The organism is Parabacteroides sp. ZJ-118, from assembly GCF_011038785.1.
GTDB lineage: Bacteria > Bacteroidota > Bacteroidia > Bacteroidales > Tannerellaceae > Parabacteroides.
This window is the reverse complement of the sequence record NZ_JAAKDT010000032.1, coordinates 1-40,786: the sequence shown is the minus strand read 5'-3', so window position 1 is coordinate 40,786 and position 40,786 is coordinate 1. Positions and strand designations below refer to the sequence as shown.

The 40,786-nt window shown below is 47.1% G+C and carries 40 protein-coding genes, 1 rRNA gene and 1 other RNA gene; 15 read left to right on the top strand and 27 right to left on the bottom strand.

Annotated features, from left to right (window positions below):
- From G7Y39_RS09730 to G7Y39_RS09690, 9 genes are all read right to left on the bottom strand, one after another.
- Positions 1–226 (bottom strand): PD-(D/E)XK nuclease family transposase (locus G7Y39_RS09730; protein ID WP_206225158.1); only part of this gene is annotated, 226 nt, incomplete at its 3' end.
- Between the two features lie 214 nt (positions 227–440).
- A complete protein-coding gene (locus G7Y39_RS09725) occupies positions 441–1,565 on the bottom strand; it encodes an MraY family glycosyltransferase (RefSeq protein ID WP_165157289.1) in 1,125 nt (374 codons plus the stop codon).
- Positions 1,566–1,569: 4 nt separating this feature from the next.
- The gene (locus tag G7Y39_RS09720; protein ID WP_165157288.1) at positions 1,570–1,989 is read right to left on the bottom strand and encodes a hypothetical protein; all 420 of its coding nucleotides are present in this window, start codon (positions 1,987–1,989) and stop codon (positions 1,570–1,572) included.
- A 6-nt stretch (positions 1,990–1,995) separates the two neighbouring features.
- Positions 1,996–2,664 (bottom strand): transcription termination/antitermination NusG family protein, encoded by a 669-nt coding sequence (locus G7Y39_RS09715; RefSeq protein WP_165157287.1) that lies wholly within the window; start codon positions 2,662–2,664, stop codon positions 1,996–1,998.
- Positions 2,665–3,050: 386 nt separating this feature from the next.
- On the bottom strand, positions 3,051–3,983 hold the full coding sequence (locus tag G7Y39_RS09710) for a site-specific integrase (protein ID WP_165157286.1): 933 nt from the start codon (positions 3,981–3,983) through the stop codon (positions 3,051–3,053).
- Positions 3,984–4,162: 179 nt separating this feature from the next.
- Entirely contained in the window at positions 4,163–4,930 is a 768-nt protein-coding gene (gene lpxA / locus G7Y39_RS09705; protein WP_165157285.1) for an acyl-ACP--UDP-N-acetylglucosamine O-acyltransferase, read from the bottom strand.
- A gap of 23 nt (positions 4,931–4,953) precedes the next feature.
- Positions 4,954–6,345, bottom strand: coding sequence for a TolC family protein (locus G7Y39_RS09700; protein ID WP_206225157.1), 1,392 nt, complete (start codon positions 6,343–6,345; stop codon positions 4,954–4,956).
- A 3-nt stretch (positions 6,346–6,348) separates the two neighbouring features.
- On the bottom strand, positions 6,349–9,570 hold the full coding sequence (locus tag G7Y39_RS09695; protein WP_165157283.1) for an efflux RND transporter permease subunit: 3,222 nt from the start codon (positions 9,568–9,570) through the stop codon (positions 6,349–6,351).
- A gap of 54 nt (positions 9,571–9,624) precedes the next feature.
- A complete protein-coding gene (locus G7Y39_RS09690) occupies positions 9,625–10,836 on the bottom strand; it encodes an efflux RND transporter periplasmic adaptor subunit (RefSeq protein ID WP_165157282.1) in 1,212 nt (403 codons plus the stop codon).
- A gap of 303 nt (positions 10,837–11,139) precedes the next feature.
- On the opposite strand from G7Y39_RS09690, the gene G7Y39_RS09685 reads away from it, so the two are divergent.
- The 4 genes from G7Y39_RS09685 (at position 11,140) to uxuA (ending at position 14,879) form a co-directional block, all read left to right on the top strand.
- Positions 11,140–11,751 (top strand): hypothetical protein, encoded by a 612-nt coding sequence (locus tag G7Y39_RS09685; protein ID WP_165157281.1) that lies wholly within the window; start codon positions 11,140–11,142, stop codon positions 11,749–11,751.
- On the top strand, positions 11,748–12,809 hold the full coding sequence (locus tag G7Y39_RS09680; protein WP_165157280.1) for a substrate-binding domain-containing protein: 1,062 nt from the start codon (positions 11,748–11,750) through the stop codon (positions 12,807–12,809). Before G7Y39_RS09685 ends, G7Y39_RS09680 begins: the two co-directional genes overlap by 4 nt.
- On the top strand, positions 12,809–13,621 hold the full coding sequence (locus G7Y39_RS09675; RefSeq protein ID WP_165157279.1) for an SDR family oxidoreductase: 813 nt from the start codon (positions 12,809–12,811) through the stop codon (positions 13,619–13,621). Before G7Y39_RS09680 ends, G7Y39_RS09675 begins: the two co-directional genes overlap by 1 nt.
- A gap of 91 nt (positions 13,622–13,712) precedes the next feature.
- The gene (uxuA, locus tag G7Y39_RS09670) at positions 13,713–14,879 is read left to right on the top strand and encodes a mannonate dehydratase (protein WP_165157278.1); all 1,167 of its coding nucleotides are present in this window, start codon (positions 13,713–13,715) and stop codon (positions 14,877–14,879) included.
- Between the two features lie 16 nt (positions 14,880–14,895).
- Here uxuA and G7Y39_RS09665 read toward each other — a convergent pair whose 3' ends face one another.
- From G7Y39_RS09665 to G7Y39_RS09655, 3 genes are read right to left on the bottom strand one after another with little or no spacing between them, the layout of a single operon-like run.
- Positions 14,896–16,194 carry a TRAP transporter large permease gene (locus G7Y39_RS09665; RefSeq protein WP_165157277.1) on the bottom strand — a complete coding sequence of 433 codons (1,299 nt, stop codon included), beginning with the start codon at positions 16,192–16,194 and terminating at the stop codon, positions 14,896–14,898.
- Between the two features lie 12 nt (positions 16,195–16,206).
- The gene (locus G7Y39_RS09660; RefSeq protein ID WP_165157276.1) at positions 16,207–16,683 is read right to left on the bottom strand and encodes a TRAP transporter small permease; all 477 of its coding nucleotides are present in this window, start codon (positions 16,681–16,683) and stop codon (positions 16,207–16,209) included.
- Positions 16,667–17,662, bottom strand: a complete 996-nt coding sequence (locus G7Y39_RS09655) for a TRAP transporter substrate-binding protein (protein WP_165157275.1) — start codon at positions 17,660–17,662, stop codon at positions 16,667–16,669. Before G7Y39_RS09655 ends, G7Y39_RS09660 begins: the two co-directional genes overlap by 17 nt.
- Before the next feature lie 215 nt (positions 17,663–17,877).
- Between G7Y39_RS09655 and G7Y39_RS09650 the strand changes: the two genes are divergently transcribed.
- The gene (locus G7Y39_RS09650) at positions 17,878–18,699 is read left to right on the top strand and encodes a M23 family metallopeptidase (protein ID WP_165157274.1); all 822 of its coding nucleotides are present in this window, start codon (positions 17,878–17,880) and stop codon (positions 18,697–18,699) included.
- A gap of 40 nt (positions 18,700–18,739) precedes the next feature.
- On the opposite strand, the gene ssrA is transcribed toward G7Y39_RS09650, so the two are convergent.
- From ssrA to G7Y39_RS09630, 4 genes are all read right to left on the bottom strand, one after another.
- Positions 18,740–19,139, bottom strand: a transfer-messenger RNA (tmRNA) gene (gene ssrA, locus G7Y39_RS09645).
- Positions 19,140–19,274: 135 nt separating this feature from the next.
- Positions 19,275–20,156, bottom strand: coding sequence for an alpha/beta hydrolase (locus G7Y39_RS09640; RefSeq protein WP_165157273.1), 882 nt, complete (start codon positions 20,154–20,156; stop codon positions 19,275–19,277).
- A gap of 529 nt (positions 20,157–20,685) precedes the next feature.
- The gene (locus G7Y39_RS13695) at positions 20,686–20,877 is read right to left on the bottom strand and encodes a hypothetical protein (RefSeq protein ID WP_165157272.1); all 192 of its coding nucleotides are present in this window, start codon (positions 20,875–20,877) and stop codon (positions 20,686–20,688) included.
- A gap of 1 nt (position 20,878) precedes the next feature.
- A complete protein-coding gene (locus G7Y39_RS09630; RefSeq protein WP_165157271.1) occupies positions 20,879–21,172 on the bottom strand; it encodes a hypothetical protein in 294 nt (97 codons plus the stop codon).
- A gap of 264 nt (positions 21,173–21,436) precedes the next feature.
- Here G7Y39_RS09630 and G7Y39_RS09625 point away from each other — a divergent pair, with 264 nt between their 5' ends.
- The 3 genes from G7Y39_RS09625 to G7Y39_RS09615 all read left to right on the top strand — a co-directional run bounded on the left by G7Y39_RS09625 (position 21,437) and on the right by G7Y39_RS09615 (position 23,215).
- Positions 21,437–21,694 carry a GlsB/YeaQ/YmgE family stress response membrane protein gene (locus tag G7Y39_RS09625; RefSeq protein WP_165157270.1) on the top strand — a complete coding sequence of 86 codons (258 nt, stop codon included), beginning with the start codon at positions 21,437–21,439 and terminating at the stop codon, positions 21,692–21,694.
- A gap of 32 nt (positions 21,695–21,726) precedes the next feature.
- Complete coding sequence (locus tag G7Y39_RS09620) at positions 21,727–22,023, top strand: YtxH domain-containing protein (RefSeq protein WP_165157269.1); 297 nt, start codon at positions 21,727–21,729, stop codon at positions 22,021–22,023.
- 247 nt (positions 22,024–22,270) lie between these two features.
- Positions 22,271–23,215 carry a manganese catalase family protein gene (locus G7Y39_RS09615; protein WP_165157268.1) on the top strand — a complete coding sequence of 315 codons (945 nt, stop codon included), beginning with the start codon at positions 22,271–22,273 and terminating at the stop codon, positions 23,213–23,215.
- Between the two features lie 368 nt (positions 23,216–23,583).
- Here the strand turns inward: G7Y39_RS09615 and G7Y39_RS09610 are convergent, their stop codons facing one another.
- Both G7Y39_RS09610 and folB read right to left on the bottom strand, forming a co-directional pair.
- Positions 23,584–24,228 (bottom strand): MarC family protein, encoded by a 645-nt coding sequence (locus G7Y39_RS09610; protein WP_165157267.1) that lies wholly within the window; start codon positions 24,226–24,228, stop codon positions 23,584–23,586.
- A 160-nt stretch (positions 24,229–24,388) separates the two neighbouring features.
- A complete protein-coding gene (gene folB, locus G7Y39_RS09605; protein WP_165157266.1) occupies positions 24,389–24,757 on the bottom strand; it encodes a dihydroneopterin aldolase in 369 nt (122 codons plus the stop codon).
- 91 nt (positions 24,758–24,848) lie between these two features.
- Between folB and G7Y39_RS09600 the strand changes: the two genes are divergently transcribed.
- Positions 24,849–25,220 (top strand): polymer-forming cytoskeletal protein, encoded by a 372-nt coding sequence (locus tag G7Y39_RS09600; protein ID WP_165157290.1) that lies wholly within the window; start codon positions 24,849–24,851, stop codon positions 25,218–25,220.
- Between the two features lie 76 nt (positions 25,221–25,296).
- On the opposite strand, the gene G7Y39_RS09595 is transcribed toward G7Y39_RS09600, so the two are convergent.
- The 8 genes from G7Y39_RS09595 to rpsF all read right to left on the bottom strand — a co-directional run bounded on the left by G7Y39_RS09595 (position 25,297) and on the right by rpsF (position 35,899).
- Complete coding sequence (locus G7Y39_RS09595) at positions 25,297–27,984, bottom strand: 4-alpha-glucanotransferase (RefSeq protein WP_165157265.1); 2,688 nt, start codon at positions 27,982–27,984, stop codon at positions 25,297–25,299.
- Positions 27,985–28,007: 23 nt separating this feature from the next.
- Complete coding sequence (locus G7Y39_RS09590) at positions 28,008–30,548, bottom strand: adenosylcobalamin-dependent ribonucleoside-diphosphate reductase (protein WP_165157264.1); 2,541 nt, start codon at positions 30,546–30,548, stop codon at positions 28,008–28,010.
- 266 nt (positions 30,549–30,814) lie between these two features.
- Positions 30,815–32,212 carry a chromosomal replication initiator protein DnaA gene (dnaA, locus tag G7Y39_RS09585; RefSeq protein WP_165157263.1) on the bottom strand — a complete coding sequence of 466 codons (1,398 nt, stop codon included), beginning with the start codon at positions 32,210–32,212 and terminating at the stop codon, positions 30,815–30,817.
- Positions 32,213–32,580: 368 nt separating this feature from the next.
- On the bottom strand, positions 32,581–33,465 hold the full coding sequence (locus G7Y39_RS09580) for an MlaD family protein (RefSeq protein ID WP_165157262.1): 885 nt from the start codon (positions 33,463–33,465) through the stop codon (positions 32,581–32,583).
- 38 nt (positions 33,466–33,503) lie between these two features.
- On the bottom strand, positions 33,504–34,667 hold the full coding sequence (locus tag G7Y39_RS09575; protein WP_165157261.1) for an N-acetylmuramoyl-L-alanine amidase: 1,164 nt from the start codon (positions 34,665–34,667) through the stop codon (positions 33,504–33,506).
- A gap of 135 nt (positions 34,668–34,802) precedes the next feature.
- Positions 34,803–35,249, bottom strand: coding sequence for a 50S ribosomal protein L9 (gene rplI, locus G7Y39_RS09570; protein WP_165157260.1), 447 nt, complete (start codon positions 35,247–35,249; stop codon positions 34,803–34,805).
- A gap of 21 nt (positions 35,250–35,270) precedes the next feature.
- Positions 35,271–35,540: a 30S ribosomal protein S18 gene (gene rpsR / locus G7Y39_RS09565; protein ID WP_165157259.1), complete on the bottom strand. Its 270-nt coding sequence runs from the start codon at positions 35,538–35,540 to the stop codon at positions 35,271–35,273.
- A 2-nt stretch (positions 35,541–35,542) separates the two neighbouring features.
- Positions 35,543–35,899, bottom strand: coding sequence for a 30S ribosomal protein S6 (gene rpsF, locus G7Y39_RS09560; protein ID WP_005865478.1), 357 nt, complete (start codon positions 35,897–35,899; stop codon positions 35,543–35,545).
- Positions 35,900–36,174: 275 nt separating this feature from the next.
- Here rpsF and cbiB point away from each other — a divergent pair, with 275 nt between their 5' ends.
- From cbiB to cobC, 6 genes are read left to right on the top strand one after another with little or no spacing between them, the layout of a single operon-like run.
- On the top strand, positions 36,175–37,134 hold the full coding sequence (cbiB, locus tag G7Y39_RS09555; RefSeq protein ID WP_165157258.1) for an adenosylcobinamide-phosphate synthase CbiB: 960 nt from the start codon (positions 36,175–36,177) through the stop codon (positions 37,132–37,134).
- Positions 37,135–37,144: 10 nt separating this feature from the next.
- Entirely contained in the window at positions 37,145–37,714 is a 570-nt protein-coding gene (locus G7Y39_RS09550) for a S4 domain-containing protein (RefSeq protein WP_165157257.1), read from the top strand.
- Entirely contained in the window at positions 37,707–38,222 is a 516-nt protein-coding gene (locus G7Y39_RS09545; protein WP_165157256.1) for a bifunctional adenosylcobinamide kinase/adenosylcobinamide-phosphate guanylyltransferase, read from the top strand. The genes G7Y39_RS09550 and G7Y39_RS09545 overlap by 8 nt, the downstream gene beginning before the upstream one ends.
- A 30-nt stretch (positions 38,223–38,252) precedes the next feature.
- Positions 38,253–39,293 (top strand): nicotinate-nucleotide--dimethylbenzimidazole phosphoribosyltransferase, encoded by a 1,041-nt coding sequence (cobT, locus tag G7Y39_RS09540; protein WP_165157255.1) that lies wholly within the window; start codon positions 38,253–38,255, stop codon positions 39,291–39,293.
- Position 39,294: 1 nt separating this feature from the next.
- A complete protein-coding gene (locus G7Y39_RS09535; protein ID WP_165157254.1) occupies positions 39,295–40,044 on the top strand; it encodes an adenosylcobinamide-GDP ribazoletransferase in 750 nt (249 codons plus the stop codon).
- 2 nt (positions 40,045–40,046) lie between these two features.
- Positions 40,047–40,580 carry an alpha-ribazole phosphatase gene (gene cobC / locus G7Y39_RS09530; protein WP_165157253.1) on the top strand — a complete coding sequence of 178 codons (534 nt, stop codon included), beginning with the start codon at positions 40,047–40,049 and terminating at the stop codon, positions 40,578–40,580.
- A 105-nt stretch (positions 40,581–40,685) separates the two neighbouring features.
- Here the strand turns inward: cobC and rrf are convergent.
- Positions 40,686–40,786 (bottom strand): 5S ribosomal RNA (rrf, locus tag G7Y39_RS09525); the annotation flags it as partial.

Here is a 40,786-nt window from a genome sequence, read left to right as displayed (position 1 = left end):
TCTGGATCTCGAAGATGACCAACTCTCCCTTCTCGCTCTCGGCCAAGATGTCCACTCGGTTGAACTTATCCTCAGGGCTCTCCTGGTTCGACTCGCTCTCCAAGAATCGAACGATCTTGAAACGAGTTCCCAGCAAAGAGGTCATCAAACCCTCCAGTATGGCGTGGTTCGCCTTATTCCGGAGAAGGCGCTTCATCGCCCAGTCAAAACGTATGTAATGTTCCATAAGATCTTTTATTTTGCCGGATAAAGATACTGGTTTCTATCCATAAAAACAAAGGAATGGTCAAATTAAACCGCACCCTATTCCGGCATTCCTTTGAATGCCTATTCTAAGCTTCTTTGAATGCCTATCGTAAGCCTCTTACAATGCCTATTCAAGGGAGCTTACGATGGGCAGCGTAAGAAAACGCGGGTTATCAGCGTGTCTCATGTTAATGTTACTTCGCTTCCTCCCTCTCCCTCCGCTCACGGTTCCGGGTGATAAGCCTGTTGATCGACAGATGGAGTAGAGACCACAGGAAGAGGTTGAGGAACAAGAGGTAGGTGATATTTATACGCTTGGTTAGCAGCAGGTTCAACGTTATAAAGAAGACCGATACGCTCAGGATCGTCACCATCACCATCCGCACTCGCATACCCGTGCGTAACAACTTATGATGGAAATGATTCTTATCCGGTAAAAAAGGGTTCTTGTGCTCGCGCAGGCGGTGCAAGACCACCCGGATCACGTCCAGCAACGGTACCAACACCGTGGAGAAAGCGATCACCATATAGGGATTGGGCAGCTCCGGCGAGACTTGGTTCGTCACGCTCAGGTGGATGATCAGGAAACTGATCACGTAGCCCAGCGTGAGGCTGCCGGCGTCTCCCATGAATAGCTTATGGCCCCGGTTGGCGTTGCCGAATACGTTGTAACACCAGAATGGCATCAAGACACCCAGCGTGCAGATCGCCAGCAACGCGTAGACATACTGCCCGCAAAGATAGAATATCACGCTCAAGACCGACAAGGCGATGCAACAAAGCCCCGAGGCCAGCCCGTCGATGCCATCGATCAGGTTGATGGCGTTGGTGATATACACCACGGCAAACACCGTGAGCGGCATCCCGATCCATGCCGGCACCGAGTAGACGCCGAACAAGCCTCCCAACGAGTCGAACCAATTGCCGGACAATATCAATAGCAGCGCCGCAATAACCTGAACGACGAACTTATGGCGATAGCCCACACCCACCAGGTCGTCGCAAACGCCCACCAGATAAAGCAGCGTCATGCCCACGAACAGGAACAGGTACTCATAAAGCATGTGGAAGGACAGGCTCGACGACCCCATATCCCAAAAGTACAGGCGAAAACCGACCATCAGGAACATCGACATCAGGATCACCGGGAAAAAGGACAGCCCGCCCAGACGGGGAACAGGGGTCGTATGTACCTTCCGGGAATCCGGGATGTCATACAGGCGTTTCTTATGCGAGATCACCAGGATCCTCGGGATGATCACCATACCGAACAGTATGGACAGAAAGAAGCTGAACGATAAAAGCAATATTATTCGCATTTTCTTAATTCTCCAACAGAAAACGTGTTTGTGGCACGGAAAAATCTCCCACTTCTTCCGTATGCCATTCCCGATAACCCTCAAGCGAATGGGACGGGGCGGACAGTCGGCCATAATCATCACCTTCACGAAGGAAAAGATGTGTCCGGCTGTAAGCCCACAATTCCTTGTCGGCCCACGCGACCATCACGATAGGGAACGGATAGGTGGTGGGACGCATCGGGATTACTTGCGCACGGGAAGATATGCGATGTAAAAAGTAAGCGGATTTCTCAAACGCCACCCAATACGGACCCGTGCGATAAAGATAGATGAACGTGTGGTTGTCCGCCTCACGACTCAAAATATCTTGTAGATGATTTTCCAGCAGGGCGATCAGGCGTACACCGGATCGCTCCTCCTCTTTCTTATAAGATGTTCTCATACCTATTTAGGGTAGTACGTCCAGCAAATCCCGGGAAATACTGACCTTGGCACAGCCGAGCAAGTCTATGCGAATCACGAAACAGGTTCCACCATCCGGCGATTCCAACACGTTCCCCTCCAAACCACGCAGGGTTCCACCATTGATCCGCACCTTAGAGCCAAGCGGCACAGGACTGGGATCGATCGTGACAGGCTCGTCCGAATCGTTCACCATCCGGCGAAGCTTGGCCATCTGATCGTCCGGGATGAAAGCCACGGGACGTATGCCGCCTTGCCTCTCTCCGGCGATGTTCACCATGAAACGTTTGATGTATGGAAGACGTACGATCTCCTTTTTACGTAAGGTATCGGTACAGCGGATGAAGACTATGGAGCGGAACAAGATTCGTTCCACCCACTTCCGCTTGCCTGCCGCCGTGAGGGTCATCTCCTTTTGGGAAGCGACATAGACCTCATAATCCTTCTCCCCTTCCGGCTGGCTCGCCACACGTTTCTCTAATTTGTCGGCGCAAAGTTTCTCCGACTTATTGTTGACGATGGCGATATACCAACGCTTACGCATCGGTTTACTGTCTTGGAAAGGTATTGTCGGAACCATTTTCTCAACGCCTACGGCGTCGATACCCTCTGGAGGTACCGAATCCAAGACCGGTTTTGAGACATTCGTACACACTTGTTGACTATTGTCAAAAGGAAGGTCCAATACTTGAATCCATGCTCCTTTTCAAGATAAGAAAGCAGGCTACTTGGGAAGTAGCTTGTTCTTTCACGCCGCAAATTTAGTAAAAAGCACCGGAACAACAAACATTTTTCAAGCTTTGTGTAAGCTTGTGTAGGCTTTGTCTGTTTTCTGAATTTATTTTTCCCCGATTTTTCGTTTCTATTCGTGGTGTATGGACACGACAACAGAGACGAAACGACCTCCTATTTCCTGCATCGTCACGTCACCCCATGAAAATCGCACGAACATCGTGTAGAAACAGAACACGCCCCGTCTCATCCCCTCAAATGGGTATTTAAATTCCCTATCTTTACGCTACTTCCCAAGTAGCCAAGCGCTTACCCAGCCCCGGATACCGGCTTGTACACGCTCCCGAAACAGGCCCGGTTCACCGCCGACAGACGCTCCAAGGAAAAGCTCTTCAAATAGATCTGGGTGGTCTTGATGGACGTATGCCCCAGCAACTCGCTGATCACGTCGATCGGCACCTCCTGTTCCCGCAAGGTCGTGGCGAACGAGTGGCGGATCGTGTAAGAGGTGACCGGCTCGTCCACGCCGCAAGTCTCCGCCAACAACCTCAAGTCGCGGTTGAAACGGTACAGGGCCTTGTTGTATTCCACGTAGGCCTCCTCGCCCGTTTTCTTCCCGCTCAGGAATGGGAACAGGTAAGGTGACCCCTTGTCCGTGCAAGCCGCCAGCTCGTCCAACAAGTGACGTACCTCGGCGGGGATCTCCACCCGGATGAGGGACCCGCTCTTCTGTCGGTGGTACGACAAGACCCCGCCCTTGATGTTCTCTTTCCTCAAATGAGCGAAATCCACGAACGCCATACCGCTGAACGCGAACATCAGGCTAAAGGCCAGCCGGGTTCTCCGCATCTCCGGCTCGACTTCCGCGGTCCCCATCAACGAGCGCAAACTTCCCGAGGGCAACGCCCTCTTACGCTTGCTCTCCACGCCCGTGAATATCCCCTTGAACAAAAGAGGGATATAGGGAGCCTCGCCCGCCTCCACCGCCAAGTTGTAGATGTGACGGATCCGGCGCATATAGGTGGACACCGTATTCATGGAACATCCCCTGTCCAACAACCAGGACTGGTAACGCGAGAGCGTGTCCCTGTTAATATGAGAGTAAGGTATCCTCTCCTTGCCGCAAAACCTCCGGAACGAGTTCAACGCATCTTGATAACTCTTCGCCGTGGAATAATAACCACCCGCACGTAGCTTAGATATATACGCCAACATGCCTTCCATAAAACTTTTCTTATTCATAATCTTTTGTCGTAAGTACATCAAAAAAAGCACTATCTTTGGCTTTTCACAACTTCCCACCCTGTTATATGGTTTTTTGATAAACAATTGGGTACAGGTTATACCCCTGCCGGACGAACCTAAAAAAAGCCGGAGGAAATGGTTCCCTTCGGCTTTTAGCTATCGTTTGTTATGGGTATTTATTTGATAATACCTAATTTAGACTCACCAACGAAATCGATAATATGCTGGATCTCCTCACTCATCGGAACCTGATCCTTGATCATCAACAAGGCATCTGTAAGGCTGCTGTTTCCTTGGAAAATGATCCGGTACGCATGACTGATATGCTTGATAACCTTCTCATTGAATCCTTCATGAGACATGATGAAAGAATTCACTCCATAGTACGTGGTAGGCTCTTGAGCCGCTACGATAAAAGGAGGTATATCCTTACGGAAACGACAGCCGGTTTGAATCATTGCCCAAGATCCCACCCGGGATCCTTGGCTCATCAATACATTCCCCCCGAAGATCACGTAATCTTCCAAGATACAATTTCCGGAAATCTTACTACCATAGCCAAATACACTATGGCTTCCTATCCGCGTATCATGAGAGACATGTACCCCCTCATGCAAGAAATTACCATTTCCGATACAAGTACGTCCTTCCGCTGTCGTGGAACGGTTAATCACCACATTCTCACGGATCACGTTGTCATCCCCGACTACGGTGATCGTATCACCTCCCTTATAAAAGAAGTCCTGAGGCTCAGCGGCGATAACAGCCCCGTTAAATACACGGTTGCGATTTCCCATGCGTGTACCGCTCATTAAGCTGGCATGAGGCATGATCTCGCAATCATCCCCGATCTCCACGTTCTTATCAATGTACGCGAAAGGGTGAATCATAACGTTCTTCCCGATCCTCGCGCTTGAATCTACATAGGCTAATGGACTAATCATAACTTTACTACATTTAAAGGTTATTATTCTCTACCACCACCGATGGCACTGTATAAACTGACAACCGCTTGCATACGTTGCACATTGTCGGCCACTTCCGTCAACTGAGCGCTCAAAAGGCTCTGCTGGGCGGAAAGAATTTCCAAATAAGTAGATTGAGCTGATTGGAACAAGGCACTGGTGTAAGCCACCGCTTTCTCTAGCTGCTCGATCTGCGCTCTATCTTGAACAAGTTTCTTGCTCGTGGCATCATACTGACGTAAAGCATCACTCACCTCCTTACCAGCTTCCAGAATTGTCTGCTGATAATGCATTTGAGCGATCTTCTCTTCAGCCTTCGATACCTTCAAATTAGCGACCAACTTGCCATTGTTGAAAATCGGCTGAGCCAACGAAGCCAAAGCTTGAAACATAAATTGACCCGGATTGGCGACAGAGATGCCTGAACCATTCGTCCAACCGGCTGTCGCCGTGATATTCAATCCCGGATAAAAAGCGGCACGGGCTTTGTTCGTCGTATAATAGGCGCCGGCAAGTGTCATCTCCGCGATCTTTACGTCCGGACGATTCTCCAACAATTGCAAAGGCACACCCACCATGATGTCCTCCGGCATTACCTGTTCCTCCAAAGTACCCCGATCAATCTGTTGAGGTGCCTTGGCCAATAACACGGACAATGAGTTTTCCACGCTACGCACCTGACTCTCCAGCTCGATCAACGAGGCGGAAACCTGGTGGTAAGCGGCACGCATTTGCGTCACGGCAGCCTCGGTAGCCATACCCACTGTCTTCATAGCCTCCATGACACGAACATTCTCTTTATAGATATCAACCGTCTTAGCGGTAATTTCCACCTGCCGGTCAAGCATCAACAAGGTATAATAAGTATTCGCTATACCACCGATCAATTGAGAGCGAACGGCCTGCCTGGAATACTGGCTCTGTAGATAGTTGGCTTTTTGGCCGCGGCTCGCATTCAAGAGTTTTCCGAATAGGTCAACCTCCCAACTGGCGACCAAAGGTGTTGAGTAAGCTTTTACGTATTCGCTATTTCCTATCGATGTAATCGTTCCTTGGGGAGCGAAATTAATAGAAGGCAAAAAAGACAGACGGGCGGAAGTCAACAATACCTTCGCCTCTTCCACCCGAAGAACGGCTGCCTGCATATCTACATTGTTGGCCAATCCCTCCTCGATTAACACCTGTAACTTCGGATCACGAAAAACTTCCTTCCAAGGCAGGTTCCCCATATTGGTCGTATCCGCGGAGGCTAATGTATCTGTCTCGGAAACCGGATCACGATAAATTCCCGTCGCATCAATGGAATCCGGACGCTCGTATGCCTTATAGATATGGCAACTGCTTAACAAAGCAGTCGCACATACCATATATATAATTTGTTTCTTCATTGTCATCTCTTATTTTATTTTAGCGTACTGTTCTATTTCCGTACTCATATCGCTGTTATCCAAATCTTCCCATTCGATCGGCTTGAATTTCTCCTGCAAGTACTGGAATACCACAAACAAAACCGGAACGATAAAAATCTGGAAGATCATACCGATGAACATACCACCGATAGCCGCTGTACCCAATGTACGGTTACCGTGTGCTCCTACTCCGAACGCGAACATCATAGGTAACAATCCGACAACCATCGCCAATGAGGTCATCAATATCGGGCGCAAACGGGCGGCGGCGCCTAATACGGCGGCCCATGTGATGCTCATGCCCATACGACGGCGTTCCAAGGCGAACTCTACGATCAAGATGGCATTCTTCGCCAACAAACCGACCAACATGATCAAGGCGATCTGCATATAGATATTGTTAGACATGGTTCCCACGATCATCTGCAACGCCGGGATATTTCCTAACGCGGCCCAGCCCTGGACGAACAAGAAACTACCCATCAAACCGAACGGCACGGAGAGCAATACGGACAAAGGAAGGATATAACTTTCATACTGGGCACTCAGCAATAGGTAAACGAATAGGAAACACAACAAGAAGATCAAGGCCGTCGTACTGCCACTCGTACTTGCCTCCTCGCGTGCCATACCTCCTAACTCATAGTCGAAACCTGCCGGAAGTGTTGTCTTTGCCACCTCATCGATCGCCTTCAACGCCTGCCCACTGGTATAACCATCTGCCGGAGCGACCATGACCTTGATAGCGGTATACATGTTAAAACGGCTGATAATATCCGGACCGTATACCTTCTTCATCGTAATGAATTGGGAGATCGGAGCCATATCGTTACCGCTCTTTACCTTGATGTTCTTCATGGACTCCATATTCTTACGCAAATCAGGATCCGCTTGCACCATTACACGGTACATCTTACCGAAACGGTTGAAGTTAGAGGCATACAAACCGCCATAATATCCCTGCAAGGTAGACAAGATATCCTTTGGACTGATACCGGCTTTCTTACAAGCGGCAGCGTCAATATCGATCTCATATTGCGGGAAGTTCGGGTTAAACGTAGATTGAGCGGACTTGATCTCCGGACGTTCCGTCAACGCGGCCATATATTCCTTGGAGATGTCAAAGAAACGATCCAAGTTGCCACCGGTCTTATCCTGCATATTCAACTCAATATCACTGGACGCGGAGTAACCCGGGATCATAGGCGGCGTAAAGAACAATACCTGAGCGTCTTTCACGACCTTTTGGGCACGCATGAACAAACTGCCATATACAATATCGGAGTTTTGCATCATGGAACGTTCCTCCCAATCTTTCAGCTTGATGATGAATGAACCGTAAGAAGGTCCCTGACCACCGATAAAGCTGAAACCGACAACCGCCGTACGCGACTCTACCGCCGGATCCGCCGCGATCAAACTATCAACCTTATTCACTACCTCATAGGTGCGTTCCTGAGAAGTTCCCGGCGGCAATGTAACGGCACCCATGATCGTACCCGTATCCTCGTTCGGCACCATTCCGGTAGGCGTAACCTGCATCAAGAATACCAATACGGCGATACAACCGGCGACAATACCGAATGAAAGCCATTTCCTCTGGATAAAGAATACGACCTGTTTCTTATACTTATTCAGCAAGGAGTCGTATGCCGCGTTGAATGAGGTATGAAAACGGGAGACGAATGTGGATTTCTTCTCGCCATGTCCCTCATCATGCGGCTTCAGGAAGATCGCGCACAAAGCGGGACTCAATGTCAAGGCATTCAACGCGGACAAACCGATAGCGATCGCCATCGTCAGACCGAACTGGCGATAGAATGTTCCGGCCGTACCTCCCATGAAACTTACGGGGATAAACACGGACATCATGACTAACGTAATGGAGATGATAGCGCCACCCAACTCACTCATGGCATCGATAGAAGCGAGTTTCGCCGACTTGTATCCCTGGTCCAACTTGGCATGGACACCCTCGACGACGACGATCGCATCATCGACCACAATCGCGATGGCAAGTACCATAGCGCAAAGAGTCAACAAGTTGATACTGAATCCGATCAAGGACAATACAAAGAAAGTTCCGATCAAGGCAACCGGGATAGCGATAGCCGGAATCAACGTGGAACGCAAATCCTGCAAGAACACATATACCACGATAAACACCAATACGAACGCCTCCAACAAAGTCTTGATTACCTCATGGATGGAAGCGAACAAGAAGTCATTGGCATTCATGGAAACATTCACCTTCATTCCGGGGGGCATTGTCAACTGGGTTTCCTCCAGCAAGGTTTCAATGTTACTAATTGTCTCCGTAGCGTTGGTCCCCGGCATCTGGTAAACGATACAAGTAACGGCGTCATGACCATTCACACGATTGACAAAGCTGTAGGTCAAACGCCCCAACTCGATATCGGCGATATCTTTCAAGCGCAAGACCTCTCCATCCGGCAAAGCCTTTACAACAATCTGCTCAAACTCATTCGTCTCTTGCAAACGCCCTTTATAGCGGATCGTATATTGGAAAGACTGATTTCCTTGCTCGCCGAACGAACCCGGAGCGGCCTCAACATTCTGTTCAGACAAGGCGACGATTACGTCGCTCGGACTTAATTTATATTGGGCCATCACATTCGGTTTCAACCAGATGCGCATGGAGTAGTCCGTACCCAACACGTTGGCATCACCGACACCCGGCACCCGCTGAACTTCCGGGATCAAATTAATCTTCGCGTAATTCTCAAGGAACTCTGAGTCATAACGATCATCTTCCGCATATACGGAGAAAACCAACAACATCGAGTTCTGACGTTTCTGGGTCGTCACACCAATCTGCGTCACCTCGGCAGGCAGCAAGCCTTGTGCCATAGATACACGGTTCTGCACATTGACAGCCGCCATGTCCGGGTCCGTTCCTTGCTTAAAGTAAATGGAGATATCCGCGGAACCATTATTAGAGGCATTGGAACTCATATACATCATGTTCTCGACACCATTGATCTGGTCTTCCAAAGGTGCGATCACACTATTCAATACGGTCTGCGCGTTGGCACCCGTATAAGTCGCCCTTACCGAAACGGTTGGAGGGGCGATATCCGGATATTGGGTGATCGGCAGGGAGATCAAGCCTAGAAAACCCAAGATGACAATCAAGATGGAAATCACCGTGGAGAGCACCGGGCGGTTTATAAATCTATCTAATTTCATATCTTTCTTTTTTACTCGACAAAAGCGAATATTTGTCTTATTCTATATACCTATTTAATTAAAAGCAGTCTGCAAATTACCGTCATGCTGGTCTTTCAAGGCCTGCTCAAATTTTGCCTTTTGCTGCTCACGAGTAATCGGCTGGATCTCCTGGCCGTCTTTCAAAAGCTGTACGCCTTCCACGACGATCTTATCGCCGGACTTCAAGCCTTCCGTCACCAGATAATTTTTGCCATCATTCAAATGAGAGACCTTGATCTCGGTGTTCTTCACGGTATTATCAGGCTGCAATACGAATACGAATTTCTTATCTTGGATCTCCACGGTGGCCGATTGGGGGATCATAATGATATCATTCATCGTATACGGGAAGATGATATTGCCCGTACCACCGCTTCGCAGGATATTTTCCGCGTTAGAGAATATGGCACGCATACTTACAGAACCCGTAGATTGATCGATAACACCACTTACCGCATCAATCTTACCCTCATTCCGGTAAGTGGAACCATCCGCCAATCGCAATCTCACGGCCGGCATCTTCTCTAATTGCTCTTTCAAGGTACCACTGGCTCTCGTCAATGCCAATAGCTCTTTTTCCGTCATCGAGAAATACACATACATGTCACCGATTTCGGATACAGTAGTCAACGGTTGAGCGATCGAAGCGCTTACCAAGCTACCTACACGATACGGGAATGTGCCGACAACGCCGTTCGAGGGACTTGTAACCGTACAGAAAGACAGGTTCTGGTTAGCGCTAACCCATTGGGCCTCCGCCTGCGCCAAACTCGCTTTTGCCGACATCAGCTGGTTCACGGCAGTCTGATACTCGAAATCACTGATGATTTTTTGGTCAAATAAAGTTTTCTTGTTCTTCTCGGTCAATGTTAAAGTACTTACGTTTGCCTTAGCCATCTCGACCGCGGCCTTGGCCTGACCTACAGCGGCCGCGTACTGCGTAGGATCAATTTGGAACAACGCTTGTCCTTTACGGACCGTAGCCCCCTCATCCACACATAATTTCACGATAAATCCGGAAACTTGAGGACGAACTTCAATATCCTGCGTACCTTTGATGGTAGCCGGATAAGATGTTGTTTGGTCGCTGGTCGTCGAATTGACCGCCATAACAGCGAACTCAGCATCCCCTAATTTCGTACCACCCTGACTGTTTCCACAGGCAGTTAATAAAGACATACCCACCGCGAACAACGCGATCTGCCTTAACTGAGTAATCGTAATTTTCAGCATTCGTTTATCCATATTTTGTATATAATTATATAATCAAGGCTGTTTTCCAGTTGCTTTCCCTTTCCAACCCAGGTGAAGATCGTTTACATCTATATTCACACAACAGGGTCTTTACTCGCCGTTTCGCCCCGCAAATGTAGGAACTTTTTACACGATTTCTGTTTTCTACTTATCTTTTTCACCTAAATTAATAGCGCTTGGAAGGAAGCACCTGTTGAAATACATCTCTTTTGGTTTCAAACGAAAATGAAATTGTTTTTTTCAACAATATACTTTACATTTGTCTCCACGCACAATAAACAAATCTTATATGTTATGGAATCTAAATTTATGCTATCAGACGTATTCAGTACCGCATGGAGGGGAACGAAGTCGCAGCTATGGATATTAGCCGGATTATTAATCGGATATTGTATTTTGTTTTTCACGCTGGAAGCATTCGCGATGCCCACGCAAAGTTCTGTTATCGGAAAGATCATCGTAAACGTGATCAGCGTGTCATTCTCCATTATTTTCTCCTTAGGATACATGAAAAATATATTTCAAGCGCTGGACGGGGAAGAGCCTCAATTTTCCGCGTATGGACAACAGACAAAGCATATCATCACCTACTTTCTCGCGAGTCTTATCGCGGGATTTGTCGTATTGGCGGGGTTCTTCTTTTTTATCATCCCCGGTATTTATCTGGCTTTGCGCCTTCAGTTCTTCCAAGCTTTTATTGTCGAGGAAAACGCCGGGATCATCGAATCTTTGCGTAAGAGCTGGGAGATTACGAAAGGACAAGGATTGCCTCTGCTCATGCTGGCGTTGGTCATGATCGGGATCCTGATATTGGGATGCATCTTGTTCGGTATCGGAATTTTCGTCGCCGCTCCCCTTGTCTGTATGATGTATGGCTACGTTTTCCGGAAATTATCTATACCATGAATAAAAATTACAGGATAAAAGATATCGCCGAATTATCCGGTGTATCGACCGGTACGGTGGACCGCGTTTTACATAAGCGGGGAAGGGTATCGGAGGAGGCACGGAAAAGGGTGGAGAACGTCTTGAAGGAAATTGACTATCAACCCAACCTGATAGCCCGTTCTTTGGCGTTGAAGAAAAACTATCATCTCATCGCTTTGATCCCTTCTTTCCACGAAGGGGAATACTGGGCGAAACTGAGCCAAGGAATCGAGAAAGCGGAACGGGAATTATTCAGCTATAACATCGATGTCGAGCAAATCCATTTTGACCAATACGACAGCGGCAGTTTCGACGAGCTAATCCCAAGGATGGAGACCGCGGATTGCCAAGGGGTTATCATCGCCACATTATTCAAGCAAAGCGTCTTGACCCTGACCCGACGGCTGGACCGGAAAGGGATCCCTTATGTATTGATCGATTCGTTTATCGAACACACGAATTGCATCTCTTATTACGGAACGCATTCGTATGATTCGGGGTATATAGCGGGACGCCTTTTGTTCGGGCAAATCCGGCGGAAGGACGACTTGGTGATTTTCCGCTTCACCCGCAAGGGAGACTCATGCTCTACGCAAGTGCAGAAGCGAGAGGAGGGATTCCGGGATTACCTGGCCCATACTCCGTTCAAGGGGAAGATTCATTTGCAGCATGTGCACGCAGATGACCGGGAAGAGAATAGGAGGCTACTGAATGCTTTCTTCGAGAAATATCCTCAAGTAGGGATCGGCATCATCTTTAACTCGAGGGCCCATTTCATCGGAGATTATCTGAGCGGCGAACGGCCGGACTATCCTTTCAAGCTTCTTGGCTACGACGTGATCGAACCGAACGTCCGTTATCTGGAAAACGGCTTGATCACGCATTTGATAGCCCAACGGCCTGAAGTACAAGGATATCATTGTATCAAGGCGCTCTTCAGACATCTGATTCTTAAGGAAAAACCGGAGCCTGCCAATTATATGCCGATCGATATCTTGGTAAAGGAAAATATACGATACTATAATAATTATATCTGATGAACTCCTTATTTAGCGTAAAAGAGAAAGTGATTTTACTGACCGGAGGCTATGGCATATTGGGAGCCTGCATGGCCAAGCACTTGGCGAGAGAAGGCGCGTATGTCGTAATCCTCGGACGCAACGAGCGGAAAGGATCTGCCTTGGCCGGTGAGATCGAGGCGGAAGGGGGCAAGGCCTCATTCCTGGTTTCGGACGTATTGGATAAAGCCTTGCTGGAGCGAAACAAACAAGCGATTTTGAAAGCATACGGGAAGATTGATGTGTTAGTCAATTTGGCGGGCGGCAACCAAGCCGGGGCGACGATTCCTCCCGACAAGACGATCTTTGATCTGGATATCGACGCGTTCCGGGCGGTCGTGGACCTGAACCTGTTCGGGACCGTACTACCGACGATGGCCTTCGCCGAGGTCATGGCCAGGCAAGGGAAAGGAAGCATTATCAACCTCTCGTCCGAATCCTCCCTACGTCCGTTGACGCGCGTGGTTGGCTATGGATGCGCGAAAGCCGCTATCAACAATTTCACGCGATATATGGCCGGGGAGTTGGCCATTAAGTTCGGGGAGGGCCTGCGAGTGAACGCCATGGCACCGGGATTCTTCCTTACCGAGCAAAACCGGGCCTTGATGAGCAACCCGGATGGATCCCCCAGCGAGCGACGCACGACGATCGTCGCGCACACGCCATTCCGCCGCTTGGGGAAACCGGAGGAGTTGCTCGGGACCTTGCAATGGCTGGCGAGCGACGCCTCCGCATTCGTGACCGGCACCGTGATCCCCATAGACGGAGGCTTCGACGCCTTCTCCATCTAACCTTGTACCATGTACCCCACGTGCCAACCGGCCGCGCGCGTCAGACCGCACGGGCGTATTGGCACAGGGATCCATTTAAATCGTATTCATTATGTATCTATGTGAACAAACTTGGCGTTGGTATGGACCGAATGATCCTGTCAACCTTTGGGACATCCGCCAGGCGGGTGCCACCGGTATCGTAAACGCGTTGCACCATATCCCGAACGGGGAGGTTTGGACTACGGAAGAGATTCAAAAGCGGAAGGCTTTGATCGAGTCCGCCGGATTACGGTGGAGCGTGGTTGAGAGCGTACCCGTGCACGAGCATATCAAGACACGAACCGGGAATTTTCAAACCTATATCGAGAACTACAAACAAAGCATCCGGAACCTGGGCGCATGCGACATCCGGATAGTCACCTACAACTTCATGCCGGTATTGGACTGGACCCGTACCGATTTGGCTTACGCAATGCCGGATGGCTCCAAGGCCCTGCGCTTTGAGCGCGCGGCTTTTATGGCGTTCGACTTATTCCTATTGAGACGACCGGAGGCGGAAGCCGAATATACGGAGGCGGACAAGGCGAGGGCCAAGGCACGCTATGACGCGATGAGCGAGGAAGAGCGGCAGCAGCTGGTTCGCAATGTGATCGCCGGGCTGCCCGGCTCGGAAGAGACGTTCACGATCGAGCAGCTCAGGGAGGCGTTGGGCCGTTATAAAGGCATCGACGCGGAGAGGCTTCGCTCGAACCTGATCTATTTCTTACGGGAAATCGCTCCCGTGGCGGACGAGGCCGGTGTCAAGCTCGTTATCCATCCGGATGATCCCCCCTATCCCATCCTCGGGCTTCCCCGCGTACTGAGCACGGAAGCGGATTTCCGGAAACTGACAGAGGCCGTGCCGAATCCCAGCAACGGGCTTTGCCTATGCACGGGCTCTTTGGGCGTCAGGAGCGATAATGACTTGGTCGGGATCATGGAACGTCACGGAGATCGGATCCATTTCGTCCATCTCCGCAGCACGCGGCGAGACGCGGAGGGTAATTTCTTCGAGGCGAATCACCTGGAGGGCGACGTGGACATGTACGGCGTCATGAAAGCCCTCCTGGAATTGCAACAGCGCCGCCAATGCTCCATCGCCATGCGACCGGATCACGGGCATCAAATGATAGACGACCTGAGGAAGAAAACCAACCCGGGCTACTCCTGCATCGGGCGTTTACGAGGCCTGGCCGAGCTGCGGGGATTGGAGATGGGCATCGCCCGCTCCCTGTGAGAAAAAAGAGGAGAGTCTACAGCCCGAACAGACGGGGAACCAACAAGCTCAAGTCCGGCAAGAAGGCCACCAGGGACAGGACGACCACCATCGCCGCAAACATCGGCAGCAACGGGCGGATCACCCGGTCGATCCTAGTCCCTGCCACGCTACATCCGATAAACAATACCGAGCCTACCGGTGGCGTACACAATCCCACGCAGAGGTTCAACACCATCATGATCCCAAAATGCACCGGGTCCATCCCCAGTTGCCCCGTCGCTATCGGCAGGAAGATCGGGGTGAAAATCAAGACGGCGGGCGTCATGTCCATAAAGATCCCGACGACCAGCAGGATCACGTTGATCAGTATCAAAATGACCACCGGACGATCGCTTATCCCTAGCAAGGCGGCGCTTACCGTCTGAGGGATATTCTCATAGCTCATGATCCAGGACAAGCCCGTACAGGTCGCCACCAAAAGAAGGACGATGGCCGTGGTTTTGGCCGATCGCAACAATACTTGCGGCAATTTGGCCCAGGTAAGTTCCCTATAGATGAAAGAGAGGATCAATGCGTACAACACCGCGATCGCCGAAGCCTCGGTAGCCGTGAACAGCCCCGCCAAGATTCCACCGATCACGATCACCAATAGCATCAAGCTCGGGACCGCCCTGAGAAACACCCTCGTCGCCTCCGGGAACGAGACGCGCGCGCCAACCGGATACCCCTTTCGCGCGGCAAACACGGCGGCTACGATCATGATCGCCACTCCCGTGAGTATTCCCGGCAGATAGCCGGCCATGAACAAGGCGGATACAGAGACTCCGCCGCTCGCCAGGGAGTAGACGATCAAGACATTGCTCGGAGGTATCGTCATGCCGGTAGTGGCGGAAGAGATATTGACGGCGGCGCTGAAATCCGGATCGTAACCGGCCTTTTTCATCTCCGGTGTCATGATGCTCCCAATAGCGGAAGCGGCGGCGGCGGCAGAGCCGCTGATCGCCCCGAATAACATGTTCGCCACGACATTGACCACCGCCAGCCCCCCGGGCAACCGTCCGACCAGGACCTTGGCAAAATCGATCAAGCGCAGGGCGATACCTCCGCTATTCATGATATTCCCCGCCAAGATAAAAAACGGGATCGCCAACAGGGCGAAACTGTCCAGGCCCGAAGCCATACGCATCGCGTAAGTCGTAAAGGCGGGAAGCGAGTCTATATTCACGAGCATCGTTAATACCCCCGCAACACCAATGCTATATGCGACCGGCACCCCGACCACCAGCAGGAAGAAGAAACTTGTCACCAACACGAGTATACCTGTAATATCCATATCATCCGTCTTTTAAGAATTAGAATCAGGGGAACGAAACAAAGCGATCGCGTCATCTATCGCGTAATAAGCGGTAAGCAGCCCCCCTAGCGGCAATGCCAAATACACATATCCCAAATGAATCTCCAAGGAAGCCGAGGTAACTCCCAGATGAAAACGCGTGTATACCAGCCAAGTCCCTCCTACGATCCATACAAATACGGCGAATAAAAATACGATCGAGGAGATGAACAACCGCAAGAGCCTCCCGCGGGAAGGAGACATATGTTGAAGCAACAAATCAATCGCGAGATGCTCCTTTTTACCGGATACGTAAGCGCCCCCCAGCAATCCCAGCCAGATCAATAAATAGCCGGCCAATTCATCCGTCACGGAGCTCGGGGAAACCAGGATATACCGGCTCAATACCTGCCACAACACATCCATAACCAAGAAAGCCATCAAGCCCATCAACGACAGCTCCAATCCTTTATCAATTATCTTTCTCATGGGTATTCTGTATTTGATCTATCAAATCCTGAAAAACCGGATCCTTCCGAAACCGCTCGATCATCGGGGCGGCGGCATCCATAAACGGCTGCTTGTCCGGATAAATAATCTCCACGCCACGCGCTTCCATCTCCTCCAGCGATCGCTTCTCCTGCTCCGTCCAAAGCTCCCGCTGATAAATAGCGGCGGCATCAGCGGCCTGCCGCAGCCAATTGCGCTCTTGCTCCGTCAGCTTCCGCCAAGTAGCCAAGCTGACGATGATCACGTCCGGGCACATCGTATGCTCATTGACCGAATAGTACTTTACGACCTCATGGTGGAATGCGGTTGTCACGGAAGGCGTATTATTCTCGGCTCCATCCACGACATTACTTTGCAAGGCCGTATACAACTCACCCCAATCCACAGGTGTAGCCGAGCCCCCGAATGTCTTCATCATCTCCACGGCTATCGGGCTCTTTTGCACACGGATCTTCAGCCCTTTCAGATCCTCGGGAGTACGAATCGGCTTGTTTACCGTATAAAAGCTACGCGCCCCCGAGTCAAAATAAGCGAGTCCCCTAAACCAATAAGGTTCCGTTGACTCCAAGATCTGTTGACCCACCGAGCCATCCAGCACCTCAAAAAACTGATTACGGGAACGGAACAGGTACGGTATGCCAAATACCTTAAACGGATCGGCAAATCCTTCCAACGCGGCGGAGGAAACTTTCGTGATATCGAGACTCCCGATTTGAAGCAACTCTATACATTGATTTTCGGATCCCAATTGAGCGGATGAATAAATGTCCATACTCATCTTTCCTCCGGACAACGCGCTCAGACGCTCGTTCATATAGAGCAATCCCAAATGGACGGAATGGCTGGGGGGCAATCCGTGCGCCAGCTTCAGCACCCTTACGTCCTTCACTCCCTCTTTACAGGAGAAGGAGAAAGATACACACACCAGGAATAGCAGGGCGGTCTTCAGAACTTTCATATTAGAAACGTTAACAATTCATTGTTTATCGACAAATATAGAGGAAATAATCGAATCGTGCGCGCACACGGAAGGAAAATGTTATGATTCTCCGTTTTACCTTTACGATGGCAGGCGAATTCAACGGTCAGAAAAACACAAAGAAGCATAAACCTACCGGAAATATAGGCTATTGAAAGAGGCTTTTTTATACTTTCGCGGTAAAACAATTTCCAATGGCACCTAAAACACACGACGGGATACTCATTCTTATGCTGATTGTATTTGTGTCTTGCCATACGCAAAGGCCTGCCCCGCGTCCGGCTCCTCCCGAGACTGTAGATTTCCCCGCGGCGCGTATTCCGCTTCCTGTCATGGATTTCAATTTCATGTTGCCGGAAGCTCCGGAGCCAGCGGTTTGTCACTCTCCCAGAAAAGATATCACGGAAGCCTTTACGCCCCATGATAAAAGCCAGATAGCGATCAAAGACCCCAAGCTATTCGACGAGAATAACACGGAAATCATCGATCTATCCTTGATCTCTACCGGGGAATACGCATTTCCCCTTCCTAATGGAAACGTAATCTCGCCTTACAGGGGAAAAAGAAGACATCATTCCGGGGTAGATATCAAGACTTGTGCCAACGATACGATCGTGTCTGCTTTCGAGGGCATCGTCAGAATGGCGAGACCATACGCCGCCTATGGCAACGTTATCGTTGTCCGCCATTATAATGGACTGGAAACGATCTATAGCCATAATGCCAAGAACCTGGTTAAACCCGGCGACCATGTTCTCGCCGGACAACCGATCGCCTTAACCGGACGTACCGGCAGGGCTACTACCGAGCATTTACATTTTGAGACTCGTATAAACGGCGTTCATTTCAATCCGGATATCGTCTTCAACATGGCTAACAGGAAACTACGCTCAAAATGCCTGGTTTGTATCCGGAAAGGGAATAACGTAATCGTCAAATCGGTCGATCTATTACCCCATCAAAAGGCAGGCCCATACGTACCACCACCTTCTTATAAAGGGGTTCGCGATGAATGAGAAAAGGCCTTACAGACAATCCGCAAGACCCTTTTTCATTCCGTGGAGATGGAGAGATTCGAACTCTCGTCCAAACGAGGAACTAATTTGCTTTCTACATGTTTATCTTCGCCTTCATTGTCGGGGAAGAGCAAGACCGAAGCCACCCACTCATCCCTTATCCTCTAAAGTTTCGCCTGAGACCCGAGGCTTATCTCAAACTATCTCCGATATTGCTGCACCACCTGATCGGAACGCTTCGGAGCCACAGCATCCGGGTGATGTCACGTCCCCGCAACTTTTGCAGGGATTAAGCTTCCATCTACTATACTTCGACTAAGCAGCGAGAGCGTAATTGTTTTCGCCAGTTAATTGTTCGTTGTCTGAGATTTAAGTGCAAGCCAACCACGCACTACATGCTTACAAACCACTTCTACCCGCTGTCAAAACCGGTCATCCCCATGATTTTGTAATTTCTTCCGGCAAAGATACGCGTAATTTCGAATTTAGCAAATACCCCTGAACAATTCCCTCCGATTCTAATTACAAATCAAGAACCTACTCCGTAAATTCCCAGAAAAGAGATATCTGAGGCTCTATTCGATTAGACCGATCTCGCGGAACCAATCTTCAGCCCGATCCGGCCATTCATTTACAGACGCTCCCGTATCTCGCAACCCATATCCATGACCACCTTGGCTATACAAATGCATCCACGCCGGAACACCTGCTTCCTTTAAAGCATAATAATAGAAAATACTACTGTTGACATACGAATTATCATCTTCCGCTTGAATCAACATTGTTGGAGGTGTGGCAGATGAAACTTTTAACTCCGGCGCCAATTGAAAGTTCTCTCCATCCAAATAAGCAGGATAAACCAACAAACAATAATCCGGACGACAACTTGCTTTATCCGTAGCATCGATAGCCGGATAAGTACGTTTCAAAAAATTATTGCTAGCCATGGCGGCTAAATGAGCACCGGCCGAGAATCCCATCACACCAATCCGCTTTGGATCTATATTCAGGCTCTCAGCGTTCGCTCGAACATAACCAAGCGCACGCTGTACATCTTGCAAGGGAGCCTCGTGCTTTTCCAGTCCTTCTCGTCTTGGAACCCGGTATTTAAGTAAGACCGCTGTTATTCCGAGATCATTAAGCCATTCGCAAACTTCATCACCTTCCAAATCATACGCTAGGATATTGTAACCACCACCAGGACAGACAACCATAGCGGCACCTGAGGCCACTTCATCCGGAGCATGATATATAGTAATCGTTGGCTCACTTACATTCGTAATACGCAAAACACTCTCGCCACCCGTTTTTCCACCGTCCGTATCAGCTTTCTCTATTAATTTAATAGTTTCTCCCGGCGCACCTTTTGGAAATAATAAAATCGGATTCTCTTGCGCCATAGACGTACTGACCCAACAAGCCCCAATCAATAAAGGGAGTATCCACTTCTTAACCATACAACACATTATTCAGTTATAGGGAGCGAATATATACATCTTATTTTATTTATCCAATCAGAATCGAATAAATAATCTTTCATCCAAGGAGCCTCTTTCTTCCCGGTCCTTACAACCGATAAACCGCATTATCGATAAGGTATCCAAATCGCCCTCTTCCTTTCTTTCTGATTCTTTTTATAAGCAAATCGTGACAGCGACGTCCCTGAGATCGGCCAAACGGGAAGCCAAAAGGAGCCGTGAATAGGCATCGTAACTCCGTTAGAACCCAGTCGTAACCCAATGAAATCGCCCCAAGAAGTCAATGGATATGCATTGGGATGAATGATTTTCGCTAGAACGAAAGAGGTTTTTTCAGTATACGGCTAAATATGAACTAATTAAATATATTTTAACGTAGATTTGAAGAGACCTTATCCCTTGGCCCGGAAGAATCGATTCTCCGGGACTTCCGTTTACAAAATGTCAAAATGTCAAATTCCGGATTCAAACACGACAAAGAGCTGATTGAAGGGTCGCGGACTTGAGGTTATTGATTCAACCATACCGGGAATCTGGTTCTACCATAGAAATCATAAAAGAGTAATCCGATCCAACTGGTAATGACTACCAAAATAGCGGCAATAAGCCTTCTTCGCATTGGAGCACGAAGGTTCCAAATTTTAAGAGCAGCTTTCAAAGCCAGGACCAACCCGATGAACCATACCGCGACTATCTCCATATCAACGTTGCATTTTCTCAACACAATCCTCCAGCTTATACAGCTCAAATTCATATCCACGCATATAGCCACAGGTGCCATCACATGTTTTAATATGACGAGGAATTGTATGCGATACTATCATACATTTATCTCCAAACAAATGGCAGCATCTGAGCCTGTATGCCTCCATTGCCAACGATTTCTCGTGTATACATCCCTCCTCATAAGCTTCCCTACATATCCCGTAAAGGCGTTCATTATCCGCTTGGGCAGGATCCTCCAGTTTATATTTCAAAGCCTCTTTCCATTTCATTGTTCGCAAAGATATTTGTTTACAAGATCCGTTTTTAAAGAGAACAATATTGAGAAGAAAATAGTTCCGGCAATAAACAAGATGCGTTCTTATATCACAAGGACAAACGCCGTCATATATTCACATCAAAATAATTGTTAATGTATCTTTAAGCAACGAACTATTCTCATACAAACGCTGTTGTTAACATACAATTCAGTTTTGATATCAAGACTTATATTTGCGTTATAGCTTTTGAATATTAACACATAAAAACTTATTAACATGTATTTCATTTGGTATATTATCATTGGAATTTTAGCTGGTTTTATCGCCAGCAAGATTATGAGAGGAGGAGGTTACGGTATCTTTATCAATTTATTGATCGGCATTGTCGGCGGGGTATTAGGAGGTTTGGTATTCAGCCTATTAGGCATTGCCACCGCAGGAATTCTGGGTAGCTTGATCACATCCGTTGTCGGAGCTATTCTATTATTGTGGATTGTCTCTTTATTTAGAGCTCCACATAAAACAGAAATATAATCAATTATTCATCTTCTAAACTTCTTGAATTTATGAAAACTAATTGTTCTAAATTTTGGTTAGGCCTGGGATTAGGATCGATCATAGGCGTAGTAGCTTATCGTTTTTCTCGCTCTTCTAAGGGAATGGCATTGAAAGAAAAGACGAATCAAGTCTTTCATCAAATCGGAGACAAAGCGGGGGACATGATAGATTCAGCCAAAAATAAAATGGCGAATATCGGCACAAAAGTAGCGGATAAGGTTGCCGACGAAGCTTCCAATATCACGGAAAAGGCTGATGATATCAAAAACAAAGTACACAACTACGCAGGTAACATGAAAAAATGATCGATTAATCATCCGAACAAAAAGAGGACGTAAGTTATTATACACTATCGCCCTCTTTTTATTTATCACGAAATTAAAAAGCCAACTCAATCCATAAAATCTCATTAATACACGTTTATATTTCCCCGCTTATTCGTTAAACAATCCTATACACAAAAGAATATACCAACTAAAACAGACCTATCATTGTTTTCTTACCAGATGCGCATCTTCAAATATTTATATGTATAATTTAAACTTTTGAGTTATGTTTTATCATGTAAAAGATTTGCAGTACAATGCCCATGTATCTGCTCCAGACCCACGTTTCGCACGTGTACTCCTCGAGGCTTTCGGAGGCGCTAACGGGGAGTTAAAATCAGCCTTGCAATATTTTGTCCAGGCTTTTAGTTGCCATAATCCTTATCCCGACAAATATGATATGTTGATGGATATCGCGACAGAAGAACTGGGACATCTTGAAATTGTTGGAGCCACTATCCAAATGCTCCTCGGACCGGTGAATGGGGAAATGAAAGACGTCGTGGAAAATATGGAGATCAATACCCTGATGAACGGTAATGCGGCCAAAGAGGATTTCATCCATCAGGCCTTCACCAATCCGCAATTCCTGGTTACAGCTCCCGGAAGTCCTATGCTGACAGACAGCAACGGTAATCCATGGTGCGCGACATACGTGTCTGCGAACGCGGACCTTACAGTAGATCTACGTTCCAACATGGCGGGAGAATGCCGGGCTAAAATCGGGTATGAGAATCTTATTCCGTTAACGGATGACCCTTACGTGAAGGAGACTCTCGTTTTCCTCATGACGCGCGAGGTTACTCATTTCCAACAATTCGAGGCGGCATTAGAGACAATCCAGCCTAACTTCCCTCCCGGATCGTTTCAAACCTCCCCCAAATACAGCAACCTGTATTTCGATCTGTCTAAAGAGAATGAGGCACGCGGACCTTGGAACGAGGGAGAAAGCACACGGTTAAAAGAGGAATGGCAGTATATAACGGATCCGTTAGAAGAAGTGCGAAGCACAAATGGCCTTGTCGACCGTAAGCCGAAAGGTACACATCGCACCGAGAAAGAGGTGAAGGAAATGGATACGAAACTGGCCAAGGAACGTAGCGAGGAGGTTCTTTCGTCTGTTCCTAAGGGCGTCATGTGCTGGTGTGATTGTCAAGACAAAGAAAAGTAGTAGGCGCTAGAGACTGCTACCTTATATATTTACTCTTTTAAAAATTAAAGCATCATGAACAAGAAAGATGAAAAAAAACAAGCGGAAGCGACGGGTTCAAAGAAAGAAACCCCAGTCAAAGAATCCAAGTGCTCAACTTCTGATAAGAAACCGGCTAAGAAATAACCGAATGTCGCACTTGTAAGTAATTAATCCTTTCCCGGCGAAAAATAATTCTCCGCCGGGAAATTTCTTTTCAGCTCCTCTCCAAATGGCAGGGCCGACCAATCTGCTCCGACATATTGTTAAGTATAACTAACAATGTGTGACGCTCCTTCAGCCATTCCGTTTGCGCACAACAATGGCTACTCGGAGTCGATTTACAAAGATTAGCCCATCGCCTCACGCAAGATATCGATCAAGATGGGCTTCAATCCGCTTACGAAACATTCCACGGCGATCACCATCAGTATCAATCCCATCAAACGCATCATCACGTTATTTCCCGTCTCTCCCAGTATATGTACCAACCGGGTAGAAGCTTGCAGGATCAAGAACGTGATAAAATAGACCAATGCGATTATCCCGATCAACGTACCCTTTAAGGTGAGTGTCGAAGCGTCATCCATAAGCATGATAGCGTTGGCGATCGCTCCCGGGCCGCACAACATCGGGATCGCCAAAGGAGTAATGGATATATCGTCCGCGTAGGTTTTCACCTCTTCCTCTTTCAACTTCGCGTTGGAGTAGCGTGCCTGAAGCATATCAAACCCGATCTTGAAGATAATAAAGCCGCCAGCTATGCGAAAGCCGTTCGAGGAGATACCAAAGAACTTAAACAGGAACTGACCGGAGAAGGTAAAAACCATCAAGGTGATGAACGACACGATCGTGGCCCTTCGGACAATCGCTTTTCGCTCGTGATCGTTCATGCCATTGGTCATGGTCAGGAAAACCGGCATCGTACCGAGTGGATTGGTCAACGTAAAAAACGAAGTGAAACATAACAGGGCGAAAGGTAACAAGTCTTCCATATATCAATAATTTTTTAGAGAACCAAGCGAAGGCAAGGTCTTGTATTTCCAAATGGCACGTTCCTTATGTACACAAAATGACGTAATGTTATCGTATTTGTGCCTTTAGCATATCGTATATCGCGCCACTTTCTACAGGCGCGAAGGTAAATAAAAGTTTCTAAACAGAAAGAAAGCTTTCTTTAAGAATTATCGAGGCACTATGAATATCTCCGCCAAACGGAGGATTTAATTTAGACAAGACAAGTTCCACCTCCGTGATCTGTGGAAATCTCGCCTTCAAAGCCTTCAGGATACGCCCCGCCACGTGCTCGAGAAGTTTCGAGGGGATAGCCATTTCCGCTTTCACGGTTTCATATACTGTGGCGTAATTGATCGTATCGTTCAAATCGTCGCTCCATACCGCATCTTCCAACGGAGCTGTCAATATCAAATCCACGAAAAAAGTATTCCCTACCCGGTTCTCTTGGGGTGCCACGCCATGATAGGCATAGAACGTCATCTTCCGTAATTCAATCTTTGTTGTCATAATCTTTTTTATCTGTAAATGTATGGAAAGTTAAACCATCCTGCAAAAAAATAGTCTTATATTTGTCAACCACAAGTAACAACACATTATGATGGGAAAAAAACAAAGAGATGAAAACTCCGCGGGTGGCTTGCATAATGCCTTGGCGGCAGGGACAACCATAAAGGGTAATATTATAACGGAAACAGACTTTCGCTTGGATGGAAAAGTAGAAGGAGACATCAGTTGCAATGGCAAGATCGTTATCGGACCTAAAGGTAGCGTGAGAGGTAATATCATATCCGAGAATGCCGAGATTCTCGGCGAGGTAGATGGCTCCGTAAAAGTAAGCGCGAAGCTTACTCTAAAATCGACGGCAATCATCAAGGGAGATATATGTACCCAATCCCTAGAGATCGAACCAAACGCACGGTTCGACGGAGCCTGCTCGATGTGTTCCGATATAAAGGAAGCGGACAAATAAGCTCAAATTAAATCCGTATCTTTTCACTTACTGTCTCAAAAAGGGCCGCGCTTTTCGATACGGCCCTTCATTTTTCTTATTTCCTTCCAGCCTCTTTTATCAACGAGGCGATCTTATTATTTAGGTTATCGGCCCGCAAAAGCTGTTCCAACGTAATATGCATCCGGTAGCGCCAATAATGCTTTGAATTCGCGGGAACGTTAATACGCTCGGATTCTATATCCTTTCGCTTGATAGAATCGTCCATGGCAAACCAATCCTGCAATGGTATGATCGTCAACATGGAACGAGTCTTCAAATGATTCGATATAATCTGGGTTACGATTTCAGCCGTGCATTCATCGGGGGCTTCACCGATCCGTTGCAACACATGGTTGTAATAACGCTGTGTCTTCTCCGGATCTTCTTTCCACCAATTACGAAGAGGTGTCATATCATGTGTAGAGGTCGTACAAACAGAATGATAAGGCAAATTAAACATATCGGAAAATTCCCGTTGGGGGCTCTTCGGCATACGCTCAATCTCAAGGCTTAGTATTTGCAACTTATTCATGACCTCGGGAACAGAGGCGGGAATCATACCTAAATCTTCTCCACAAACCAACATCTCGGTAGATGCGACCAATGGTGCCAAACGTTTAAACGCTTGCGCCTTCCAGAACTCATTATGGCGATGATAGAAGAAATGCCAGTATAACTGATCGAACGCACAACGGTCGGAGCCACTCAATTCCCGATAGATATAGGATTGATACGCCGAGATCCGGGGGTGGAACCTATCGGTCTCTCTTGGATCACGAAGGAATAACACCTCATTCGCAATCGTAAACAGGCCGTTCTTGATCCGCAGGGAAACAGGATCCACCTGATTCGCGAACAATGCCTCAATCTTCCTTTGTGTATCACAGAACGATTTTAATACATAATGCCGGGAGGAGGATTGCGCCAAATAAGCTCTTATAACCTCTTCTGTATTTTCCTCAAACAATTCCGACAAGAATTGTCGATTGATATGTGGAGTCGTAAAACGAGACTCGTTAAATTTCAATCCAAACTGCTCAATCTCTGCTTTCGAGAGCGGCAACGCCGGGTTGAAATGGCCGCAAAGCCCTTGCACATATTCACAAGGAATCTCCCAGATCCGGAAAAATCCCAAGATGTGATCTATACGGAAGCAATCGAAATAATCACCTAACCTAGCAAAGCGTTTCTTCCACCAAGAGAAATTATCTTTCTCCATCGCGTCCCAATTATAAGTAGGGAACAGCCAGTTCTGACCATCCTTGGAGAAATCATCGGGGGGAGCACCCGCTTGACCATTCATATTAAAATATTTTGGTTCCGTCCAAGCCTCAACACTAGTACGACTCACGCCAATTGGCAAGTCACCTTTCAATACAACGCCATTCTTACGGGCATAATCCGATACTGACTTGAATTGATTGTACAATACATATTGCAAGAAATAAGTGAACGAGATCTCCGGCCACGCGTCGCTCGCTTCCCGGCATAGAGCCCGGACACGTGTCTTATTGTAAATAGAATTACCTTGCCATTGAGAGAAATCTGATGTCCCATAGCTTTCCCGCAAGAAGCAATAAGTAGCGTAAGGCATCAACCATGACTCATTTTGCGCCAAAAACCCTTTAAACTCCGGCGTATCTAACAGAGCCTTGCCCTCTTGCGCAAAATATTCTTGGCAATAGCCCAATTTATATTTCAGTACTTCCTCGTAATCAACCGTATCTTTCGCGTTTAATTCTTCTTGCTTCCCGGCATAAAAAGCGACTCTCTCCGGATCTCGCAAAACTCCCAAAGCGGATAAATCCACATACATCGGATGAAGGGCATAAATAGAAATAGCGCTATACGGATAGGAATCCCCCCAAGTATGGGTCATCGTCGTATCATTCATAGGTAATACTTGAATGATACGTTGGCGCGTCTTTTTAGCCCAATCCACCAACATGCGTAAATCTCCCAAATCGCCTACTCCAAAGCTCTTCTCCGAGCGTAAGGAAAAGACGGGGATAACTGAGCCGGCACAACGCCATAACGGTAAGCTATCCCGGAAGTAAAGACCAGATATCACGACGGTCTCACCCTGTTCCTGGGGGGAAAGACTTAGCATACGATTCTCACCACTCTCCCAATACAATGGCTGGCGGGAATCCTCATCCCAAACCAAAAATTTATATTCCAAAGGGTATCGTATCTCCGCGGCATCTAAATCAATATGCCATTCCGGGAAAGTATCGCAGCTCAGCGGCAAAGCCTTGTCCGGATGCCAGCTACCCAAGCATTCCTGATTTCCGGTAATGGCTACACACTGGTTCCTTTCCACCCGGGGAGCGGATAGCTTTATCATCAATTTTCTACCACTCCTAACGACCCTCTCATGTGTATCGCGGGGATGAGCGAATAAACTTTTGGTGAAAGCAGAAGAATAAAAGGCTTGATTATCCGGACGAATCTGCCAGTAATCATACAGGATGTAAGAATCTGATTGGCCATCCAATACAATCCGGTGATTCTTTTCCCACTCCTCAAAGATCTGCTTATCATTAACACTTAAAAAATATCTGTATTCTATATCTTTTATATCGGATGGAAGATCCAGTCCGAGTTTCCAGTTTCCATCCCCTGAGTAATTCATCTCTTTAGCCAGGGCAGGTTCCCAAGAACCTAATTCCGGTATGGAGCCCACTATACATAACTTCTGCCCCCAAACCGTATGGAAGTTTATATTGAAAGTGACTTTCATGTATTATTGATTTAGGCTATTATTTAACCGCATTTAGAAGCTCCGCAATTCGTACAGATCAAGCAACCTTCTTGATAAATCAAAGACTCTAATCCACAGTTCGGGCATTTCTGCCCTTTCGCTTCCATACCGTTCGGTAAATATTTCTTCAAGGCCCGTTCCACGCCATTCTTCCAAGTATTGATAGACTCGCTATTCAACTCCATTCCCTGTACGAGTTTTATAACCTGATCGATAGGCATTCCGTAACGGAGCACACCGGAGATCAATTTAGCGTAGTTCCAATATTCCGGATTAAACTTACCATCCAAGCCTTCGATTGTCATCTTATAACCGCGTTTGTTCTTGAACTGGAAGTCGTAATGCTTATTACCATCCTCATCATAACTCTTGATGATCGTTCCTTTAGATACGTTTTTGGGTAACATGATACCCTCGTCATCATCGGCCAAACCAGTAAAGATCTCATACGGACGGCCATTCAACAAGCCGACGAAAGCGATCCATTTCTCACGGTTATTCTGGAATTTCACCACATCCGCATCCAATTCACGAGGACGGGTAGATACGATAATCGGTGGTTGCATGCAGTTGCAATCCTCTTTTTTCTTCTTTTTATCTGTCGCGATCAAGACACCGGAACGAGAGCCATCTCGATAAACAGTACAGCCTTTACATCCGCATCTCCATGCCTCAACATACAAAGAGTCTACCAACTCCTCACTTACATTGTTCGGCAAATTGATCGTTACGCTGATCGAATGATCCACCCATTTCTGGATGCGTCCTTGCATACGGACTTTTTGTAACCAATCGACATCATTGGAAGTCGCTTTATAATAAGGAGACTTAGCAACTAGTTCCTCCACTTCTTCTTGTGTATATCTCTTACTGGCCGAATAGCCATTCGCTTGCATCCACGTTACAAACTTATGATGGAATACGATATACTCCTCGAAAGCATCGCCTGTCTCATCCACGAAGTCCACACGAGCCTCGGAATCGTTCGGATTTACTTTACGGCGGCGCTTATATACCGGCAAAAATACCGGCTCTATACCGGAAGTGGTCTGTGTCATCAGGCTAGTCGTTCCTGTCGGAGCGATTGTTAAGCAAGCGATATTACGACGGCCGTATTTCAACATATCCTCATATAGAGCAGGATCGGCCTCACGCAAACGATTGATAAACGGGTTCTTTTCCTCACGCTTCGCATCGAATATCTCAAAAGCTCCACGTTCTTTCGCCAACATTACGGATGAACGATAAGCAGCCAAAGCTAATGTCTTTTGTATAAGTTCCGCGCGATCGGTTGCTTCTTCTGTTCCATAACGCAAGCCTAAAGCGGCAATCATATCGCCTTCCGCCGTGATACCTACCCCTGTTCGACGTCCTAGCAAAGTCTTTCGTTGGATCTTTTCCCACAAATGACGCTCTGCCTGTCTCACCTCCATGGATTCCGGATCCGAGTCGATCTTAGCCAAGATCATCTCGATCTTCTCCGATTCCAAATCAATGATATCATCCATAATCCGCTGGGCTAAACCCACATGCTTCTTAAACAAATCATAATCGAAATGAGCGTCCGGAGTGAATGGATTTACCACATATGAATATAAATTGATCGCTAACAAACGGCAGCTATCATACGGACAAAGAGGTATCTCGCCACAAGGATTCGTAGAAACCGTACGGAATCCCAGATCCGCATAGCAGTCTGGTACAGACTCTCGTAAGATCGTGTCCCAGAATAACACACCCGGCTCAGCGGATTTCCAAGCATTATGAATAATTTTTTTCCATAAGCCCGAAGCATCGATATCTTTCGCATAAACGGGAGAATCCGAATCAATTGGATATTGTTGCCTATAGGTACCACCATTAACCGCGGCATTCATGAAATTATCATCGATTTTCACAGATACATTTGCACCTGTAACCTTACCTTCCGTCATCTTAGCGTCGATAAACGCCTCCGAGTCCGGATGTTTAATGGAGACGCTCAACATCAAGGCTCCACGACGACCATCTTGGGCTACCTCACGGGTGGAATTCGAGTAACGTTCCATAAACGGGACCAATCCGGTAGAAGTCAACGCGGAATTCTTAACCGGAGAACCTTTTGGGCGGATATGGGAAAGATCATGGCCTACACCACCACGACGCTTCATCAATTGTACCTGTTCCTCGTCAATACGGATAATCGCGCCATATGAATCCGCTTGTCCGTCCAATCCGATAACAAAACAATTCGAGAGTGAGGCAATTTGATAATCATTGCCAATTCCCGTCATCGGACTTCCTTGCGGAACAATGTAACGGAAATGATCAAACAGGTCGAAAAGTTCTTGTTCCGACAACGGGTTCGGATACTTTTTTTCCACACGGGCAATCTCACTCGCCAAGCGATGATGCATATCATTCGGAGATTCCTCATAGATATTTCCAAACGCATCCTTCAAGGCATATTTATTTACCCATACTTTAGCGGCGAGCTCGTCACCGGTAAAGTAATCCAATGAAGCCTTAAACGCTTCGTCAAAAGTATAAGTTTTACGATCCACAATTATTATATTTATTTTATGACTGCAAGTTTACGCATACTTTACCAGTTATCCAAATTACCTCTCGCCAAAAAGAGCACTTATTGAAAAGTTTTCCAAAACCGAACTTACAACCTCACATTTTCAATTACTTAAATCAAATCAGATACCAGACAGTTTCCCAAAAGGAAAACTTAACGCCCGCACAAATTTTCCAAAATCGAACAATAAAGAAGGACGCCTCTTCAGAGAGACGTCCTTATCCTAACTATACAGGGATTCTTAATTTAGTTCTTGAGCAAGACCTCGATTTCCTCTACGGAAGAGCGGAAAGACTTACTGGTCTCTATCTGATCTTTAATCGTCTTACAAGCATGCAAGACTGTCGCATGGTCTTTCCTTCCTACGATCTTTCCTATATGAGAAAAAGAGGAGTCCGTATATTTCTTCGCCAAATACATCGTGATCTGACGGGCTTGTACGATTTCGCGTTTGCGGGAATTCGTCTGGATAACCGACTGCTCCAGGTTGAAATACTTGCAAACGATCTCCTGAATCATCTGCACGGAGATCTGTTTCCTCTCTAACCGGATGGCTTGGCTAACCACACGTTTCGTCAACGGCAGATCGATCTCACGATTGTTGATAACGGCATTAGCCATCAAAGAGACGAGAATGCCTTCCAAATCACGAACATTCTCCGTCACATTATTAGCGATAAAGTTAAACACCTCATCCGGAATCACGATTCCATCATGGTTGATCTTATTCTTCAGAATCTTCTTGCGTAGATCCAGATCCGGACGGCTCAATTCAGCCGTCAATCCCCATTTTAAACGGGTGATCAAGCGCTCTTCCATCCCTTGCAAATCCACAGGCGGCTTATCAGAAGTCAAGATAAGTTGCTTACCCAACTGATGCAGGTGGTTGAAAATATGGAAGAATGTATTCTGGGTCTTATCCATACCGATCAACTCCTGTATATCATCCAACAGCAGCACGTCGATATTCTGATAGAAATTCAAGAAATCATTAGTCGTATTCTTACGGATAGCGTCTGTGAACTGTACCCGGAACAAATGCGAAGATACATACAACACTTTCTTTTCCGGATGCAACTCTCGTATCCGGGTTCCGATCGCATGGCACAAGTGAGTTTTACCTACTCCTGACGGGCCAAAAATGAACAACGGGTTAAACGTAGTCTTTCCCGGATTCTGGGCAACAGCCTCACCCGCCGTACGAACCAGCTTGTTACTCGTACCCTCGAAATAATTATCAAAATTATACTTCGGGTTCAACTGAGGATCCAAATCCTGTGGAGCTGTCGTCATAAAAGGATTCGGAGCCTTGTTAGCGTCCTTGGGAGTGATTTTCTTTACAGCAGTGGAAGCATTCTCCGCCGGATAATCAACCGTACCGCCGGTTGTCTTATCCACCATGATACGGTAGTTGAGAATGGTTCCTTGACCGATTACACGATACAATGTAACTTTTAAGACATTGACGTACTTCTCCTCCAGATACTCATAGAAGAACTGACTAGGCACCTGTATGGTAAACTTCTTGTCTTCGTATGATAACGGAACGATAGGTACGAACCATGTGTCAAAAGCCGCCTTAGGCACAATATCCTTTATGACCGCAAGGCACTTATTCCACAATGTTTGATGATCAGTCTGCATGTTTTTCTTTCTCTCCCACTAATACTTTTCACATTCGGACCACAAAGTTTAGAAATTAATTCCGAAAAAAAAAGTGCTATTTTGTTTGGTAAATATGAATTTTCAATATCCCTTTTAGATTCAGATAGTTACTAATACGCATCTGATTTACTGTCATTTAGATCACCCGACGCCAAAAAAACCCTTTATTTTAGAGACCTCCAAAAAATCGCGAACGTTGACGTCCGGTGATAGAATAAGGCCTTAGGAAGCATCTATCTTACTTTACCTAAAGGCCTTATATATATAACCGGCAGGAGTCTCCTAACTTTTTATCTAATTAGAACGATTCTAAATAACGTTTTTTGTACTATGATTTTCTAACATAATCAAAAAACAGAGAAATGAACGTATCTCTTCGGATTCTCCCTCAAATCCAGCAACAGCTTGGAGGCGTTGTCCATCGTGCTGTTCAGATTATCATACAATCCTTTATCGTTTAACAACAAGCCGATACTATTGTCCGTCGAGTTCAATTTATCCGTAGTCAACTTCAAGTTCGCCAAGGTCGCATTGATGGAATTGACCGTTGAAGCCAAATCCAACTCTCTCAAGTTAGCGCTCACCTCCGAGAAATTATCCGTCATCGTCTTCAAGTTATTCACGATACCCGGCACATCCTTACTCAACATCTGATTCAACTGACGGGTAGACACCTCCAGGTTGCCAGTCGTTTTTTCGATATGATTCAAGGACTGAGCCAAGGCCGGATGAGCGATCAAGGTCTGCAAGCTACCCAAGATCGTGTCGATCTTCGGCAAAAGATTCTCTACACCCGGCAATATCTTCTCCTGTACGGATTGCATCATATCCCCTTCCATCCGTCCCTCGAGCGTAGAACCCGGCTTCAAGAAGTCGTCTACGTAAGTATTCAAATGGATATGCAACTCAGCTCCGCTTAAGAAAGTATTGACAATCGCTATATAACTTCCCTTATTCAGTCTCATCTTATCTTCCAAGCTAACCTCAACGATGATCTTACCGGTCGTATCATAATCATAAATGATATCACGAACCAATCCCACCTTAAAACCATCCACAAATACAGGACTGGAAATCGTCACTCCCTTTACGTTGCTGAATGATACGTAGTAATGGTTCACCGGTTGAAACAGGTTAATACCCTTCAGATAATTAATGCCTAAATACAATAGCGCCAGACTTACGATCGTCACAAGTCCGATCTTCGCCTCTTTAGTGAATACACTTTTCATTTCCTTTATTTATAATGTATGATTTATTCCTACTATCATTAATATTTCACCTTCTTCCCATCCTTAAAAGCGATGATGAAAGCATCTTTAAAATCCCTCGCAACCATTCGGCGCATCTTCCGGATCGAATTAAAATCCGTAGTCCCGCCATACGTGTATTTATAGATACCTTTCTCCACATAGAAATCCACGTTCTTGTACCCTTTAAATAACCGGGAGTTCGCGGGAAGCTTCTTATCGGAAGTCAAGATTTGTATTTTATATATAACCTTTCCCTTCGTGTTCCTGTTCACGGAAGTGGTGGAAGAAACTAAAGTTTTCTGTCTTGCGGTTTGTTGCTTTCTATTTAAGATATCAGCCTCGCTCCCCGGAGGCGGGGTTTCCTCATTCGTCACGGGAGCAGCGATAGTTCCGGAAATAGAACCTTTACGGCGATCGTAATTCTTCTTATATTTACAAAAAGCGTCGTACAACGCCTCCGCTAATTTATTTTGTCCAGCGGCGGTTCTCATAAACTGCTCTTCTTGACGATTCGAGATATACCCCAACTCGACCAGGACACTGGGCATGCTCGTTTTACGAAGCACCAAAAAGCCAGCCTGTCTTACGCCACGGTCTACTCGTTTACAAGCCCCGAACGATTTCTGTATCTCGGAAGCCAGACTTATACTTTGCTCCATGTGCTTATTCTGCATAAACTCGAAAATGATATATGACTCCGAGGAATTCGGGTCAAATCCCTCATACCGTTGTTGATAATTATCCTCCAACAAAATCGCCGAGTTCTCGCTCATAGCCACCTCTAAGTTCTCTTCGCTACGAGCCAAACCCAGCGTATACGTCTCCGTACCTTGCACGGTACTTCCACGCTTTACGGCATTCGTATGGACAGATATGAAAAGATCCGCTTTGTTGCGGTTCGCTATATTCGCACGTTCGTCCAACTCGATAAAACGATCCGTCTTACGGGTATAAATCACACGTACATCCTCCGCGTTGTTCTCAATCAATCGCCCCAGTTTCAAAGCGACAGCGAGATTTATCTCCTTTTCATTAATATTTGCCCCTCTAGCTCCCGGGTCCTTACCGCCATGCCCGGCATCGATCACGACCGTAAAACTCTTCTCTCTCGCCTGAAGTCCGGGTAAGAAAAAAGACAACGCGAATAGCAAGTTAATATATAGAAAAGACGGTTTGCTCACTTTCTGAAATTATTGCGAATCCGGAGACAAATGTAGCGTTTTTTACTGATTGACAGATGTCCTTTTTTTATAATTAAAACAAAAAAAGAGGGCAGTTTCGAAACCACCCTCCCTTATGATCTATTACAGTCTCTATTATTCAGAAACGACCTCGAAAGGAATCTCAACAGAAACCTCCTTGTGAAGTTTCAAAACAGCCTTATAGCTACCTACTTCCTTAACAGACTCCTTGATATAGATAATCTTACGGTCGATATTCTCGAAACCGGCCTTGGCCAAAGCCTCAGCAACTTGGATATTTGTCACAGAACCAAAGATCGTGCCTGTAGAGCTAGTCTTAGCGCCGATCGTCAAAGCCACACCCTCTAACTTAGTGGCCAAAGCCTGAGCGTCTTCCTTGATCTTAGCCAACTTATGGGCGCGTTGCTTCAAGTTCTCAGCCAATACTTTCTTAGCAGACTCTGAAGCGATCACTGCCTTACCCGTGGGGATTAGAAAGTTACGTCCGTAACCGTCTTTTACTGTTACGATATCGTCTTTGTAGCCTAAATTCACTACATCTTCTTTCAAAATAACTTGCATATTCTGTCTCCTCTTAATTTATTATTTCATCAAATCGGTTACGTAAGGAAGCAAAGCAAGGTGACGAGCACGCTTTACAGCCTGAGCCACACGACGTTGGAACTTCAAGGAAGTACCAGTAATACGACGCGGAAGGATCTTACCTTGCTCGTTCAAGAATTTCTTCAAGAATTCAGGATCCTTATAATCGATATACTTGATACCGCTCTTTTTGAAACGGCAATATTTTTTTCTCTTAACGTCTACTGAAGGCGGTGTTAAATATCTGATTTCTGATTGAGTTGCTGCCATAATTAATTATTCTCCTTTACTGTTTCTTTAGATGATTTCAGATTTCTTCTCTTAGCTGCATATTCTGCGGCATACTTGTCCTGACGGAAAGTCAAGAAGCGGATCACACGCTCGTCACGACGGAAGTTCAATTCCAATGTAGCGATAACACTCGGATCTGCCTTGAATTCAACCAACTGGTAGAAGCCTGTTGTCTTCTTGTCGATAGGATAAGCTAACTTACGCAAGCCCCAGTTCTCTTCATTCACGATCTCAGCTCCTTGAGCTTTCAGGAGGTTCGTGAATTTCTCTACCGCTTCCTTCATCTGAGCGTCAGACAAAACGGGAGTCAAAATGAAAACGGTTTCATAATTGTTCATAAAACGCTGTTTAATATTGATTAATAATTTTTTTTGCGGTGCAAAGGTAGTGATTATTTCGTGACCGGCAAGCAAACACGTATCATTAATAAGGAAAAACTTCCACTTAACCTGTTTTAACATTGATATAGATGGTGGAAGATTGTTCGCGGCTGAAGAATATGAGAGTCTACGGTCGAAAATCCTTCAAATGTAGGTTTCTTTCGCCTAATGTGTGATGAAGAATCGCTTACCGCTTCCTTATGTTCTTTTTTTTGTCTAAGTTTGCCCCCTCAATGACATTCGATATGTATTGGTTACATCATTCCATCAATTTACTCAAGATCGTGCCTTTTTTGGGCGGTTGGTTATCCGACCGGTTGCTGGGAGATCCGGAAGGTTGGCCCCACCCTATCGTATGGTTTGGCAAGGCGATCAGCACCGGAGAGAAAGCCTTGAATAAAGGCTCCGAGCGGATCCTAAAAGGCGGTATACTGGCAGTCGCACTCATCCTTGGCGTGTATTTAATCTGCGAGTGGACATTGTCGTGGGCTTGGATCATACATCCGCAGTTCAATGGGTTACTGACGGCTGTCGGAGTATTTTATTGCTTGTCTGGAAAGACACTTATTAAGGAAGTGAAGGCGGTGTTCGAGGCTGTGGACCGTAGTACGGAAGAAGGACGGCGGCAAGTGGCGCGGATCGTTGGTAGGGATACCTCGAACCTGTCACCACAAGAGATACGGGCAGCGGCGTTGGAAACCTTGTCCGAGAACTTAAGCGACGGCGTGATCGCCCCGATGTTCTGGTTTGCCCCGCTAGGGTTGCCGGGGATGATGGCTTACAAGATGGTGAACACGCTAGATTCAATGATCGGTTATAAGAATGAGCGCTACCTTGAGTTCGGACGGATAGCGGCGCAAATCGATGATATCGCCAATTACATTCCGGCCCGCCTCACGGCCTATCTGATGTTGTTGGTCTCCAATAATTGGGGGAAAAGGGATTTCGTACGGCGTTTCGGACCAAAACACGCAAGCCCCAATTCCGGTTATCCGGAAGCGGCCTTGGCGGCCATCTTGGACTGCCAGTTCGGGGGAACGCATGATTATTTCGGCAAACCGGTGGAGAAGCCTTATATCGGAACGAACGCAAGGCCGTTCACGACCGAGGATATGCGTATCGCCATCCAAGTGAATGGCAATACGGAATTGTTGACGGGTATGATCGTCACCCTTATTTTACTACTAACATAATATCAATTGTATGGAAATTAGATTAAACAAACTGATAAGTGAAGCCGGTGTTTGCTCACGCCGGGAAGCGGACAATTTCATCGAGATGAAACGGGTAACCGTAAACGGCAAGCTACCGCACGTAGGCCAGAAGGTCACGGCGGAGGATGTCGTATTGGTAGATGGCGAACGCTTGAACGTAGAGAAATACATCCGCCTACAGGAGGAGGCGAAAAAGGAGAAGCGACAAGAGAAGGAACTACTCGGCACGCTCTGGAAAGAGAAACCTGAGAACAAGGGAGCCCGGGAAGGCGCTAAAACGGAGAAGTTCGGAAAATTCAATAAATACGCCGCCGCCCGTAAGGCGCAGAAAGAGGGAGGCTGGAAGTCCAAAACCGCCAAACTTACCGACGAGGAGAAATTATTACGGGATGTCTTGCGCCCTAAGTTCGGAAAGGCGCTGAGAAAGTCGGCGGTGGCACAACGAGTCGCCGCCAATCCGAAATCGGCCGCCCTTCGGAAAACAAGCAAGAACAACCCGATCAACAAGGCGAGACGTGCCGCCCACCGGAAAAACAGGAATCACGAAGGTAATGAGTAAGAAAGTGATCTTAGTGACCGGAGGACAGCGGTCAGGCAAAAGCGGATACGCCCAAAGACTCGCCTTATCACTGTCGCCTAACCCGGTTTACCTAGCGACCTCCCGCATCTGGGACGAGGAATTCCGGAAGCGGGTGGAACGCCATCAGCGGGACCGTGGACCCGAGTGGACCAATATAGAGGAGGAGAAATACCTGAGTCGTCACGATCTTACCGGTCGTGTCGTGGTAATCGATTGTATAACCCTTTGGGGAACGAACTTCTTCTTCGATAATCAAAGCGACGTGGAATTATCCCTCTCCCTCCTGAAAGCGGAGTTCGATAAACTTTCCCGGCAAGATGCCTGCTTGATCTTCGTGACAAATGAGTTGGGTATGGGAGGTGTGCCGATAGACGAGGTGCAACGGAAATTTACCGATATGCAAGGCTGGCTCAACCAATATATCGCCTCGAAGGCAGACGAGGTTGTCTTGATGGTCAGCGGAATCCCCGTCAAGATCAAGAAATAAGAACAACGACTTCTATAAAATACTACGATCATGATACAATTTCACATCAAGGCCCCAGACAAAGGGTTGGAGATAGCTTTACAAGACAAGATCGATAATCTGACAAAGCCGAAAGGCTCATTGGGAACGCTCGAGGCGCTCGCCCTGCAAGTGGGATTGATCCAGCAGACCTTATCGCCTGTCTTACGTCATCCCGTGAATGTAATCTATGCCTCGGATCACGGCATCGCCGACGAGGGTGTAAGCAAATCTCCCAAAGAGGTAACCCGCCAAGTGATCCATAATTTCTTAAACGGAGGGGCGGGAGTTTGCTACCTTGCCCGCCAGCATGGTTTCGAGTTGAAGATTGTGGATGGCGGCGTGGATTTCGATTTCCCCGTTATCCCCCAACTGATCGATCGTAAGGTACGCAAAGGAGGAACTCGTAACTTCCTTCACGAGGCGGCCATGACCGAAGAGGAGATGGAAAAAGCGCTTCAATACGGAGCCGGTATCGTGACGGATTGTTACAACGAGGGCTGTAACGTGATCAGTTTCGGAGAGATGGGTATCGGGAATACGGCGGCTTCCAGCATGTGGATGACTTGCCTCACGCAAATCCCATTGATCGACTGTGTGGGTGCCGGTAGCGGACTGGATAGCGAGGGTGTAAGACATAAATACAATGTTCTGAAACGCTCGTTGGAGAATTATGATGGGAATGGAAGCGTCTTGGATGTAATGCGCTACTTCGGAGGGTATGAGATGGTTATGGCTGTAGGAGGTATGTTGCGTGCCGCCGAGCTGAAAATGATTATCCTCGTGGATGGCTTTATCATGACGAACTGCGTATTAGCGGCTTCCCGTTTATACCCGGAAATGCAGTCGTATTGCGTATTCGGGCATTGCGGCGACGAGGCCGGGCATAAGCGGGTACTGGATTTCTTGGGAGCGAAAGCATTGCTCGACCTCGGGCTACGACTGGGAGAAGGCTCCGGCTCAGTATGCGCTTACCCGATACTCGACTCCGCCGTTCGCATGATCAACGAGATGCATAGTTTCAAGCAAGCGGCAATCACCAAATATTTTTGATATGTTGCGGATACTCGCTGCGTTTATATTCTTTACACGGCTACCGTTCTGGCGGTTGGCGGAGGTTCCGGCGACATATTTCAAGAATATCGTGAGTCATTGGGCGTTGGTCGGCTGGTTGACAGCTGGTTTATCAGTATTGGTCTTGTACGCCTCCTCCTTGATCCTTCCTCCATCCGTAGCGATCTTATGCGCCATGATTACCCGATTGTTGATAACCGGCTGTCTGCATGAGGACGGGCTGGCGGATTTCTTCGATGGTTTTGGTGGTGGCACCAGCCGGGAACGCATACTGGCGATCATGAAAGACTCGCATATTGGTAGTTATGGAGTGATCGGGCTGATCTTCTACTTCGGGTTATTCTACCTACTAGTAAGCAGTCTTCCGATCGAGCTAGCGGGATGTGCCATACTAACAGGAGATCCTTTTTGCAAAGGTGTCTCCAGTATGATCATCAATCGCCTGCCCTACGCGAGGAAAGAGGAGGAAGCCAAGAACAAGACCGTATATAGCCGAATGACCGCTCAGGAATATGTATTTAGCATCATTTGTGCTTTGCTACCATTGTTATGGCTTCCTCAACCTGTTTATTCCATAGCAGGTGCATTCCCTGTTATCACTTGGTGTCTCCTCACCTCTTTCATGAAGAGAAAGATACAAGGATATACTGGAGACTGCTGTGGAGCGACTTTTCTTCTTTGTGAGTTAAGTTTCTATATGGGTTTCGTGATCATCTATCAAACAATATAATTATGGAAATTTATTTAATCAGACATACCTCTGTCGACGTTCCCGCCGGCTACGCCTATGGACAGACCGATGTTCCATTGAAACCGACTTTCGAGGAAGAGGCGGAAGAGGTAAAAAAAAGCTTGAGCGATCATACGTTCGATAAAGTTTGGACAAGCCCCCTTAGCCGCTGCGTACGCTTAGCTAATTATTGCGGCTTTCCGGAGGCAGAGAGAGAAGACCGTATCAAGGAGGTGAATTTTGGAGAGTGGGAAATGAAATCGTGGAATGAGTTATCTTCCGATCCTCGTTCCGAGGCGTGGTTCAAGGATTGGATAAACAACCCGACTCCGAATGGGGAATCACTCCAAGACCAATATAACCGGGTTAGCGACTTCCTTGACGAGCTTCGTAAAACCGGATTGCAGAAGGTATGCTTGTTCGCCCATGGTGGCGTATTAACATGCGCCCGGGTCTATGCGGGCGAATATCCTTTGCAAGACGCTTTTAAGAACGTACCGTCTTACGGATCTATCGTAAAATTAGTATTGAATTAACCTCCAACACACATTCCGAGAAAAATATTTTCCGGCTCATAAAAAAGAAAGGGAGCCAACCCTTTCGGATTGACTCCCCTCTCTTCCGGCTATCGCCTTCACTCAAGACGGCGGCTACCTACTCTCCCACTGTTACGCAGTACCATCGGCGTGACGAGGCTTAACTTCTCTGTTCGGAATGGGAAGAGGTGGATCCCTCGTGCCAT

What these genes read in the sequence shown, in the direction of transcription:
- lpxA (WP_165157285.1), bottom strand. Translation starts at nt 4,930, where the DNA reads ATGATTAGTCCATTAGCCTATGTAGATTCAAGCGCGAGGATCGGGAAG.
- rpsF (WP_005865478.1), bottom strand. Translation starts at nt 35,899, where the DNA reads ATGAACAATTATGAAACCGTTTTCATTTTGACTCCCGTTTTGTCTGAC.
- G7Y39_RS09610 (WP_165157267.1), bottom strand. Translation starts at nt 24,228, where the DNA reads ATGGAAGACTTGTTACCTTTCGCCCTGTTATGTTTCACTTCGTTTTTT.
- G7Y39_RS09615 (WP_165157268.1), top strand. Translation starts at nt 22,271, where the DNA reads ATGTTTTATCATGTAAAAGATTTGCAGTACAATGCCCATGTATCTGCT.
- G7Y39_RS09650 (WP_165157274.1), top strand. Translation starts at nt 17,878, where the DNA reads ATGGCACCTAAAACACACGACGGGATACTCATTCTTATGCTGATTGTA.
- G7Y39_RS09550 (WP_165157257.1), top strand. Translation starts at nt 37,145, where the DNA reads ATGGAAATTAGATTAAACAAACTGATAAGTGAAGCCGGTGTTTGCTCA.
- G7Y39_RS09545 (WP_165157256.1), top strand. Translation starts at nt 37,707, where the DNA reads ATGAGTAAGAAAGTGATCTTAGTGACCGGAGGACAGCGGTCAGGCAAA.
- cbiB (WP_165157258.1), top strand. Translation starts at nt 36,175, where the DNA reads ATGACATTCGATATGTATTGGTTACATCATTCCATCAATTTACTCAAG.
- G7Y39_RS09630 (WP_165157271.1), bottom strand. Translation starts at nt 21,172, where the DNA reads ATGAAATGGAAAGAGGCTTTGAAATATAAACTGGAGGATCCTGCCCAA.
- rplI (WP_165157260.1), bottom strand. Translation starts at nt 35,249, where the DNA reads ATGCAAGTTATTTTGAAAGAAGATGTAGTGAATTTAGGCTACAAAGAC.
- G7Y39_RS09665 (WP_165157277.1), bottom strand. Translation starts at nt 16,194, where the DNA reads ATGGATATTACAGGTATACTCGTGTTGGTGACAAGTTTCTTCTTCCTG.
- G7Y39_RS09595 (WP_165157265.1), bottom strand. Translation starts at nt 27,984, where the DNA reads ATGAAAGTCACTTTCAATATAAACTTCCATACGGTTTGGGGGCAGAAG.
- G7Y39_RS09640 (WP_165157273.1), bottom strand. Translation starts at nt 20,156, where the DNA reads ATGGTTAAGAAGTGGATACTCCCTTTATTGATTGGGGCTTGTTGGGTC.
- G7Y39_RS09535 (WP_165157254.1), top strand. Translation starts at nt 39,295, where the DNA reads ATGTTGCGGATACTCGCTGCGTTTATATTCTTTACACGGCTACCGTTC.
- G7Y39_RS09680 (WP_165157280.1), top strand. Translation starts at nt 11,748, where the DNA reads ATGAATAAAAATTACAGGATAAAAGATATCGCCGAATTATCCGGTGTA.
- G7Y39_RS09695 (WP_165157283.1), bottom strand. Translation starts at nt 9,570, where the DNA reads ATGAAATTAGATAGATTTATAAACCGCCCGGTGCTCTCCACGGTGATT.
- G7Y39_RS13695 (WP_165157272.1), bottom strand. Translation starts at nt 20,877, where the DNA reads ATGGAGATAGTCGCGGTATGGTTCATCGGGTTGGTCCTGGCTTTGAAA.
- folB (WP_165157266.1), bottom strand. Translation starts at nt 24,757, where the DNA reads ATGACAACAAAGATTGAATTACGGAAGATGACGTTCTATGCCTATCAT.
- G7Y39_RS09700 (WP_206225157.1), bottom strand. Translation starts at nt 6,345, where the DNA reads ATGACAATGAAGAAACAAATTATATATATGGTATGTGCGACTGCTTTG.
- dnaA (WP_165157263.1), bottom strand. Translation starts at nt 32,212, where the DNA reads ATGCAGACTGATCATCAAACATTGTGGAATAAGTGCCTTGCGGTCATA.
- uxuA (WP_165157278.1), top strand. Translation starts at nt 13,713, where the DNA reads ATGTATCTATGTGAACAAACTTGGCGTTGGTATGGACCGAATGATCCT.
- G7Y39_RS09625 (WP_165157270.1), top strand. Translation starts at nt 21,437, where the DNA reads ATGTATTTCATTTGGTATATTATCATTGGAATTTTAGCTGGTTTTATC.
- G7Y39_RS09725 (WP_165157289.1), bottom strand. Translation starts at nt 1,565, where the DNA reads ATGCGAATAATATTGCTTTTATCGTTCAGCTTCTTTCTGTCCATACTG.
- G7Y39_RS09580 (WP_165157262.1), bottom strand. Translation starts at nt 33,465, where the DNA reads ATGAAAAGTGTATTCACTAAAGAGGCGAAGATCGGACTTGTGACGATC.
- rpsR (WP_165157259.1), bottom strand. Translation starts at nt 35,540, where the DNA reads ATGGCAGCAACTCAATCAGAAATCAGATATTTAACACCGCCTTCAGTA.
- G7Y39_RS09660 (WP_165157276.1), bottom strand. Translation starts at nt 16,683, where the DNA reads ATGAGAAAGATAATTGATAAAGGATTGGAGCTGTCGTTGATGGGCTTG.
- G7Y39_RS09655 (WP_165157275.1), bottom strand. Translation starts at nt 17,662, where the DNA reads ATGAAAGTTCTGAAGACCGCCCTGCTATTCCTGGTGTGTGTATCTTTC.
- G7Y39_RS09675 (WP_165157279.1), top strand. Translation starts at nt 12,809, where the DNA reads ATGAACTCCTTATTTAGCGTAAAAGAGAAAGTGATTTTACTGACCGGA.
- G7Y39_RS09600 (WP_165157290.1), top strand. Translation starts at nt 24,849, where the DNA reads ATGGGAAAAAAACAAAGAGATGAAAACTCCGCGGGTGGCTTGCATAAT.
- G7Y39_RS09710 (WP_165157286.1), bottom strand. Translation starts at nt 3,983, where the DNA reads ATGAATAAGAAAAGTTTTATGGAAGGCATGTTGGCGTATATATCTAAG.
- cobT (WP_165157255.1), top strand. Translation starts at nt 38,253, where the DNA reads ATGATACAATTTCACATCAAGGCCCCAGACAAAGGGTTGGAGATAGCT.
- G7Y39_RS09685 (WP_165157281.1), top strand. Translation starts at nt 11,140, where the DNA reads ATGGAATCTAAATTTATGCTATCAGACGTATTCAGTACCGCATGGAGG.
- G7Y39_RS09690 (WP_165157282.1), bottom strand. Translation starts at nt 10,836, where the DNA reads ATGGATAAACGAATGCTGAAAATTACGATTACTCAGTTAAGGCAGATC.
- G7Y39_RS09620 (WP_165157269.1), top strand. Translation starts at nt 21,727, where the DNA reads ATGAAAACTAATTGTTCTAAATTTTGGTTAGGCCTGGGATTAGGATCG.
- G7Y39_RS09720 (WP_165157288.1), bottom strand. Translation starts at nt 1,989, where the DNA reads ATGAGAACATCTTATAAGAAAGAGGAGGAGCGATCCGGTGTACGCCTG.
- cobC (WP_165157253.1), top strand. Translation starts at nt 40,047, where the DNA reads ATGGAAATTTATTTAATCAGACATACCTCTGTCGACGTTCCCGCCGGC.